Source organism: Photobacterium sp. (assembly GCF_033720175.1).
In the GTDB taxonomy this organism is placed as follows: Bacteria; Pseudomonadota; Gammaproteobacteria; order Enterobacterales; family Vibrionaceae; genus Photobacterium.
Window position 1 is genome coordinate 1 of the sequence record NZ_JAWWDA010000017.1, and the last position, 57,671, is coordinate 57,671.

Sequence of the window (57,671 nt, forward strand, 5' to 3'; positions counted from 1 at the left end):
GACCGGGAATAAACAGAATTTGTCTGGCGACCATAGCGCTGTGGCCCCACCTGATCCCATGCCGAACTCAGAAGTGAAACGCAGTCGCGCCGATGGTAGTGTGGGGTCTCCCCATGTGAGAGTAGGTCATCGCCAGGCGCCAAATAGCTTTATGCTGAATAGACACTGCGGAGTGGTAGTTCAGTTGGTTAGAATACCGGCCTGTCACGCCGGGGGTCGCGGGTTCGAGTCCCGTCCACTCCGCCATTTATTAGAGAAGCCCAGTCGAAAGACTGGGCTTTTTTACGTTTGAACAAAAGCAAAACCTCGTTATTTCCTACAGCGAGGTACAAACGTGATAGGGAACCCATAGCCACATAGGATCAACGAGTGATGGATCCCCGATAATATTGTCTCTCGATTTCGAGGATGGCAAGGTGTAGTGAAGGGTACTATTAACCCTCTAGAGCCCGCCTCTCGCGACTCTAATCACTTTCTTTTATTCTTTGTTACAACTCAACACTTCAACCGAGTATTCCGATCTTGTCATATGATGAAGGAGTGTGAGAGTCTTAGGGCAATTTCTGATAATAGGCTATAACCATGAAATTTTTCTACGAACGAATAGAAACCCCGAACGATGTAAAGATCGTACTGAAGCCCAACTCCCTCTATATTATGCTGTTGATGTTGGCTATCTGGCTAATCAATGATTTTGTACTGCAATCAGTCCCGTTAAGCCAGATCATCATGCCGGTCTTCATCGTTTTTATGATTGTGAGGTTTTTCTCGGTTGTGAGAATACAGAAAGAAGTGCTTGTTGCGATGAAGCAAGGCAATGTTGAAACATCCGGCAGTAAGTTTTCAGTATCTAATCCGTTAACCTATAAGATCAGTAAAATCTGACCATTTCTTCAGATTAGCTTTAATACAGATAAAAAAGCAGCTTATGCCTTTGGTTAAGCTGCTTTTTTAATGAAAAATCATATTGCGTCCTGATGGGAAACTATGCCTTAAGTGCTTGCTGCTAATAGTTTTACCTGTAACGTGCATAATGGACAGTCGGCTATTGAGATAAAAAGGAGATATATGGAAAGGTTTAACTGGAAACCTTTATTATTGGCTTGTCTGATCGTTAGTATTGGTCAGCTGAGTCTCGGCTTAGTCTTTCCGTCTTTACCATGGATCGCTCAGGATCTTCAGTTGAGCGCTGATCAGGTTCAATTATTAGTCTCGGGCTACTTACTTGGGTTCGGTCCGTCACAGCTTATTTATGGACCACTATCCGATATATTTGGCCGCCGCCCCGTTTTGCTTTGCGGTTTGCTTATTGCACTTTTAGGGCTGGTACTGGCTGTTACCCATGCAGATACTTTTTCCTGGTTGCTAGCCGGACGTTTTGTGCAAGGACTTGGAGCCGGGAGTGTCGCGGTACTTGCCAGGGCAACTATGCGTGATAGCTATCAAAATCAGCATCTGGTGAAGGCGATGACCTGGGTTGCTATTGTTGCTGCTTTCACCCCTATCGTTGCACCCGTTATTGGCGGTATGGTAAACCACTACTGGGGTTGGCTGGCAGTATTGATGTTATTGCTGGTCTATATTGCGTTGATTTGGTTGGTGCTGGTATTCACTTTTACCGAAACCCTGAGCCACTCTTCACGTCCTCAATCCGTCGCTAAGCTTGTTCTCTCTTATTTTACTCTGTTGCAAGAACGCCACTTCCTGAGTTTTGCCGGAATTGGCTGGATCAATTTCTCCCTGGTTGTGATCTCTATTTCTCTGATGCCTTTTATTATGCAGGTTCAGATTGGGATGAGTTCTGAGCAATACGCGTTTTGGGCAATGATCCCAGCCTTTGGCATGTTGACCGGCGGGGTGTTCTGTCAGCGAATCAGGCCCGTTGTTGGCACCCAGAAAATCCTCCAGTTAGCACCATTGATCCACTTACTTGCCGGGTTGGTACTGATGATTTCGCCGGTTGCTGCGGGGTGGGTCAGTGCTGGACACTTTTTGCTGGCAATGGCGAATGGTATGGCATTCCCATGTGCACAGTCGATGCTATTAGTTCCCTATGGCAATCGTGCGGGAACCGTTTCGGCACTGTCTGGAGCCTGTCAGATGGTATCTGCTTCGCTAATTAGCAGTATGTTACTTAAATCGGGTATGAGTCAGCCCTGGCACTTAGGTGTGGTGTTATTGGTTGCTGCCTTTATCGGATTGATGCTGGTTGCGGTGGGTGCGAAAAGTGAAAGCGGCAAACAAGCGGCCGCGGCTCTAAATTAACATCGCATTTTAATACTTTGAACCATACTTACTAAATAACTAATAAATAATACCAATTGGTATAAACGTTATTGGCAGGGGAAGGGGAGTTAGTATGCTGAGGTTAACGATGTTAGTTGTCCTGATCGTGCTGTCTGGTTGTGCGGCCCGGTATGAGGCAGAATTATCTGCGAATAAAGAGTGGCAACAATTAGGGACTTACCACGGAGAGCAGGGTTACCGAGAGCTTAATAATAAACGTTTGTCGGAGTTGGGGGCATTAACCGAGACGGAGTACGAATCCTATCGTGCGGGATATTTGAAAGGTCGGTTTGATTACTGTACTGGCCGTCATCAAGTCTCGACGGTGATTAATCAGGGCTACATAAATGAATGTCTCGATTCAAAGGAAGGCGAGAGTAGCTACAGTGTGACTGATCGCGGTTATTGATCCCTATATCCAATCCACCTCAAGAGGCGAGATTCAGAAGTGGTTGGGTATAACACGATTAAAAAAGGCTGCGATTGCAGCCTTGTTATTATGCAGCATAACGTGTCTGAACTCAGTTGTTGCTGTGTAGCTCGCTGTTCAGTTCAACCGCACTCTTGTTGGTCAGGCACTCGATTTGACCGGTTACAGAGTTGCGACGGAATAGGAGATCTGACTTACCGGCAAGATCGCGTGCTTTCACCACTTCGACTTCCTGTCCGCTGGCATCCAGCATACGGACTTTAGAGCCTGCCGTGACATACAGACCTGATTCAATGGTGCAACGGTCACCGAGTGGGAAACCAAGACCGGCATTGGCACCCAGCAGGCTGTTTTCACCAATAGAAACCACCATCTTACCACCGCCGCTCAGGGTACCCATAATAGAGGCACCACCACCGATATCAGAACCTTCGCCAACCATAACACCGGCAGAAATACGCCCTTCAACCATGCTTACGCCTGCGGTACCGGCGTTGAAGTTAATAAAACCTTCGTGCATCACGGTAGTACCTTCACCGACATGCGCACCAAGGCGGACACGTGAAGTATCAGCAACACGTATGCCGGCTGGTACGACGTAATCAACCATTTTCGGAAATTTATCGACACAATCGATGGATAGCACTCCACCGTTCAGGCGCGCTTCCATCTGGCGGTCTGCCAGCTCTGGAAGATCGATAGGGCCTTGACTGGTCCATGCGATGTTGTGAAGCAGGCCGAAGATACCGTCTAGTACCACACCGTGAGGTTTAACTAGACGGTGAGAGATAAGCTGAAGTTTCAGGAAGCCTTCAGCTACAGATACCGGCGCAGAGTCGGTCGCAAGAATAACTAGAACCAACGGTTGTGAAGAGAGAGCGGCTTTCGCTGCAAACTGCGCGCTTTGCTCGTCACCTGCAGATTTGAATGCAGTAGCAAGGCTTGCGCACTGAGCCGGTGTCACTTCAATAGCCTGGTTGCCTTCTTTGTAATCTACAACGGCAGCGATGGCTTTAACCAGTTCTTCTGATGGGTTAAGCACCGGCGTTGGGAAAAAGGCTTCGATGATTTTACCATCGCGGTTTTGAGTTGCAGTACCTAAGGCAAGTGAAAAGCTAGCCATTATCAATCGTCTCCGTTCCTAAAAATTTAAAGCCCAATCTGTAAGTCTGACAGATTGTATAATTAGCTCATTGCTACGTATTAATAGAAAACCATCATAAAGACAGTTGGCTTGATATAGAAGGGTTGACTAAGCAATCGGTCGAAAATGACGAGATTATGACGAATTTAACTCTTTGGCCGGAATCGTAAGGGCTTTTTGCTACATAAAAAAACCTCCGGGTCGGAGGTTTATTCATGCTGAAGTACTTATAAACGCCGTTATTCTTAAAACGACATCATCAGTGATGATTAAGCTGCATCTACCTGAGGTTCATCTTGAACCACTTCAGGCTTTGCCGCTTTTTTCTTAGGAGCCGCTTTCGCTTTTTTAGCCCCCAATGCAACCAGTACTTCTTCACGCTTCTGTGCTAAGAACAGTGAAAGTTCTTCTTGTTTAGCTTCATCTTCGAATAGTTCACTTTTGCTTAGCAAAGTAAACATATCGTCAGCCATATCTAGCATCTTGTCGTATGCGTCGGCTTCGGATTTAGAGGTGAAAGTCATCTTTTCTTCTCCGTTGCGCTCAACTACATATTTGATGATAACAGCCATGGTCACCCTCCCGAAATTGATTTACTGGCTGTTTATACAGTAGCATAAAGGCTTCTGTCCAGTGATAAGCGTGTTAATGTGATGGCGAGAGAAAAATTTACTCAGATTTATACCCGAGCAGCAGAAAGAAAGGGAGGAGAGGCTGAACTTGAGAGTTTGCTTGCTACCCCTTTGAGTCTTCAGGAATTAAATACAATTTCTGATGCGCGCTGGCTGGCGGCATTTACTCAGAAAGTGTTTCAGTGCGGTATGAGTTGGCGTGTCGTTCGTAGCAAATGGCAAAATTTTGAAGAGGTGTTCTTTGAATTCGATATTGAGAAGATGCTCTTGATCCCGAATGATATGTGGGAACGCAAAGCGACCGATCCTGCCATTATTCGCCATTTAGGCAAGGTTATGACCATTCCTGAAAATGCCCAGATGATCCATGAAGTAGCCCTGGCACATGGTTCCTTTGCCGCCATGGTGGCTGACTGGCCACAAGAAGATATTATCGGATTGTGGCGTTACCTGAAACGTAATGGCAAACGCCTGGGGGGAAATACCGGCCCCTACACGTTACGCGTTATGGGGAAAGATACCTTTATTCTGAGTCACGACGTAGAGGCCTATTTACGCAATACCGGGATCATTGATGGCGGCCGCGATACGCAAAAATCGCTCTCGGCCGCACAAGCGGCTTTCAATGACTGGCAGCAGGAAACGGGCCGTCCCCTCTGTCAGATCAGTCAGATCATTGCTTTCAGCTCTGGTGATAACCACATTTAAGAGTGATGTTCGCGTCTAGGCCTGCTTTAACTGCCATTGCAGGCAAAAGTCGATAAACAGAGATAATAACGGGCTCTGGTATTTTTCTTTGTGGTAGAGCAACCAGTACTGGCGGCGCATATCGATCGGTAAATCCAGCAACACCAGTCGCTTGTCATTGACCGCATGTTGAATGGCGAGCTTTGATAAGCAAGTGATCCCTAATCCGGCAGCGACACAGTTAATGATCGCTTCGGTGGTATTGAGTTCGAATGCCTGATGCCACTCTTCCAGCCGCGGTGAGATGCGATTAAGGAAAAATTCACGGGTGCCCGATCCCGGCTCGCGCAGAACCCAGTGCGAGTTTTCCAGATCTAACAGCTGTAAATTGTCGATGTGAGTCAGCGGGTGATCCGGATGGCAAACCACGACCATTTCATCGTCTAACCAGGCTTTGGTGATCAGATCGGCTTGCTGTACCTTGCCTTCAACCAGACCGACATCCAGTTCAAATTCACTGAGCTTGTGGCAGATCTGTGCCGTATTGGAGATAAACAGCGACTGATCCGCATGTTGAGTGCTGGCGCGAAAATCGCGGAGCAGGAAAGGGGTCACCTGGTTACCGACCGTGTCACTCGATCCTACTTTTAATTTTCCGGTTACCGGTCCGGCCTGATCAAAGAGGTTTTCGATCGCATGGCTGCGAGCCAACAATTCATCAGCTAAAGGTAACAAACGCTTACCTTGTTCATTGATGATCAGACGATTGTTATTGCGATCAAACAACTTATGATCCAGCTGTCTTTCCAATTCAGCTAACGCCATACTCACTGCCGGCTTAGATAAAAACAATTTTTCTGCAGCAGCGGTGATCGTTCTTTCCTGGGCGACGGTAACAAAGACCCTGAGTTGCTTCAGCGCAATATTCATTTTATCTCTTTGGTTAAGATGGGTAATAAAAATAGATTAAGCAAAGCTGAAAGTACGGTTAAATATATTCAATTATTATAAATCCTTCAAATTTAATACACTCTTCCGGTGTTCAGAGATTAATGCTTTCAGCCCAAACTGGTTATACCAATCGAGAGAAGTGTTCCGATTGGTATTACATCGCTACACATAATATTTGGGGGGATCGCGGAGAAAAGATAATGATTAACGCGACGAAAAACAGAGTTGCAGCAGTGCCAACCCCTATGGCGGGTTTAGCATTAGGTATCGCAAGTCTTGGCTGGTGCTGGGAAAATGCCGCAGATCTAAGCGGTGCGGGCCAAGTAACCGGAGCCGCCATCGCATCAGTATTGTTACTGATCCTGATTACGAAATTTCTGCTTCACCCCAAATCCTTGTGGAATGATTTGACCCACCCTGTTGTCGGTAGCGTAGTACCGACGTTTGCAATGGCGTTAATGGTGGTGTCAAAAACGGTTGGTATGTATGCGCCCTATTTTGCGCAAGCGGTGTGGTTACTCGCGGTCATACTGCACATGATCTTTCTGGTGTTATTCGTTTATCACCGTGCGATTGAATTCAAACTGCATCATATGGTGCCAAGCTGGTTTGTGCCGCCCATTGGTATTATCGTGGCGGATGTCGCTTTTCCCGGTGGGGTGTTACGTCCGCTCGCTGAAGGCTTGCTGATTTTTGGTATGGCGGTATATGCGGTGATGCTGCCGATCATGATTTATCGTTTGATCTTCAGTCATGAAATTCCAGATGCAGCGAAACCAACCATTGCGATTATGGCGGCACCGGCAAGCCTTTCTCTTGCTGGGTATCTCACTGTGGATCAGAGCCCCTCCCCGGTGATCATCAGCTTACTTGCCGGTATTGCGGTACTGATGACATCTGTTATCTATGTGGCGTTTTATCGATTGCTGCGTTTAGAATTCAGCCCAGGTTATGCTGCTTTCACCTTCCCAATGGTGATTGGTGCGACAGCACTGTTCAAAACCGCCGCTTGGATGGCAACAAATGGGGTCGCACAAGAATATGTTAATCAAGTTTCCCTGCTTGCGAGTATTGAACTGTATGTCTCGACGGTCGTTGTGTCTTATGTCGCGCTGCGTTATTTAGCCTTCTACCGTCCGATTTCATGTATTTTTGGTCCTGTTTCACATAGCGCGTAATGTCCTACGGATCTCGTTTTTTACAGTCTCATCTGTACCGTACTGTTCTGGCGAGCTTTTTAGGCGGATTGCTGCAAGATTACAAGTTTAGCGAGTGTGATTTGCCCGGTTATGCGGGCTTTTTTGTATTTGTAATTTAGGTTTGCAGCTAACAAGATCATGGTAGACAATCAGGACAACTTTCTCTTTTTGTGAGATATCTGCGTGTTTACTGTTTATCACTCAAACCAACTGGATTTATTGAAATCGCTGCTGGTTGAACTGATCCGCCTCAATCCTCTTGATAATCCATTCGAACCAGAACAAATTCTGGTGCAAAGCCCCGGCATGTCTCAATGGCTGAAAATGGAGCTGGCGAAATCATTTGGTGTCGCGGCAAACCTCGAATTTCCTTTGCCGGCAACCTACATCTGGAAAATGTTTACCCAGGTGCTGGCTGATGTGCCCGAGCGCAGTGCTTTCAATAAAGAGGCGATGACCTGGAAGTTGATGGAAGTCTTGCCTGAGCAGCTGGAGAAGCCGGAATTTGAGCCGCTCAAACGGTATTTAGAACACGATCAAGACAGCCTGAAAAGTTATCAGCTGGCAGAAAAAATCGCAGATATTTTTGACCAGTACTTAGTGTATCGCCCGGAGTGGATCCAACAGTGGGAAGCGGGTGAAACAGTGACAGAACTGGGTGATGAACACCCATGGCAGCCCATTTTGTGGCAGGCATTGTATGATCATACCCTGGCATTAGAGCAATCGCCCTATCATCGTGCCAATTTGTACGAGCATTTTATCGATACACTTGAGAACTACACCCACAGCGGCGCCTTGCCTGAAGGGTTTCCTAAGCGATTGTTTGTCTTTGGTATCTCATCGCTCCCCCCTCGCTACCTTGATGCATTGGCCGCGATGGGCGAGCATATTGACGTTCACCTGATGTTTACTAACCCCTGTCGTTATTACTGGGGTGATGTCCGTGACCGTAAGTATCTGGCGCGACTCGCGGCTAAACAGCGCTTACAAGTGAAATGGTTGGACGATCACAGTGAGCAGGGCGAGTTAGCCGAGCAGCTGAAAGGCAGCGTTGAAGACAATATCCATGATGACATGCACAACGATGTGGTTGGCAACAGCCTGCTGGCTTCAATGGGCAAACTTGGGCGGGATAATTTGTATCTGCTGTCTGAAATACAAGCCCGGGAAGTGGAAGCGTTTGTGGATATTGAAACTGATACGCTGCTGCATTCCATTCAGGCCGATATTCTCAATTTAGAAGATCGCCAAAATGACGATATTTTAGATTCCAGCCATCATAAGTTGCCCGTTGCGGCGAATGATCCTTCCCTGTCTATTCACGCGTGTCATAGTCCGATGCGGGAAGTGGAAGTGCTGCATGACAAACTGCTCGCCATGTTTGATGCTGATGAAAACCTCAAGCCACGTGATGTGATTGTGATGGTGGCCGATATCAATGCCTACGGGCCTGCCATTCAGGCGGTATTTGGCAATGCGCCGGGTAACCGTTATATACCATTTTCCATCTCAGACCGAACCGCAGAGCAGGAAAATCCTATTTTACTGGCTTTCTTGCGCTTGCTGGCCCTGCCTGAAAGCCGCTGTCACGCGTCAGAACTACTGGAACTGCTCGAAGTGCCGGCAGTCATGAGCAAGTTTGGTTTTGACGGTAATAGCTTTGAGCAAATCAAGCGCTGGATTGAAGAAGCCGGCGTACGCTGGGGGTTAGATAAAGAGACGGCCTGTCAGTTTGAATTGCCGGAGCAACATCAGAATACCTGGTTGTTTGGTATTCAGCGTATGTTGCTGGGTTATGCGATGCCTCATGATGCCGGTTTATTCGAGGGGATTTCCGCTTACGAGCAGGTACAGGGCTTAGAGGCCGAGCTTGCCGGTCAGTTAGCGAGCTTTATTGATCGCCTGATCGCTTACCGTGAACAACTGGCGCAGCCGCAATCGGTGACAGCCTGGACGGAGAGATTAAATCAGTTATTAGATGATTTCTTTGCCGTCGAACTGGAAGGCGAACTGATCCTTAAATCAATCCGTGACAGCTTACATCGCTTACATGAACAGCTTGATGATGCCGGATATCAAACATTGATCACCCCCGCGGTTCTGACCCAGTACCTGCAAGATAAACTGTCGGGCGAGCGGGTGAGTCAGCGCTTCCTGGCAGGTCAGGTTAACTTCTGTACACTGATGCCAATGCGCTCTATTCCTTTCAAGGCAGTCTGCTTGCTGGGGATGAACGACGGTGCTTACCCGCGAAATATTGCGCCGGAAGGCTTTGATTTAATGGACGGCCGCACCAAGGCGGGTGATCGCTCTCGTCGTGATGATGACCGCTACCTGTTCCTTGAAGCGATCCAATCGGCGCAGGAAACCCTGTATATCAGCTATGTGGGCCGTTCGATTCAGGACAACAGCGAAAAAGTGCCGTCGGTACTGGTCAGTGAGCTGGTGGAATATTGTCAGCAAGGTTATTGCGTGGCAGGTGATCAATCGCTCCCGGTCGACGCTTCAGCAGAGCGAGTCAAAGCGCAGTTAATTCATCACCACCCGTTAGTCCCGTTCAGCCCTGATGCTTTTACGGGGGAGCAAACCAGCTATGCGGCGGAATGGTTACCCGCAGCTTTACGTAATGGTGAGGCAGGTAAAGATTTCCAGCTGGCGGCTCTTGAGGAAGAGTCTCTTGATGCGGACCAAACCCGCGAGCTGGATCTGGCTGAATTACAGCGATTCTGGCGCTTACCTGTGCGTTATTTCTTTAACCGTCGTTTAAAAGTATTCTTTGAACCGCCGATGGGCGTGATGGAAGATGACGAACCCTTTGTGCTTAACGGATTAGACAGCTATCTGATGCGTGACCAATTACTGGCGTTGCTGCTTGAGGCCAAACAGGATCAGGAAAATGACGATGACGTATTCAGGCAATTTTCAGCGGAACAGAAGGCGGCGGGAAATGTTCCTGTCGCGGCGTTTGGCGAATTAGAGCTGGAAGCGACACGAATCGAGGTGATTACACTGGTGGATTTAATTTTACCGTTAGTGGCGAGCCCGCTTGATGATCATGAAGTGGATATTGTTTTTCAGATTGAAGGGCAGGAGGTCCGGCTGCAGGGCTGGCTCAAGCAGCGTTATCAAGCCGGACTGGTACGTTATCGCAGTGGCAAAGTCCGTGCACAGGATTTATTAACCGCATGGTTTGATCACCTTTGCCTGGCCGCGGGAGGCCAGAGTCAAATCACTCATCTGATTGGTACCGATACCCATTTAACCTTACTTAAGGTTGAGCCTGAGCAGGCCAATGCCTACCTCAAAGAAGCCGTAAGCTTGTATTACCAGGGTTTGAATAAGCCGTTACCGTATTTTCCGAAAACGGCCCTTGCCGGTATTACTGCGTGTATTGGTCGCGACGGCAGTTGGAAGGATGATGCCGATACCTTGGAAAAATCACTGAAGAAGATGGCTGACTGCTTTAATGACGGCTATCTCTATCCGGGCGAAGGGGCCGACAATTATATTGCCCGGGTGTGGCCGCAATGGAATGAAACATTAGCGAATGAGGCGTCACAAATGGCGAGCCGAATATTACAGGCAGCCGTTTTACACAGCGAAACAGCGGAAGAATCGTAGGGAATAGGTGTAGTGTGGTCGCCAGCAAATCATTCTTATTTGTAGGGTGCTCGCTGTACGACCACAGGTCCAGAGGCAGACCACGTTTCTGGCCGCGATACTAACCAAACTACGCTCGGTAAACCGTGAGTAAACTCGCACATAAATAGAATAAAATGTTATTCCAGATGCTAAAAACCCGTTATAAGTATTGGATCACAAAAAAAAGATGATCATTATCACTAACGTATCTGGTTTCTGAATCAAACAGGGTGATGTCTGATGACTCAAGCAATAACGCAAGACTCCGAATGTCATTCGCAGTCAGGCTCGGGAACACATTTGATGCCGAAATCCGCCGGGGCAGCAACCCTGCAGCCAATGACGTTTCCACTGCATGGGGCCCGTTTGATCGAAGCCTCTGCGGGAACGGGTAAAACCTTTACTATTGCCAGCTTATATTTACGCTTGCTGCTGGGCCATGGCAGTGCAGAAACGCGGCATGCCACCGAGCTGACCGTTGATAAGATTCTGGTTGTAACTTTTACCGAAGCGGCGACCGCCGAATTAAGAGATCGCATTCGAGCCCGGATCCATGATGCCCGGTTAGCATTTAGCCGGGGTGTCAGTCACGATCCGGTGATCCAGCCTTTGCTTGAGGAAATTAGCGATCATCAGACGGCGGCGCAGATTTTACTGCAGGCTGAGCGCCAGATGGATGAAGCGGCCATCTATACCATTCATGGTTTCTGTCAGCGCATGCTGACCCAAAATGCCTTTGAGTCGGGCAGCCGTTTTAATAATGAATTTGTGACCGATGAAAGCCAGCTGAAAAGTTTAGTCGCGGCCGACTACTGGCGTCGTAATTTCTACCACTTGCCGCCTAGTTTAGCGGTTGAAGTGCGAGACGTATGGTCTTCGCCGGCGGCGCTGCTGAAAGATATCGGTGGCAGTTTAACTGGCGCCCCGGTGAAGTTAAGCGTCGAGGCGATGACAGATTCACTGGCTGAATTGCACAATAAAAACCTCGAACGCATCGACGGTTTTAAAGCGCTATGGCGTGAGCATGAAGCGGATCTGGAAGCCTTGATAGCCAGTTCCGGCGTGAACAAGCGCAGCTATACCAAAAAAAGTTTACCGGCATGGTTAGAACAGGTGAGTTTGTGGGCGGCATCGCCAACCTTGGGCTACGACTTGCCGGATAAGCTCGATCGCTTCCATCAGCAGATCCTGATCGAAAAAACGGCAAAAGGTGACGCCCCAGAGCATGAGGTGTTTGCAGCTGTTGCTGAGCTGCTGGATAACCCGGCCAATCTGCGCGATCCCTTAATGGCTCACGCCATAGAAGAATGTCGCACTTTGCTCGCGAAAGCCAAAGAGCGCAAAGGCTGGTTATCGTTCGATGACTTGCTGACTCAGCTATCTGCGGCGATCGATAATGATCGTGACGATCTGCTGGTTGAGCGTATTCGCAGCCAGTATCCCGTGGCGATGATTGATGAATTCCAGGATACCGACCCCCTTCAGTACAGTATTTTCAGCAACATCTATACCACCGAAAATGCAGAGCAGGCGCAGTGCGGTTTGTTTATGATCGGCGATCCGAAGCAGGCGATCTATGCTTTTCGCGGTGCAGATATTTTTACTTATATTCAAGCGCGGCGTCAGGTCAGTGATCATTACACCCTGGGCACTAACTGGCGCTCAACCGCCGACATGATTGCCTCGGTCAATCGAGTCTTTGAGCAGCCGGACAGACCGTTTATTTACGATCAGGACATTCAGTTTCTGTCGGTGAACCATAGCCCCAAAGCGTCAGAACGTAGCTGGTGGCTCGATAATCAGGCACAGCATGCGCTGACCTTCTGGCATCAGGAAAGCCAGGATGGCAAACCGGTGACTAAAGGCAGTTATCAGCAAGTGATGGCCGAAGCAACGGCAGCCCAGATCCAGAATGTTCTCACCCAATCCCAGCAGGGTAGTGCCTTTTTCCAAGACAAAGAGCACAAAAAAGCCATTCAGGCGAGTGATGTTGCGGTCTTGGTCAGAACCGGTAATGAAGGAAAACTGGTACGTCAGGCCTTGGCTGATCAGGGTATTGCTAGTGTCTATTTATCAAATAGAGACAGTGTATTTTCCACTCCGGAAGCCGCCGACATGCAGCGTTTATTGCAGGCGGTATTAACACCGGAAGATGATCGCGCGTTGCGTGCAGCGTTAGCTTCGCGTCTTTTTGCGTTAACGGCCGTTGATTTAGACAAGCTCAATAGCGATGAAACCGAGTGGGAAACGGCCGTTAATGCGTTTAAAGACTACCGTAAATTATGGGTAACCCGCGGTGTGATGCCAATGCTGCGCAGTGTGATGGCTAAATCGACCATTGCTGAACGTTTGTTAGCGGAAGAGGGCGGTGAGCGACGTCTGACGGATTTACTGCATATCGGTGAATTGCTGCAGGAAGCCAGCCAGAGCCTAGACAGTGATTACGGTTTATTACGCTGGTTAGCCGAACACATTGCTGAGCCTAACGGCAATGCCGAAGATCAGGTTTTACGTTTGGAATCAGAGCGGAACCTGGTGCAGATTGTCACGATCCATAAATCGAAAGGGCTGGAATACGATCTGGTATTCCTGCCGTTTGTCTGCAGCTATCGCGAAGTCGACAAGAAAAGCGAAGTGAAGTATCACGATGAACGGGAAAATATCACCGTTCTTGATATTACTAAGCAAGATGATTCGATAGAAAAAGCGGATAAAGAGCGTCTGGCGGAAGATTTACGCCTGATCTACGTCGCGCTAACGCGAGCGGTCTACGGTTGCTATGTTGGCATGGCGCCGATCCGCAATGGCCGCAGTACCAAAGAGCCGACCGGCCTGCACCGTTCTGCTATGGGACATTTGGTGCAAAATGGTCAGCAAGGCAGTATCGCGGCTCTGGAGCTTGCCCTGGCTAAACTGGCAGAAAGCCAGCCTGCAATCACTGTGGCCGAACCGCCAGTGTTGCCGGATAGCAAATGGCAACCGGTAGAGCAGGATGCGCCGACCCTGCAGCCAAGTGAATTTAACGCAAGAATTGAACGTAACTGGTGGATGACCAGCTACTCCAGTCTGGTTAAGCAGGGCCATCAGGCCTATCACGACAGCAGCTTGGATCTACCCGGTTTTGATATCGATTCTGCGGCAGAGAAAGCGCAGGAGGGCGAAGAGGCAAATATTGAACTTGAGCCTGAGTATTCTATTTATACCTTCCCCCGTGGTGCGCGTCCGGGGACGTTTTTACATACCGTATTCGAAGAAATTGACTTTACCGCACCGGTCGATAGCCCGGAAACCATCACTATCCTGACAGAGTTACTGCTGCGGGAAAATTACGAGGCGGCCTGGCTGCCAGTGCTGCAAAAGCTGATTGACGACGTTCTTCATTGCCCGCTGGATGGCAATGATCTTAAGCTGGTTGATAAAAATGCCACTCAGCGACTCACGGAGATGGAGTTTTTACTGCCGATTGAATTGCTCTCTTCTGCGATGCTGAATAAGGTGATTGCCAGGCACGATAGTGTCTCAGCCAAAGCCGGTGAGTTAGGTTTTGCTACCGTGAGCGGGATGCTGAAAGGGTTTATTGACTTAGTGTTTGAACATCACGGCAAATACTATGTACTGGACTGGAAATCGAATCATTTAGGCGATGAGCCTAATGCCTACCGGGGGGATCAGCTGACCGAGGCCATGCGCGATCACCGCTACGATCTGCAATACCAGATTTATGCCTTAGCCTTACAGCGTTTTTTGCGCAGCCGCATTCCTGACTATGACTATGAAACGCATTTTGGCGGGGTTTATTATCTCTTCTTACGCGGTATGGAAGCCGGCAGTGACAGCGGCATTTTTTATGCGCGTCCGTCCCAATCCTTGCTGGCTGAATTAGACCAGTTAATTGATGGAGAGCAGATTGATGCTTAAGCGTTTAGAAGATCTTACCAAGCAAGGTGTACTGCGTCCGCTGGATTATCAATTTGCTAAATTTCTGGCTCAGCGTACCCCAGAGCCACATTCTTCGCTGCTGGCGTTGGTGGCCGCCTTAGTCAGTCATGAACTGGGCAAGGGGCACGTGTGTCTGATGCTCGATAAAATCGAAAACCACCCACTGTTTGGCTTGCCTGTCAGGGTCTCGGCGGCGTTGCTAGAGGGCTTACCGCCATCTCAACAGTGGGCTGCGGAACTGACGTCGTTGCCAGCGGTATCGGATGCCTCGGGATCAGGCGCTCGGCAGGCCACCCCATTAGTGCTCCAACAGGGGCGGCTGTACCTGCATCGCTACTGGAATTTTGAAAAGCGGGTGGCAGAGAAGCTTAATCATAGTGCGCAATCCATTGAACCGGCAGCGATCATGCCGACCGTGTTGGATGAATTGTTCCCGCGCACCTATACCTATTTATATCAGGCATTGCAGCAGCTGAAGAAAGGGGGGGCCGGGCCAGCCGATTGTGCTGACAGTCGCCGCAATGAAGTGTGCGATAAGCTAGATATTGTACATGCCGAACAACTGGACTGGGCGGCCATCGATCAGGTGCTGCTGTCGGCCGGCAGAGCGGAAGAGCTGAACCCACTCGATGATCTCGTTCCGCAGAGTGCATGCCTGAACTGGCAAAAAGTCGCCGCAGCGACGGCGATCACCCGTCAGTTTTCGGTTATTTCGGGCGGGCCGGGCACGGGTAAAACCACGACAGTGGCCAAGTTACTGGCAGCGCTGGTCAAGCAGGCACAGCACACCAGCCCTGACGGTGAATTACATGTACCAAACATTAAACTGGTTGCCCCTACGGGTAAGGCTGCTGCCCGTCTGACAGAGTCGATTGGTCTGGCAGTACAGTCGTTACCGGTTGAGCCGGAAGTGCGCCAACGAATTCCGACTCAGTCCAGCACGATTCATCGTTTGTTAGGCTCAGTGCCTAATCAGGTCGACTTTCGCCACCACCGGGGTAATCCGTTGCACCTTGATGTGCTGGTCGTCGATGAAGCCTCTATGGTCGATTTGCCCATGATGGCACGTCTGCTCGACGCCCTGCCACCGCATGCCAAACTGATTTTGCTCGGTGATCGGGATCAGTTGGCATCGGTTGAGGCGGGGGCCGTACTCGGGGATATCTGTGCCTTTTCGCACCAGGGATATAGCCAGGAACAAGGTCGGCTGCTGAGCTATCTGACAGGGTATGATTTTGCTCCGACCCAGCCAGGCACGGTCAGTAAAGTGGCTGATAGCCTCTGTATGCTGCGTAAAAGCTACCGTTTTCATGCCGAGTCAGGCATTGGTAAGCTGGCGAAAGCCATAAATGAAGGCAAGCCACATGATGTCGAAAAAGTGTGCCGACAAGGCTTTAGAGATATTAATAATTACCCGTTGAGTGCTGAAAGTTACCAGACCATGATTAATCTGACGGTGACTTTTTATCGTGATTATTTAGATGCGATTGAGCAGAAACAGGAACCGAAAGACGTCCTGAAAGCCTTTTCTAAAGTTCGTCTATTATGTGCATTACGAGAAGGTGATTTCGGTGTCGCAGGCTTAAACCAACGAATTGAACGTGAACTGGTTCGTATTGGTAAAATTCGTCCGACGGATGAAACCTGGTATGCAGGACGTCCGGTCATGATCACCCGTAACGATCATGGCTTAGGCTTGTATAACGGTGATATCGGTATTGTGATAATGGATCATAAGGTGACGCCTGATCAGCCGCATTTGCGGGTTTACTTTGAGATGCCTGACGGCTCGATACGCAGTGTGCTGCCCAGCCGGCTGCCTACGCATGAGACGGTATATGCAATGACGATCCATAAATCTCAGGGCTCGGAGTTTGCCGATACTTTGATGGTACTGCCGGCAGATTTCAGTCCGATATTGACCCGTGAGCTGATCTATACCGGTGTTACCCGGGCCAAAGAGAAGCTGCATCTTTTTGCTCAGCAAGAGGTGGTCAATCGGGCAGTGCGCTTACGTACAGAGCGAGCGAGTGGGTTGGCGCAGTTGCTGGCCTAGTTGATTTCAGGCGACAAAAGACGCCAGCAGTCTGTGCTGGCGTCTTTATGGCGAAGTCAAAGTTGCTCAGAGTGTTAGCGTTAAGATCTTTGACTTGCGCTGGAAGTTATACAGCGCTTTTTTCGCCATCGGTAGCTGTTCGACATTCGTTTCAATAAAACCTTGCTCACGGAACCAGTGCAGGCTGCGTGTGGTTAAAACAAACAGGTGTTTCAAGCCTTGTTCTTTGGCTTGCATGCGAAGCCGGTTAAGCAGCAATGCGCCGCGATCGCCGTCTCTGAAATCAGGATGCACCGCGACACAGGCCATTTCGGCCATTTTCTCTTCCGGGAAAGGATAGAGTGCAGCGCAGGCGATGATCAGACCGTCACGTTCAACAATTGTAAATCGCTCAATTTCTTGTTCCAGCTGCTCGCGGGAGCGCCGTACCAGGATCCCTTCTTGCTCCAGCGGATAAATAAGCTCTAAGATACCGCCAATATCGTCAATGCCCGCAGTGCGGACCTTTTCGGCACTGGCCATCACAATTTGGGTACCGATCCCGTCAAGTGAGAACAGTTCCTGGATCAACGCGCCATCTTCTTTATAGCTGATCAGATGGCTGCGAGGAACACCGGCGCGACATGCCGTGATCGCCCCGCGTAAAAAGCGTGCCGTGCCACAATCATCGTCATCGGCATCGACCAGGCGCTGTAAAGCCATTTCGGCTTCATTGGGTAACAGTTCAGAAGCCACTTCCCCCTGCTCGCTGAGCACCCCTTGTTCAGAGCAGAAGCCAATCAATTTGTCGGCCTTTAGCCGAATCGCTAATTGAGTGGCCACTTCTTCCGAGGTGAGATTGAAGCATTCTCCAGTCACTGAGCTCGCGACGGGGCCAAGCAGGACGATGGAATGCTGATCTAACTGGCGGTGAATACCATTGGTATCTATCCGGCGAATACGACCGCTATGACAATAATCGACGCCTTCATCAATGCCGAGTGGCTGCGCGATAATAAAGTTGCCACTGACGACGTTAATCTGTGCACCAGCCATTGGGGTATTGTTTAGCCCCATCGAGAAACGGGCAGTAATATCGAGCTGTAGCTGTCCCGCGGCCTGCTTAACCAGTTCTAAGGCCCGTTCGTCGGTAACCCGTACCCCGTTATGATAAGGCGTTGAATACCCTTGGCTGGTTAATAAATGCGAGATCTGGGGGCGGGCACCGTAAACCACCACAATCTGCAGCCCAAGGCTGTTAAGCAGTGCGATATCATTGACGATATTAGAAAAGTTACGATCTTCGATGGCCTCACCACCTAGCATAATAACAATGGTCTTGCCTATATGGGCATTCAAATATGGGGCCGATTGCCGAAAGCCTTTGACGAGTGCAGTGCTACGAAGCTTCAATTGATTACATCCATGCCGTAAGTAACTATGCATAAAAAATAAATGAATTCTCACAATTGTACAGATAGTAACGAAATATTTTTTGCGGTCATACCTACTCCCTCACTCTCTAATCACCTTAGTGAGAGTGAAAATGCTTTCAGGCTAGGTGATAAATTGAAAATTCAGTGACCTTGAATTGAAATTTAATGGACATAAGATCCCGTTATCGAATATCGGTCGTTAATATCGTTCCGGCTCTGTGATGGGGATCCGGTATATTACCGAGGTTATTGATGACGTATGAATGGCGATGAAAAAGGTTAGGCAACAAACATGGCAAAGCATATGTCTGGTATTGTTCACTGTGATAGGACTCATCTTCGCAGCATCACTGGCGTTAGGACTGGTTAAGGCTGACTTATTCCAACCTGAGCCGATTGCTCATATTTATGGCACCTGGGTTGAGCAGGAAGTGGCGCCGTATGCTGCCGACAGCTTTGAAATCCGACCTGCAGGGGTGTTCATTAACGGACGCCAGGTCAGTACCCACTTTGAATGGGATGGCAGTACTTTAGAGTACCGCCTGGGTGATGAAATTTATCTTTATATCTATTCATCTGAGAATCTGGTCCGGCAACAACCCGCGCATTATATTTCCACCTTCAGTCGTTAGAGGAAACCGGGTAAGTCAAATACCGTATGGTTTCCCCTGGCTTTACGATTCACCTATTCCGAAAATAAAACAAAGCCTTGACACAAAGCCTTACATAAAGTGTTAATTTCGCAAGAAGTTAACGCTTCCCAGCCGGGGAGTGTTTGCTAACATCAAGCATATTCAGCCGTCAGGCTCTTTTTCAAACTTATAGTAGGTTTCTACCGTGTTTCGTAAAGTTACAATCGCAATGTTAATTATTGGCTTAGCAGGGTGCGCTAAGCCGACTGATCGAGGCCAGCAATATATAGATGGCAATTTTGATCAGGTCTTGAATCCAGTGCCTACGGTAGAGTCAGACAAGTCGCGTGATTACAGTATGTTTGCCGAGCAGGTGGCGCAGGTGATAGCACGATCTTCGTCGATGACAAGTCAATACCAGGCGTTATATCATCAAATTGACCATTGGGCGAAGCAGAGTGGTGATCCCAGCCAGTTAGGTCAGTACGGTATTCAGATTGCTCAAATGGGCGGGGGGGATGAAAATGGCAATGTACTGTTCACCGGTTATTTTTCACCGGTTATAGAATTACGCCATCAGCCTGATGAGGTTTTCCATTACCCTGTTTATGGTATGCCGGTATGTGATGAGATCTGCCCGACCCGTGCAGAAATCTATCAGGGGGCATTGGAAGGGCAAGGGCTGGAGCTCGGCTACAGTGCATCGATGCTTGATGTGTTTATGATGGAAGTGCAGGGCAGTGGTTTTGTTCACTTCGATGATAACAATGAGTTGCAGTATTTTGCCTATAGAGGTAAGAACGACCATCCTTATGTCAGCATCGGCCGCATTTTGATTGAACGCGATGAAATACCTCGTGAGAAGATGTCACTAAAGGCGATTGAAGAGTGGGCCTCTTTGCAAGATGAAGCCACTGTGCGTGAATTGTTAGAGCAAAACCCATCCTATGTGTTTTTTCAGCCACAAAAGAGTCTCGATGTGATGGGAACGGCCGGTATTCCGCTGTTGGCACATGCTTCGGTCGCCGCGGATCGTGAGTATTTACCAATGGGAAGCGTGTTGCTGGCAGAAGTCCCTCAGCTCGATAGCGAAGGTAACTGGAACGGTCAGCATGTTCTAAAGCTGTTAATGGCGCTGGATACGGGGGGAGCGGTGAAGAAAAACCATCTCGATCTGTATCATGGTATGGGGGGGCAGGCGGGAACAGATGCCGGCCACTATAAGCACTTTGGCCGGGTATGGAAGCTGGGCTTGCAAGATAGCGGGACGGAAGCCCCATGGCTGTCTCCTGCGGCGACGAATTAATCCGGCGCCATGAACTCGCCCGGAAGCAGGGGCAACTGGACAATTAAGAGCAGAGCGCGTATAAAACGCGCTCATTCTTTATCTGAACGACTAAAAGTTATACGTCAATGACTATGCGTAAATTAGAAAATCCAGCCTCAGACAATTACAACCAGCGTTTTGGCGGCACCCGCCGTTTGTATGGCAACAGTGACGTTGAAATTCTGCGTGCCGCACACGTGTGTGTGATCGGTATTGGTGGTGTCGGCTCTTGGGCTGCAGAAGCGCTGGCGCGTTCAGGTATTGGCGAGCTGACTCTGATTGATATGGATGATGTGTGTGTCACCAACATCAACCGTCAGATCCATGCGATGACGGGTACGGTTGGTCAGAGTAAAATTGAAGTGATGGCGGAACGTATCAAGCTGATCAACCCGGAATGCCAGGTGAATCTGATTGATGATTTCATTACGCCGGAAAACATCCCTGAATATATCGACAGCCGTTTTGATTATGTGCTTGATGCCATTGACAGCATGAAACCAAAGGCGGCATTGCTGGCGTATTGTAAAAGTAACAAGTTCAAGGTGATCACCACCGGCGGTGCGGGTGGCCAGGTGGATCCGACGCAAATTCAAATTACTGATCTGACCAAAACCATTCAGGATCCGTTAGCCAAAAAGCTGCGTGATACCTTGCGTCGTCATCATAACTTCCCCAAGAACCCGAAGCGTAAATTCGGTATCGACTGTGTGTTCTCGACCGAGCAGCTGAAGTACCCGCAGGCTGATGGTTCGGTGTGTAATGTGAAAGCCACGGCCGATGGACCAAAGCGTATGGACTGTGCCAGCGGCTTTGGCGCGGCGACCATGGTGACGGCAACGTTTGGCTTTGTGGCGGTATCGCGCATTATTGCCAAACTGATTGAGAAGCATAGCAAGTAGATATGCGATCCGAGTAGCGAGACTCTAGTTTCTCGCTACTCGCTACTTTTCTCTGCTCTTGCCGAAGTGTTAGCCTTCCGCCAATGCTTTTATCTGCTCGACAATGGCTTTTAACCCATTGCCCCGCGATGGGCTGAGGTGAGCAATCAGACCGAGCTGGTCAAAATACCCATCGACATCGAATTCACGGATTTCCTCGGCGGTTTTGCCTTCATATGCGGCGAGTACCAGGCTGATCAGGCCACGGACAATGCGAGCATCAGAGTCTGCCGCGAAATGAAAGTAATTGCCGCGCGCTTCATGGGTTAGCCAGACCTGACTCTCACACCCGCTGACCCTTAACTGATCTTGCTTAAATGCCTCAGGCAATGCCGGTAGTTTCTTACCCAACTGAATCACATTGCGGTATCTGTCTTCCCATCCTTTGGCGGTCTGCATCTGCGCCACAATATCGTCAGCGGTGATCTCAGTACCAAATGGGTGTTGAGGTAGTGTCGCTTCTGTCATGAGTGTCCTTATAGCAAGCTACATGCTTTGTGGAGCGCGGCAATAAAGCGCTCGATGTCTTGTTCTGTATTATACAGGGCTAATGATACCCGCAGAGTACCTGTTAGCCTAAGGGCATCCAGCATTGGATGGGCACAGTGGTGGCCTGCTCGCAGGGCGATACCTTGTTGGTCCAATAAGGTGGCAATGTCTTGATGGTGTACGCCTTCGACGATAAACGAAAACAGGCTGGCATGATCTTGTAAGCCGACAATACGCAGATCTTCAATATCGGTGATGCCATCAATCGCCTTTTGCCGTAACCGCTGAATGTGCTGTTCGGCCCCTTCCCGGTCGAGTGATTGCAACCAGTCAATCGCCGAGGCCAGTGCCAGGCTACCCGCAACATTCGGGGTGCCGGCTTCAAACTTACCAGGCAGGGCTGAAAATGTGGTGCCGGCAAAAGAGACTTTTTCGACCATTTTTCCGCCCCCGTGCCATGGTGGCATGGCTTCAAGAATGGCTTGCTTGCCATAGAGCACGCCAATGCCGGTAGGGGCATAGAGCTTATGGCCGGAGAAGACATAAAAGTCGGCATCCATCGCCTGAACATCAACCGTTTCATGGACGATACCCTGAGCACCGTCAACAACGACGACGGCACCTTGCTGGTGGGCGGCCGCAATGATCTTTTCAATCGGGTTACGGGTGCCTGTCACATTCGTGATATGAGCGACGGCGACAATTTTGGTATTGTCGTTTAAGCGTTGGTGAAAGGCATCCATATCCAGCGTGCAGTCGGGTTTCATCGGGATCTTGACAACTTTTGCCCCGGTCTGCTCTGCCACCATTTGCCAGGGGACGATATTCGCGTGATGTTCCAGTTCACTCACGAGAATCTCATCACCGGCTTGCAGGTTCTGGCGCGCATAGGTCTGAGCAATGAGGTTGAGTGCTTCGGTGGCCCCCCGGGTCCAGATAATTTCGTTGCTAAAGCGGGCATTGATAAATTGCTGCACCGTGCTGCGGGCGCGTTCGAATTGCGCTGTCGCCGTTGCCGTCAGGCTATGACTGCCACGATGCACATTGGCATTGTGACCACTGTAATACTGCCGGATGGTTTCAATCACAACCTGAGGCTTCTGGGCAGTCGCGGCACTATCAAGATAAACCAGAGGTTGGCCATTACAGTCTTGATGTAAAGCCGGAAACTGTGGGCGAATTTGGTTGATATCAAATTGGGCAGTCATAGTGAGTCACATTGGATTATTTTAGGGGGCGATCATGCTAATTATTGGCGGTAAGAGCAAGCGGTTATCCCCATCCACCAGATAATTATACTGAAGAAGTGATTTTATCGTTGCCACAAAGGCGGGAATAAAAAAAAGCACTGTGTTGAGACACAGTGCTTAACAATAAAAACTTTGACGGATAGGTCAAAAAAACAGGAAGTAAATAGGTAGATTGACTACCAGTCCGGCACAACCCGGACAATATGCAAACACAACATCGCAGCATTGGCCTGTCGATAGTGCCAGAGAGCAAAATATCAGATGTTCAAGCCTTTGCTGCGCTCAGAATCATAGGGTTTCTATAGCACTTGAACAATGGACAATTTATAATGTTCGCCATAAAAAAAACTAATGTGTTGGCCAGTAGCGGAAAACTATGTCTAGACGATTACCACCACTCAACTCACTCAAGGTCTTTGAAGCGGCAGCCCGGCATTTAAGTTTCACTCGGGCTGCGGAAGAACTATTTGTCACACAAGCGGCGGTAAGCCACCAGATTAAAGCCCTTGAGGAGTTTCTCGGGCTGAAATTATTTCGCCGCCGTAACCGTTCATTGTTACTGACCGAGGAAGGGCAAAGCTATTTCCTCGATATAAAAGACATTTTTTCTGCTATCTCAGAGGCGACAGATAAGGTGCTTGAACGGGGGGCAAAAGGGGCGTTAACCATTAGTTTACCTCCTAGTTTTGCGATCCAGTGGCTGGTGCCGCGGCTGGCTGATTTCAATCAACACCATCCTGAGATTGATGTGCGAATTAAAGCCGTGGATCTGGACGAAGGATCGTTAACCGACGATGTTGATGTCGCGATTTATTACGGCCGTGGTAACTGGCCGGGATTACGGGCCGATAAACTGTATCAGGAATACTTGCTGCCCGTCTGCTCGCCGATGCTGCTAACCGGGCCTAAACCGCTGCGTACGCTCGATGATCTCAAGCTTCACACCCTGTTGCACGATACCTCGCGTAAAGAGTGGAAAAGCTATGTTCGCCATTTTGAGCTAACCGGTATGAACGTTAACCAGGGGCCTATTTTTAGCCACTCAACCATGGTGCTTCAGGCCGCTGTACACGGTCAGGGGATTGCGCTGGGGAATAATGTGTTAGCGCAACCAGAATTAGACGCCGGGCGCCTGGTCCGTCCCTTTGATGAAATACTGATGAGTAAAAATGCGTTCTATTTGGTGTGCCAGGAAAAACAAGCCGAGACCGGACGTATTCAGGCTTTCCGTGACTGGGTCCTAGCAAAAGCCGCCAGCGAACAAGAGGATATTACGGATGCCTAATACAGTACCGGTGACTGATGTCGAACAAGTATCCACATTGCCGACATACCTGATTGATGGCCCCCAGCAAGGCGAAGAGGCGATAGCGACCTTTCTATTTGCTCATGGTGCCGGAGCTGGGATGGATCACGAATTCATGACGGCGATGGCGCAAGGCCTCGCTAAGCATGACATCCGCGTTATCCGGTTTGATTTTCCTTATATGGTCAAACGCCGGGAAGACGGTAAAAAGCGTCCGCCTGATCGCCAGCCTAAGCTGTTGCTGGACTTCCAAAAGCATATCAATCATTTTGCTGACGGTAAGCTGGTGATTGGTGGTAAATCGATGGGCGGGCGTATGGCCAGCCTGATAGTTAGCGACATCGCGGCTGAGTCAGCTGAGGTGGAAAACTGCAGTGCGAACGTGCAGGGAGTGGCGTGTTTAGGGTTTCCTTTTCATCCGCCCGGCAAGCCGGAGAACTTTCGCGGAGAGCACTTAAAAGTCGCCACGTTACCGACCTTAATTCTGCAGGGAGAGCGAGATACCTTTGGTACCCGAGCTGAAGTTGAAGGCTGGCAGTATGCAAAATCGGTTTCTGTCAGTTTTTTACCTGATGGTGACCATAGCCTTAAGCCGCGAAAAGCGTCGGGGCATACCGAGCAGGGAAACCGCGAATTAGCGATAGAACAGTTAGCCGATTTTATTAAGGAGTGTGTGAGTGCCGGTTAAAATTATCTTACTTTTCGGAGCGTTAAGCGGTGCCGTAATGGTGGCGCTGGGAGCCTTTGCCGCTCACGGCCTGAAAGCTCAGTTGCCACCTTCTTTGCTCGATGTGTTTCAAACCGGGGTGCAATATCAGGCCTGGCATACGCTCGCGTTGATCGGATGTGGATTATGGGCACGCATTATGCCGACAAAAGCAGTACAATACGCAGCCCTGTTTTTTGCAACAGGAATTTTGCTCTTTAGCGGCAGCCTGTATGTGCTGGCGTTGACGGGAGTTAAATGGTTCGGCCCCATCACTCCGCTGGGGGGCATGTGTTTTATTATTGGTTGGGTAGCGCTTGCGGTGGCTGCCTGGCGTTCAGCTTGAGGGTTCAAAGTGAATCAAGTTATATTGTACTGTCGTCCAGGCTTTGAAAAAGAATGTGCCGGTGAAGTTCAAGACAAAGCGAACAAACTGGAGTTATATGGTTTTCCTCGGACGAAAAACAATACCGGTTATGTGGTGTTTGAATTTCATCAGCAGGGTGATGCCGAGAAATTCATTAAACTACAGCCTTTCTCTTCGTTAATATTTGCCCGGCAGATGTTTGCGGCAACAACGTTATTAACGGATTTACCGCAAGACGATCGTATTTCACCGATCCTTGAAGCGGTAAAAGATTTCCCTCGCTGTGGTGATCTGCGCATTGAAACGCCAGATACCAATGAAGCCAAAGAGCTGTTGAAATTCTGTCGTAAGTTCACGGTACCGCTGCGCCAGGCGATGCGTAAAAAAGAAGTGCTGTATGCGAAAGATAATGGATGGAAGCCAGTGCTTCATGTCTGCTTTATCGCCCCCGGCTGTTGCTATGTCGGTTACTCGCTATCGAACAACAACTCGCAGTTCTTTATGGGTATTCCGCGCCTTAAGTTTCCTTCCGATGCGCCGAGCCGTTCAACGCTAAAACTGGAAGAAGCCTTCCACGTATTTATTCCGCGTGAAGAGTGGGATGAGCGTCTGGCTTCCGGTATGTGGGCGGTTGATCTGGGTGCTTGTCCGGGGGGCTGGACGTATCAGCTGGTTAAGCGCTCGATGTTTGTACATGCGATCGATAACGGTCAGATGGCGCAGAGCCTGATGGATACCGGCCAGGTTAAGCACCATGAAGTGGATGGCTTCAAGTTTGAGCCGCCACGTAAGAATGTGACCTGGATTGTCTGCGACATGATTGAGAAACCGGCACGGGTTGCTCACCTGATGGGTGACTGGTTGATCAAGGCCTGGGCAAAAGAAGCGATCTTCAACCTCAAACTGCCAATGAAAGGCCGCTACGATGAAGTGCTGCAGGATATTGAAAACCTGAAGCATTACCTGATCCAAAATGGTGTGAAATTCAATCTGCAGGCGAAGCACCTGTATCATGACCGAGAAGAAATCACGGTCCACATCCAGCGTTTGGACAACCGTTCCCCGCATTAATGTTGAGACTGAACAATACTTGCCATTGTTGCTAAAGCGGGATTTCGTATCACGAGTGTTAAGTGAGTTCAGATAGACAATGCTGAAATACAAAAAAACGCCATCATTGCTGATGGCGTTTTTTATATCAGCGGGAGCGGCGATGATTAGCTTTGTGGCTGGTAGCGGATATCCTGCAGATTGAAGCCAAGCTGCAGATCTGTTTTCAGGGTGGCAACTTGTTTCGATGCGATGGCCAGATCATGATGCTCATCGACTTTTTTCTTCCACTTTGGCAGCAGTTCATCGGCGGCAATCATCGTTTCAAGATCAGGGTAAAGTGCCAGTAATTCGGCGGCAGCTTTCGGGCCGATACCGGGAATGCCGGGGATTTTACTGGAGCTGATCCCCGCTAATCCCCAGTAGTCAGGCAGTTGTTCCGGCTTCACCCCATACTCTTTTTCGACAAAGGGGCTATCGAGCCAGCGCTGCTGGAAATAATCACGCACCCGTAAAGTCGGGCGCAACAGCTGGCAGTAGCCTTTATCGGTTGAAATAATGGTCACCTGCTCCCCCCTGTCGGCGACTTTCAGTGCCAGTGTGGCCACTAAATCATCGGCTTCATCGCCATCCGATAACAGTGAGTCGATTCCCATGGCCATAAAGGCATCCTGTATCGCCTCCATGCCTTCAGCTAGTTCAGGCGGCATCGGCTTGCGGCCTTCCTTGTAGTGAGGCAGGAGCTCGGCACGCCATCCCCGGTCGTCGCTATGATGGTCAAAGACCGCCACAATGTGCGAAGGGATACTACTCTTAATAATCTTGCCTAATGCCTGGCAGCAAACGCGGGCGGTATTTTGCACATCCGGCTCACCGGGTTGGGCCGCATGAACACGACGAATAAGGTTTAGGGCATCAATAACAACAAGATGGATAGACATAACAACGACTGACTTTGATAAGAATAAGGGCGATACAGGCCCTTATTCTATACCTAAACCACCTCAAGATGCGAGATGGTTTGGGTGTTCCATTGCCGCGAGAGCGTGTAACCGCTGGGTGGGTTATTTTCCGTTTGGCTGGGAAGTGATGATCTCATAGCAAGGCTCATACTGGGTGCCTGGCAACTTCATTCGTTGCTGTACAACGAAATTCTTCAACAGTTTGTCCATACGCTTCATCAGTGCGATATCGCCATTGATCTTAAACGGCCCTTTTCGTTCAATGGCACGGATCCCGTCTTCTTTGACATTACCGGCAACGATGCCAGAAAAAGCGCGCCGCAAACTGGCGGCGAGGTGCTCCGGACGTTGGTTGGTGTGTAGATCCAATGTCGACATTGAATCGTGGTTTGGTTCAAACGGTAACTGGAATTCCGGCGGAATTTTCAGTGACCAGTTAAAGCTGTAAGCATCGCCAGTTGCTAAGCGGTGCTCTTTAATCAACGGCATTGATGCCTTCATGACCTGGGCGACTTTTTCCGGATCATCAATAATAATATGGTAATGTTTTTGGGCTTCTTCCCCTAGGGTGTCCTTGATGAAGGCATCAAGGGTGCGGAAATACGCTTCACTTTCTTTTGGCCCGGTCAATACCAGAGGCATTGGCTGATCTGCATTTTCCGGGTGCATTAAAATCCCCAGAATATAGAGCAACTCTTCTGCCGTACCGGCTCCGCCGGGGAAGATAATAATGCCGTGCCCGACGCGGATAAAACCTTCGAGGCGCTTTTCGATGTCAGGAAAAATCACCAACTCGTTAACAATCGGATTCGGTGGTTCAGCGGCAATGATTGACGGCTCGGTCATGCCAAGAAAACGGCTGTTGCCATAACGCTGCTGGGCATGACCGATAGCCGCGCCTTTCATTGGCCCTTCCATCGCACCGGGACCACACCCCGTACAGATATTCAGTTCACGCAAGCCCAGTTCCTGACCGACTTCTCGGGTGTATTGATATTCGATCGGATTGATCGAATGACCACCCCAGCATACAACGATGTTTGGATCTTCGCCCGAATGCAACATCTGGGCGTTACGTAAGATACTGAAAATAAAATTGGTAATATGGATAGTGCTGGTTAGGTTGAGGTTATTGTGCTGCTGTACATGCATGTTAACGTAGACGATATCACGCAGTACCGCGAACATATGCTCCTGAATTCCACGGATAATGCGGCCATCAACAAAGGCATGTTCTGGCGGGTTGATCAGTTCGAGCTTGATGCCGCGCTCACGGCGCATCACATTGACATCAAAACTTTTGTGTTTTTCCAGCAGCTCTTTTGAATTATCGGTGTGGCTGCCAGAGTTTAAGACTGCCAGTGAACAGTTTCGATACAAGCGATACAGATCACTGGATGCAGTGGCTTTCAGGCGGTCAACTTCGAGTTGCGAAAGCAGCTCCATGGATCCGACTGGACTGATATGAGTAATCATAGTTACCTCCCTGGTCACGATGAAACGGCGTTGGTGACGTCGTAAGAGAAAATCGTAGAGTAATACCCATGGGCATTAATGTTCAGTTAGTTGCTTAGGTGTCTAATACCATCAGTAAAAGTGCCAGTTATGCTGGTAGTGATTTGTCAGTAATCGCGTGCTTTCTATTTGCTCCAGAACGACATGGTGGCGAGTTGAACTAAGGCAGGAGTCAGTTGAAGATATATTAATCGGTATAAATATCAGTTAGGTATAAAGGTTGCTGCAGATTGTTAATAATTAACCGGTTGCTTTTACCATACACAGGGATAGCGGATTTGACCAGAGTTCGGTGAAAATTGGTCTTAGGGTTATAAAATCCAGATCAGGCGGTTACGGCCGGCACTTTTCGCACTGTAGAGTGCTTTTTCAGTACGTTCAATGATATCGGTCGGCGTATCGTTACCTTCAAATAAGGTGGCACCAATCGAGATTGAAATAGTGACATTTTGATCCCGGAAGCGGAAAGGCAATTGCGAAATTGACTCACGGATTTTGTTAAGACGTTTATTCCTTTCTTCTTCACTGACATCAGGCATGATCACGACAAATTCATCGCCGTCAAAGCGGGCGATGAAGTCCGTTTCTTCGAGGCACTGATGGATAGTGCGGGCAATGATCTTTAATGCTTTATCACCGGCTATATGGCCGTAACTGTCATTAATGTCCTTGAAATCGTCGAGATCAATCAATGCAACGCACAGCGGATGCTGATAGCGTAGCCAGCGACGATATTCATGTTCAAGGCGATCATTCAGTGCGGCACGGTTATAGACTTTTGTCAGGTGGTCGAGAAACATTTTACGTTCCTGATCATTGAGGCGCTGACGGTAATCCAGTGTTTGCTCAAACAAGGTGGTAACTTTATTCTCGTTATAGCTGAGTTGCTCAATCAGCATTTTTTCTCGTTTTTCCAACGCGCGGTTGCGATCGACCAAGACCTGTAACTCTTTCGTCAGTACGGTTAATGTCGGGCGCCAGCTTTCCAGGTTTTTTTGATCTTGCAGGCCTTGTTTGACAGTATTGATGACCGTCGCCAGTTCGGTGGTGAGCTCACCGTGATGTGCGTATAAGGCCGATGTCTGCCCAACATTTTGATTAGTGGTTTTTTGCAGTGTGGCCAGATCGCTGTTCACCGAATCTAAGAACTTCTGTGAGGAACGACGTTCCTGGTGGGTGCCATTGAGTACCAGGCGTAAGACTTCCAGCGACAACTCAATCAGTGTCTGTGGCGGTACACCGATCAATAATCGGTTGCGGATGGCCAGCAGTTTATCGCCGGATTCGCCATCAAAATCCAGCTCGGTGATTAAATGCTGCAGTTCATTGGTCAGCTGAAGCTGCAAATCATGATCTAGGGTGTCTTTAAGCGCCAGATTATCATTAGATGTTGATATCAGCTTCACCGAGCGCTCATACAATTCCAGTAAGCGCAGAATACGTTGGTGATTGTGGGCGAGGCTCTCTGACTTGGCACTGAGAATATTGCGCAGTTCTCGCTTGAGCTGGGCAGGTAAACCGTGGACCCGTTTCAGCGTTTCACCACTCCGGTGAATCTGTTGATCGAGACGCTGGTTTTCTTTTTCTGTGAATCCCGCTTGGCGGGTTACTAAGCGTTCAATAACAGCCAGACGGGGAATGAGTTTACTGATGTCTTTGGGTTGGTCGAGTTCAGTGCGAAGTTCAATCAGCTTAGTGTCCAGCTCACAGTCCAGTCCGCGACAGGCGACAGATAAACGAGTGATCAAGCGCTTTAAGATTACAATCTCACGGCGAGACTTCAGCGAAGCATCGCGATAAGACAATTGAGCTTGGTCCAAGCGCTGCTTCAATTTACTCACTTCCGAAGCAACGGCATTAATGTCAGTCACGTTGTTGATGAATTACCCAAAAACATAAAATTAACCTTTTTAATGAGTCGTTTACTCAGGACTGTTTGAGCCATGTTAGCAAAAAACGTGCTTGGCGTTTAGCTGTTATCGGCGTGATGATAGATAACGCTATTAGTTTAAATGACATTTTTGTCTGAATCGTGATCATTGTTCCAGTTGAACTCTTTTGCCGATGAACTCTGCACTTTGACCAGTCCATTAGCGATGCCCTGAATACAGGCTTTACGAATATTATCAGATGCGAAACTCGCGGCCGGCGCGGCATCAATCGCACTCAGGTGCACCCACTGGCTACCTTGTTCAGTCTTGCTGTTAAGGCGTGCGGCGTTAGCGGCCATTAGCAGGATATCTATCAGCTCCTGATCATTGATGGCGGTATAAGCGCGAGGCAAAAAGGGGTATTCGGCCATACCGATTCGAACGCGTGAGTCGAGTTGACGTTCAATCATGAAATTATCGACCAGTTGCTGGATAGAGTCAGCCAATTGCTTTGGTTCTGTATTTAAGCGCGAGTTAGGCTCAATATACAGGAACATCGCGTCTGAAAAGTGATAGAGGCGTGCCGGTTTGCAGATCTGCTCTTTCAGATAATCACCGAATTGACGTTCAACTTCTAAGCCGTGCTGATAGCCATATTGCAGGTGAAGGTGCTTTAAAAAAGGGACTTCAAATAACGCAAATCGCAGGCGATCACTCAGTGGCTCATTAATAATTTCACCTAAATGCCATTGTTCAAAGTTAGCACTGCTCTGTTGCAGCGAGTTTGGCAGGCGGGCATTGAGCATTCTCAGGTTGCGTAATCCACTACGAGGGTGGGTATAGAATTCAGTACGTAAAATACTCAGTCTTTTTTTCAGTTGCTTGACTGTCTGGTGCCAGCGGATGAGAAAAATGGTTAGTAATGTAATGACACAGAGTAAAAACAGGCTGACTTTCTTTTGTTTATATATCGATTTTTCATTTTGAAATTGCTGACGTTCCATTTCTTCAAGCTGCAGGGAGCGCTCCAGCATCCGTTGCTGTTGCTTGAATACGTCAACATGACTTTTGAGCTGGCTTTCTTGCTGGCTGGCAAAAAGCTGCTCATATCGTCGCTGGCTTAACAAGGCATTATAGTAGTCGTGCTGTTTTTCGAAAGTCTCAGAAAGAATAGACTCTCCCTGAAGTTGAAGTTCCCGTAGCCCTGTGCGGCTGGCTGAAATCAGACCGGCCTGCAGCGTAGATATTGCCTTTTCCAGGCGACCTTCGGCCAATTCAAGCTTGCCTTGCAGGATTTGGACTTCGGCCTGGATGGTTTCATTGCTTGCTTGCTGGGCAAGTTGACGGGCTTGCTGAAGATACTGTTCTGCTTTGGGGTAGTTGTATAGATGCAGATAAACCCGGGCGATACTGAGTCGCAGGCGGGCTGAACGAATATTATGCCGCAGTTGATTCTCCTGATCTAATGCATTGAAATAATGCACCAAAGCAAGGTTGTAACGACTTTGTTGCTCATAGATTGAAGCAATCAGCGCTAATGTCTTGGCCAGCGGTTGGGTGTGTTGGTAATGCTCGAAAAATTCACCGGCGAGGGTGGCGTGTTCCAATGCTTTATCAAAGACATTGCGCTGTTCAAATAACATTGCAAGCTCGTAGTTTGCGAGTGCTATTTTTGCTTTGTTTTCGCTCTCAACAGCCAGCCAGTATCCACTCAGCAGGCGGTCTAGTGCTAAATCGTAGTGTTTCTGTTGCAGGTGGTGATGGCCGATCGTAAGTTGATAAGTGATCTGCTCTTCCTGATCGTCCAAATCCGTCAAAAAAAGCTTGGCCTCGGCAAACAGTTTTTCTGCCCGGTCATTATTATCGAGAGCGGATTCGATGACGGCACGCTGCATCGCCGATTGATATTGCAGAACTTTAATCTGAGTCGTGAGTTTCAGCGGCTGCGACTGACTGATATCTTTATCAACCTGATCCAATATGCTGAGAGCAATAGCGCTGTTTTTAAGATTGTCCCAGTATATTTTGGCATGAAGGAGGCGTGTTTCAAAAATGGTATAGGTGAGTCCATGACTGGTGGCCAGTGCTTCTGCTGATTCAATGGTACTGATGGCTTTTTCTGTCTGGTTTAACAGCGAGTATGCCTGCGCTTTGATCTGCAGCGCGTTGATTGTATTCAGCGGGGTGCGAACCGTATGGTCAGTCTCGTCATTAACATGAACGCGCGACGATTCCTTTGGCTCACTTAAGCGACGTTGGCTTAAATAACGATTGGCGGCTTCCAGTGCTTGTTCCGGGCTGGTTTGTAATAGCTCACTAGCGTCGGTCAGAATGGGGGTTGTATAGATTTTCGCATGCGCGCTAAAGGAACCAATCAGGATAACTATTATACTTATCAGCCAGCGGCGAAAACTCATACTATCTCTTAAACCACAATAAACACAGAGGCCTAATATTACTGGGTTGAAGAATCAAGTCCAGCAAAGTACACGTTTTTGCCGGACTTATTACCTAAATTTTGTCGTCTGGTAATTACTGACGAGCTAAGCGGAAGTTATCGCTTGGCGTTTTGCCTTGATTGGTACGGTAAGGATTGATATCTAAGCCGCCACGACGGGTATAACGCGCATAAACGGTCAGCAATTCCGGCTGGCAGAACTTCATGATATCCGTGAAAATACGTTCAACACATTGCTCGTGGAATTCATTATGGTTGCGGAAAGAGACCAGGTAGCGTAGTAGTTTTTCGCGATTAATACGCTTGCCTTTATACGAGATCTTGACGCTGCCCCAGTCGGGCTGACTGGTGATCAGGCAGTTGGATTTTAGCAGGTGGCTATTTAGATCTTCGGTTACAACCTCTTCTTCAGTTGCTCCCTCAAGATAACTGGCATCAAATTCATAATTGGTGATTTCAATATCTTGATCATCGATACATTCGCCACTGAAATTGACAATCGGCTGGTCATCAAAATCGGCTAAAGGCTGAATAGTGACATCGACATCTTCACCGGCACACTGGGTTAAATCTTTCTGAAGCACATCCGCCACTTCCTGCCAGCTTGCAAATTTAGTTTGGTTGAAGCTGTTTAGATATAGCTTGAATGACTTCGATTCAATCAGGTTAGGGCTGCTGGCTGGTAGGCGAACCTCACCAATGGCAACCTGGGGCAGGCCTTTGCTATTTAACCAGGAAAGCTCATACAGTGTCCAGATGTCATAGCCAGTAAATGGCAGTGTTTCGCCAAGTGCCAGATCATCACGGTTCAGGCTGCGCGGAACAGGCTGAAGAAGAGTGGCATCATACTGGTCTTTGTATTCCGTACCTTGGCCTAGGGTTAAACCGGCTAATTCTTTCGCGTCTTGATATTTGCTCATACTGTCCTGGACACTCTTGGATTAGAATAGACAAAGTTTACTTAATCTTTTGTGAGGTTGCGAATGAATCATCCGGTTGCGGTGGCTTTATCTGAATTTTCCACCCGTTTTTTGCAAGCATGGTGTGATGCCGGTCAAGGTTTTCCACGAAGCAGTGACTTGGTCGGCTTGGTCTCGCCATGTGTAAAGGCCGACGATGGCGATGAAGTGAGCTGGACTCCGGTTGCACGAAATCCGATGGGGGATCTTACCGGGGTCGAAAAAGGGATAGAGCTGCGTCTGCATGACGACATTACCGCTTTTTACGGTGCGCAGTTTAGCGGTGATATGACAGCCAGGTTCCAAGGGGAAGGTCACGATATCGAGTTTGACTTGCTTCAGGCATTCAGTGAAGAAGATGTGCAGCGCCTGCAGGAAAATATTTTGGGGCATTTGGTCACTCAGCGCCGTTTGAAGCTGAAGCCCACCGTATTTATCGGCGTATTAGAAAAAGAAGATCAAGTCATCGCTATCTGCAATATGACCGGCCAGGTGGTATTGGAAACCTTAGGGAAAAATATACGTGAGGTTCTGGCGCAAGATGTCGCGAGCTTTCTGCGTCAGTTAGAGCCTGTAGTAAAAGAGGCCTGATCGATGTATATAACTGAACTGGACTTTGAGGTTTATTGTGACACCTCGCTGGGGGCCGTTGAGAAAGCGATCAACTATTGTTTGGACTGCCTGCGTTACAGCGGTCAAATTATTGGTCGTGAGCTGCCGATAGCAATGAATGGTGGCAACTTTGTCGCCAGGGTTGTTTGCCCTGAGGCGAACAGTCTTCATCCTGACTTCCATAGCCCTCAGGTGAAACAGGCTTTTGACCAGCTGAGTGAATTTGGTCTATTGCGACCGAAAGTGAAAGTCATTGGTGAGGATATGAATTCGGATCCCAGCGATGAATGTGAAAAGCCAGGCTGGCAGATTTTATATACCAGTCATTTACATACCTGCTCACCGATCCGTTGTGGGGAACATTTCCAGCCGGTACCTCTATATCGGTTGCCTTCACTTGAAAATGGCGATCAGAAGCCATTGATCAAATGGCAGGAAGACTGGTGCGCTTGTGATCAACTCCAAATGAATGCTTCAGTGGCTGAACAGCCTACATTGCTTGAAATCAGCTCCAGCAAAAGTATTCTGTTCCGCCGAGGTTGGGATTTATGTCGCCGTATGGAAGCGGTAAGTGAGATCCCGACATATCTGTATATCTATCGCGTTGGTGGTGAAGGTAAAGAATCAGAGCAAGCACGGGTGTGCCCTGTTTGCGGTGGTGATTGGGCGCTGGACGAGGCATTGCATGAGATATTTGACTTCAAGTGCGATGAATGTCATTTGGTGAGTAACTTGTCGTGGGATTTTAAGGATTAAACATTCTGGACTGCGGTAATACAGGCGGCTATCGATAAATCTTATTGATAGCTGATTCTGAAGAGCTTCAGGATATAACCAAGCCATGCTTTTCCGCTCGGTTGGGCCTATCAGCTAAGCAGAAAATCTCAAACTATCAAGTGTTCTGTAACGACTGATATTGTTATTCACACCGTAATTGACCGTGTGACAAGTTTTTTCAATCAGTCTTTTCTGAAAGATTTAATGCGGCAGTATGTGATTTAAAATATAAAATATAACTGGAGGGGAATAAAAGTACTAAAAGGAAATGGAAAAGTTACCAATAAGTTGATTGCCGTTATTAATGATATTGCCTTCACATGTTTTCTCACAATACGAAAGTTTAATATCCATATTATCGACGTTACCTTTCATTAGAATATGGCGTAATAAGACATCACTATTTAGTTGATGTATTAATGCATCCCACGAAATATTACCTTTTAAAATATTAAAGTTCACAATCATTTAATTACCTTTATTTTTGTTGTATTGTTTTCTTGGCGACCTTGCTGAAACCAAAATCGTTTTCGACCTATTGAACGAGACATAAGTACCCTTGTCTTAATTATCAGAATGATAAAAACAGAATAAGTTAAAAACCTAAAATTGTAATTAAATGTCTGATGTTTAAGTTTGATGGTTTTATTTATAATAATACTGCGAAGTAAATAAGGAACGTAACGACATATACAAAAAGCAGATGTAAGAAATGTTTATATTTTCTAATGTACGGTATAAATAATTGGTTGATAGTTATTAAAAGTGACGTAAATGGTCATGAGACCATTTACGCCGACTTACAAAATTATAGCGCTACTACGTTAGAAGCTTGAGGGCCTTTTTGGCCTTGCTCTACTTCGAAAGAAACTTTTTGGCCTTCAGCCAGAGTTTTGAAACCTTCAGAAGCGATTGCACGGAAGTGAACGAATACGTCAGCACCGCCGTTGTCTTGAGTGATGAAACCAAAACCTTTATCTTCGTTAAACCATTTTACTAGACCAGTTGTTTTATTAGACATTTTTTGTCCCTTATATATTTAAATTCATAAAGTGATCGCGATAATGCGATGCGCTGAAAGCTTGAATTATTGAATGTGACGACGAAGCTAAGGGAAACACTGAGGATAACAACAATAACGAAGAAATTCTAAGGTTTTACTTTTACTTGATGTTTCATTAATAACTCTGAACAACAGAGCGAGATGGATAATACCGTAGTATCGATTATTGTAAAGGTTTATTTGAAGTTTATTTAAAAACATTAAACCCAACACCAACGCTGAAGTGTGACATCCCCGCGTTCGAGACGGGATCTGTGTGGCCGTATAGATTTCAACATCATATTATGGCCTTTTCTGCGGCGAGGGCACCTGTCAGGTGCCCCCTTGTTTTAGTTGTTCTCTAAACGCGCTAATCGGGTGGTCAGTTCGGCAACTTGCTGTTCGAGTTGTTTGATGCGTGCTTCGGTAGTGAGTGTCGGCGCTGTTTTTTGAATATTCGGAACCTTGGCGTTTTTCTTCCATGCTTGCAGCGCTTTAATAATTACCGGTATTGGCAGCGGATCAGCCAGTCTGGCTTTGATTAAGGCGACTGAGGGCTCTTTGCCCTCTGCGATAAGTGACGTAATAACCTGTTCTAACGCTTGGGTGATGTCTGACATTTTAACCTTGATCCCTGTGGCCTACTTGTTTCTGAATATATGGCTATTTTCGTAGCAAAGTATCGAGTTGATCAATGACTTCACACCAGTCGGCGTCCTGTTCCTGGGATTCTTTTAAAAAACGTTGCTGAGATGGTTGTAAAAAACGGGCTTCTATCAATTTTTCGTGTTGTTCAAGACGGTGTTCGGTGAGGAAGTTTTCAATAAATTCCTTTGAGTTGTTTAACCCAAGTTGACTGAAAAGGCTCGGTAAGTCGTGATTGAATGTTTCCATTATTATTCCCTCAGCAAATTAATATTATACTCAAACCACCTCAAACTGCAGGGTTTAGCGAGAATTCATTGGTTCATATCACAGCTGCCATTTGGGTGAATCGTGTTTCTAGATAAGTATAGTGAGGGGGGATCCAAGCAACAAGTCGACCTGATTTCTGCTGCTCTTGTAAGAGATCTCTTACAAAGGCGTAGGAAATGCTTAGCTTGACGGTAGGGTATAATGGTAAGTGTGAAAATTAATTCGTTTTTTATCAATTGCTTGTGTGTTAATTGTATTCTTTGTTCTTAACGCTCTATCAGAAAAGCGATTTCCCTATCTTGTTCAGAATTGGAAAAAGGGTAATCTTATTGGTGTCGGAAGGAACTGACCGGAACGGAACAGGAAATAGCCAAGGATTATGGCAGTCTCAGGATGAGGCCGGTATGTCAGGATGATGCATCGAACATGGACTGTGAAGGGAACAACCGAAGGACCGGTTAATAGTAAGTAGGATACTTACTGGTCAGGATCACAAATGGACCACTTCAGGATGAAGTCAGGGACACCTCTGGGATAGAGGTATAAAGGAACACTTCAGGACGAAGTAAAGGATACCTCCAGGAAGGAGATGAGAGTTGATGCCGGATGTATCGACGGGTCAGGAAGGCCGAAGGATCTCTTCTGGACGAAGAATAAAAGGAATACGCTGAAGGATACAGCGGTTCAACGGAATGATGCAGGGAGCACTCTCGTAGCCGGATTGCTACAAGTAAGACCTAAGGGCGCGACGCAAGTCGCGCCCGTTTTTATGCGTAGAATACGCCCCCGCACAATCACACTTCTTTCGGTTGCGCATGGAATTTTCATGCTGACTATTTTATTTTTTTCAAATAAATCGCCATCTATATCGTCAAAAGGGTATTCATTGAGTTTTTAATGACCCGTAGCCTGGGAGTCATCATCTCTTTTATCTCGCATCCGTGTGAGAGATCTCTTACAAAGCTGTGGGAGATACAGGAAAAATAAACGGGCAGATCACGGACTTACATCTTCAAGTTGTTGAATACAAATAAATTAAATTGTTTTCTCTTAATGTGCACTTTTTCCTCGCCGATACAATTGTTTGCCCGAGGGTTCTTTTCTTCACGATTGCGCGTAATCTTATTGGTGTCGGAAGGAACTGACCGGAACGGAACAGGAAATAGCCAAGGATTATGGCAGTCTCAGGATGAGGCCGGTATATCAGGATGATATATCGAACATGGACTGTGAAGGGAACAACCGAAGGACCGGTTAATTAGTAAGTAGGATACTTACTGGTCAGGAAGACAAATGGACCACTTCAGGATGAAGTCAGGGACACCTCTGGGATAGAGGCATAAAGGAACACTTCAGGACGAAGTAAAGGACACCTCCAGGACGGAGAAGAGAGTCAGTACTGGATGTATTGACGGGTCGGGATTAGACCAAAGGACAACTTCAGGACGAAGAATTAAGGAATACGTCGAAGGATTACGGCGATTCAATGGAATGATGCAGGGAGCACGATAGTAGCGGGATTGCTGCAAGTAAGACCTAAGGGCGCGACGAAAGTCGCGCCCGTTCTTGTTTCTGGCCGAGTCCTGAGACGAGAAGCGAGTCCACTTCTCTGCCAGACCCCAGACTCTAAAGCCCTTCAGTTTCCGGCATACGATGCGGTGGCACATGAATGCGCATCGGTCGGAAGCCTTTCATGACCACATAACCTTGATATGCGTCATGACCATCAGCTGAAAACTCAAACAGGTACACTGTTTGCCATCCCCAGTTGCCTTTCTGATCCTTGAGCTTATGAGATCCTCTCGCGGTACTGAGTAACTGTAACCTAAGGGTGTTACAGCGCTGTTCTATAAATTTTTGGGCCAATTCAGTTTGTCTGCGCTGCTGCCAGAACAGGTAAGCGCCGAAAGTGACCAAAAGTATTGCAAGTAAGTTATCCATTTCTGAGTGGCTGTCCTTCGTGCGGCAGATGCCGATTGGTATTGTTACTGACCACGAGCATGTTGCTGAAGTTGTGTAATCGCTTCAACTAACGCCGGGTTAGCTTGGCTATGAAGCACCTGCAACATGATGCCACGCAGTAAAGGCAACATAACAAGGTCGGTAAACAGTTGGTTAAACAAGGCTTGATCTTTGGTTTCAGCTAAACGAAGCAGGAACAGGCTTGCCGTGTCAGTGTTCGCAAGGCCATTCCAGCAGCGGCCGGCTATTGCCACTAAGACTTCTGGGTGGCAAAGCACTGCTTGCTGTAACAGGTGATCTAATTGCTCTGTCAGTGTTTCACTGTTGCTGCCAGCCAGAGAGCGGATCAGTGCGGCGACTAAGAAGAGATCAGGCTCCGCCGATGCGGTTTCTGTTAGTAACCGCTCACTTAATCGCTGGCTAAGACTATCTGGAATATCACCATGCTCCAAGCAGCCGAGTAATGCATAGAGTGGTGTCATTGGCAGATTATTCACCGCTTTTCGCAGTAAAGTGCTGTTATTTTCTTGCTTCATCCGGGCACAAACATCAGCCAGACCTTGTAGACCGACACCTTGCCATTGGTCCCAGCCTAGCGCACCGCTTAAGAAGTGTTGGGCATGTTCGTAATACTGGCTTGCAGGCAGCGAAATCTGTTGACGAAGTTGGGCATGAAAAATGGCCATCTTGTCATCATTAGGCTTAAACGTGTATGGATTTTGGGCTAGTTTCTGCTGTTCTTCTTCTGTTGGTTCTGCATTCAGGGTCGCCCCCATCGCTTCGATAACATACTTGATGAAATCGCCCACCGCGGCTTGCTTTAATAAACCACGCTCATCCAATGGCAAGCGCAAGAACCAGATCCATGGGGGATTACCGTTCTGCCAAAAAGAGATGGAAAGGTGGGCATGTTGCTGCAACGGCCATGGATAAGGTTGGCGATTTTCTTCAACCGCCTTAAATTGCTCGATATCAATTTCGCTGACACGGCGACCAAGATCGAAAATCTTGTACTGACAACCGGCATTATCCAGTAACTGGGTGAGGGTATGAAATGTATCCATGGACATAGCTATCGCTCCTAAATCTGAATCGAGAGTATATCAAAGACAACAATTAACTGACTATTCAATTACGTCCATCGCATTGTCTGATTTCACCATGGTAATGGGCGATAATAGGTAACATGTTGGGGGTAGGGAGTTGAGGTGGTATCCTTGCGCGCCTATTTCTTGAAGAGCAGAATCATGGATAAATATCGTCATAGCCAGTTGTTGTTAGAAAAGCTTGAGGTTGTCATGCATGAAGCTGGCCTTTGGGAAAGTGTTGCACCAAGTCAGGCTTCGTTGGCGAGTACAGAACCGTTTGCGGTTGATATGCTAACCTGTAACCAGTGGTTACAATGGATCTTTATTCCTAAAATGACTCGGCTCGTCACGATGCAACTGCCTTTGCCGATGCATTTTGAACTTTCACCTTATGTTGAAGAAGCGATGAAGCATAATAAGGATGTTGACTCCATAATTCGTATCACAGGCGAATTAGATAACCTGTTTAAGGCTCAATAATCGATGGAATTAGAAATTCTTTTTCAGGACCAATATTTGGTCGCAGTTAATAAACCGGCAGGTATGTTGGTACACCGCTCTTGGTTAGATAGCCATGAAACGGTCTTTGTGATGCAAACACTGCGCGATCAGCTAGGTCAGCATGTTTTTCCGTTACATCGATTAGACCGCCCGACTTCGGGGGTACTGCTGTTTGGTTTATCCCGTGAAATTGCCGCGTTAATGATGCCGAAATTTGCCGGACGAGAGATCCATAAAACCTATCATGCTGTCGTGCGCGGTTGGATCAAGGAAGCCGCGGTATTGGACTACCCTCTAAAGAAAGATCTGGATAAGATCGCGGACAAAAATGCGGTTGAAGAGCAAGAAGCCCAAGAGGCGGTAACGGCATACCAACCGTTGGCCACTGTCGAAACGGATATTCCGGTAGGGCGCTATGCCACAAGCCGGTATTGTCTGGTAGAAATGAAGCCGGAGACAGGGCGTAAGCATCAGCTGCGTCGCCATATGCACCATTTAAGCCACCATATTATCGGTGATGTCAATCATGGTGATGGTCGCCATAACCGTATGTTCCGTGAAAATTATCAATGCCATCGTCTGATGCTGCATGCATCACGGCTGCAGTTTGACCATCCTGTAACTGGTCAAGAGATTGATATTCAAGCTGATGTTGATGAAACATGGCTACGTGTTATGGCTGCGTTTGGTTGGCCTGCAGACTTATTAACAAGTCAATAATAAAGCGGTGATCGGCTGTTTTAATGAGGTAGCTCCCGTTCTGAGGAGGGGGATTTGCATCTTGTGCCATCAATAGCCAAATTTAAGGAACCGGCAGCAAGGGAGGCGAGAAAAAGATGGCAAAAGTTGGCGTATTTGTAGGTTCAGTCTTTGGTGGCGCAGAAGATGTCGCGCAAGAGGTGGTGGAGACGTTGACCGCAAAGGGTCATGTCGTTCAACTCTATTTAGAGCCTCTGCTCACCGACTTCCTTGAATATCAAAATGATGTGGTTTTGATTGTAACTTCAACCACCGGGCTGGGGGAACTACCGGATAATATCCTGCCGCTTTATTTTGCACTCAATGATCAGTTTCCCTTATTGCCCAACCTTCGCTATGGGGTGATTTCAATGGGGGATTCCAGCTATGGTGAAGAGCGCTATTGCGGGGCCGGGCGGCAATTTGATTATCTGTTACAGCAGTTGCAAGCCTCCCCGCTCGCAGAGCGGCTGGACATCGACGCCTGTGTGAATTTTGATGCGCTGGAAGTGACACGGCCTTGGTTGAGTGGCTTTATCACACAACTGGTGTAATCGGCCTTTGGTAGGCATTTCTGCTGATTAAAGAGCAGGAATGCCTTGACGCTTACACCCACCGATAGTCGATATCTGCTCTCTTTCATTCACGCCGAATATTCCGCCTATTATGGTGTCCGACGTTATTTCAGTTTGTCTAAATCCGCTTCTATTTCAGCAATCTTATGGCTGACCACCTGTTCTAAGTGGCGTAAGTCGCTGAGAATTTTCTTTTTAATGTCTACATCTTTGGGTTTTCTTTTGGTGATTTGATCGAGCTCATCAATAATGTGGGTAAGCGTACGATTGATTTCGGTAATTTCTTTGTATTCGCGATTACCACTGTTTACGACGACAGATTTGCGCTGACGCGGGAATTTAAACTTCACGCTTTTGGCAAACAATTCACCTTTCTGCTTGGCAAAATAGATTTTTAAAATGTCATTTGCGGCTTCCTGCCGCAGGCTGTAACGCTCAATGGTTTCCGGATGTTCGATCCCGATACTGGTGAGGTGTGGGTACATAGAGGCCTCATTCAATTGTTCTGGTTTGCCAGCAATGGCATGGCTGTACTGGTGAAGTGAATATACCGCCACTGTAGCAAGAACCAGTGATAATTTCTTGATGTGGGCGGTGAGAGTGTGGGCAAGATCGCGCATCCCCTGAGCATCAGAGATTCAGATGCTCAGGAGCTGGTTTTATACCAATCGGCATTAATCGGGTGAATCAAGCTTGGCGATGAGCGCTTCTTTCAATTGCTGCTGCTGTTCGGCTGTCAATTGAGTGCCCTGTTCATTGATCAGAATAAAGAAGTCTTCAGCCCGTTCGCCAATAGTGGTAATTTTGGCGGCCTGCAGGCTGATCTTCTGCTTGGCAAAAACGGATCCAACCCTCGCGAGTAACCCTGGCATATCTAACGCAACCAATTCCATCGTAGTTTTCTTGCCGGTTTTAGTCGGTAAGAAATCGACTCTGGTTTTTACATTAAAGTGCTGCAGCTGACGAGAAGCTCGTTTATTTTTGCGTTCCGATTTCATGTGCGTCAGGGCTTTGATCAGAGCGCGACGTATCGAGTGGTGGCGGTTTTCGCAAATGGCTTTCCCGCTCGGGTCTAACACCATAAACGTGTCGAGGGCGTAACCGTCTTTGCTATTCATGATCTGTGCATCATGGACGCTGAGGTTCTTCTTACCCAGCTCAGAAACTACAATGGCAAATAACTTCGCTTTGTCTTTGCTGTAGACAAAGACTTCGGTACCGCCCCGGGTCGCTTTTTTTCTGATCAGGACCAGGGGTTTGTCATTGTCCTTATGGGTCAGGATCGCTTCAGCATGCCAGGCTATCTGATTGTGAGTGTGGCGCAGAAAGTAATCGGCCTTAAAGCGTTGCCATAGTACTTCAATTTCCCGGGGGGCAAAGTTCTTGCTGCGTAATATTGCCGAGGCAAGCTGCTGATTATGGCGGATACGTTCACGAACATCCGGGGTGTTTTCCAGTCCGCGGCGAAGTGCTTTCTGAGTTGCATAATAGAGTTCGGAAAGCAGGGTACGCTTCCAACTGTTCCATAGATCCTGGTTGGTGGCGCAAATGTCAGCCACCGTCAGACAGATCAGGTAATCTAACCGTTCTTCATCACGGACTTCTTTAGCAAATTCGGACACCACTTCCGGATCATAGATGTCCCGGCGCTGGGCAGTGACCGACATCAGCAGATGTTGTTTAACTAACCACGCTACCAGATTTGCTTCGGGGCGGGAAAGACCATGCTGCAGACAGAAATTATACGCCTCTGTGGCACCTAATTCAGAATGATCACCACCGCGGCCTTTGGCGATATCATGGAAAATTGCCGCTAAGATCAGGCTCTCTTTTTTGATAAGCCGCGGATAGACTTCGCAGCAGATTGGGTGAAGTTGCCGATTCTCCGGATCATTGAACTTATTGAGGTTATTGAGCAGGCGAACACTGTGTTCGTCGACGGTATAGACGTGGAACAGATCAAACTGCATTTGTCCGACGATCTGGCTCCACTGCGGCAGGTAGGCGGCTAAAACACCATGGCGATGCATCAGCCGGAAGGCTTTTTGCAATGCATTAGGCTGGCGGACCAGTTCCATGAATTTTTCTCTGGCTGCTGGGATCTCAACCAAAAAACGATTTAATCGTCGGCGTGCAGTCCGTAACTGACGCAAAGTCGGTGCTGCAATACCTTCAATGTCAGAATTTTGTGCAATATGCATGAACATATCGAGAATGGTTTCCGGACGAGCCTGAAAGAGAGCAGGTTTGGTTGCCTCGATCAAATGGCCTCGAAGCTGAAAATCCTCATCAAGACTGATTGTCTCGGCGGTTTTACCGCTGTCGAGAATCGCCTGATCAAACAGCTGCAGCAGCATCTTATTGAGTTCTGACACCCGGCGCAAAGTGCGGTAGAACTCTTTCATCATCATTTCGACAGCGCGGTTTCCTTCGCCGGTGTAGCCGAGGTTTGCGGCGACTGAAGGTTGGTGGGCAAAGGTAAGGCGATTGTCATAGCGGCGCAATTCGATATGCAGGGCAAAGCGGATCCGCCATAGGGCGTCCTGGCACTCTACCAGTTCACGGTATTCAGCATCAGTCAGGAAGCCGTATCGACTCATTTCTAACAGGTTAGTGGCACCAAAATGGCGCCGTGCCACCCAGCTTAAGGTATGGATGTCACGCAGACCGCCCGGGCTGGATTTTATATCGGGCTCGAGGTTATAGGTGGTGTCATGGTAACGGGCATGACGTCTTTTTTGCTCTTTCAGCTTGGCGCGGTAAAAGTCTTCACTGGGCCAGAATTTACCGGAGTTTACTTGTTCCTGCAGACACTGGAATAGCGCTTCATTGCCACACAGCTGCCGGGCTTCAGTCAGGTTGGTTGCGACGGTAAGATCGGCAAGGCCGACTTCAACGCAGTCAGCAACGGTGCGGACACTATGGCCGATCTCCAGCCGCAAATCCCACAGGAAGGTCAGAAACTCACTGACGATTTTTCCCGTTGCTTCATCCAGCGGTTGTTCACTGAGCACGAGAATGTCAACATCAGACAAGGGGTGCAGCTCGCCTCGCCCGTACCCCCCCACGGCCACAAGGGCAAGATCCGTTTTTTGAGCAAAGCCGAAATGTTGCCACAGGCGGATCAGCAGCTGGTCGATAAATGTCGAGCGCGCATGCACCAAATCCGTGATTGGGGTATGCCGCAGAAACAGTTGCTTTTGTTGTTCAGAAAAGCGCTCGAGTGCCGTTCGCAAGTTCTCTTGCGTGAGGGATTCAGATGAAAAAGCCTGAAGAGCCGAGGAAGTGTCAGTCATCGCAGTCCGTGCCATAGAGTAAAAATGCTTGTTCTTACTATAACCGGATAACAATAAATAAAAAGCCGGCAATTTGCCGGCTTGTTTAGGGAATGACGTATTCGGTGGTCTGACTTACAGAATGCGGGGCAGGGTATCGTCTTTACGCAAGGTCAGAATTTCACAACCGGTCTCAGTGACCAGCAGGGTGTGCTCCCACTGGGCAGATTTCTTACCGTCAACGGTGTAGACCGTCCAGCCATCATTTTCATCTGAGACGCAGCCAAACTTACCGGCATTGATCATCGGTTCGATAGTGAAACACATGCCCGCTTTCAGTACGGTACGATCGTTGTTCTTGTAGTGGACAACTTGTGGCTCTTCGTGGAATTCGCTACCAATACCATGGCCGCAGTAGTCTTTGACGATAGAAAAACGGCTGTTGCCACTTTTGATGAATTTCTGAATGGCGGTGCCGATTTCACCCAGCGTGGTACCCGGCTTCACTTTTTTGATGGCCAGGTACAGGCTCTCTTGTGCCACCCGGCAAAGACGTTTGTCTTCCAGTGATACTTCACCGATTTCAAACATTTTAGAGGTATCGCCGTGGTAACCGTCTTTGATCACGGTAATGTCGATATTAAGGATATCGCCGTCTTTCAATATTGCCGGTTTGTTGTACTTTCCATTCACGTCTTCATCTTTGTCGCTAGGAATACCGTGACAAACAACGTGGTTAATTGAGGTGCAAACTGACTTAGGGAAACCGTGATAGTTCAGCGGAGCGGGAATGGCACCTTGCTCTTGAGTGATGTAATCGTGGCAGATGCGATCAAGTTCTTCTGTCGTGACCCCCGCCTTGACGTGCGGTTCGATCATTTCCAGCACATCAGCGGCCAAACGGCCTGCAACGCGCATTTTTTCAATTTCTTCAGCCGTTTTGATCTTGATGCTCATGTAATCTTCTCTATGAATGACGGTTTACTATTACGTATATGTTAACAGCGAGGGCTGAGGATGGAAACCAAGTTTCGTGACTTCGAATATATTTAGGCTGGATTTTTGATGATGAAATATGGTATAAAGCGCGCCGTAATTAGCTAATTGGGTTTCGACTCTGTTAGTTAAATTATACTTACTTTTATTAATCACTCACACATATCGGCACATGCTCCGGGGTGCCCGTCATTCTTTCGTTATGCGGCTGTTCTCTCGATGAGGCAGCGAGTTGTTTCGAACGGTGATAAAGGGTCGGTAGGATGGGATATGTGGACGCCTAACCCCATAGAGGAATATTCAATGGCAACTGTATCAATGCGCGACATGCTTAAGGCTGGTGTACACTTTGGTCACCAAACTCGTTACTGGAACCCAAAGATGAAGCCATTCATCTTCGGTGCACGTAACAAGGTACATATCATCAACCTTGAGAAAACTGTACCAATGTTCAACGAAGCACTGGCTGAAATCAACAAGATTTCTGCTCGTAAAGGTAAAGTCCTTTTCGTTGGTACTAAGCGTGCAGCCAGCGAATCAATCAAAGAAGCAGCGATCAACTGTGACCAGTACTACGTAAACAACCGTTGGTTGGGTGGTATGCTGACTAACTGGAAAACTGTTCGCCAGTCAATCAAGCGTCTGAAAGATCTGGAAGCACAGTCTTCTGACGGTACTTTCGACAAGCTAACCAAGAAAGAAGCGCTAATGCGTACTCGTGAAATGGAAAAGCTTGAGAAGTCTCTTGGTGGTATCAAGAACATGGCTGGCCTGCCAGACGCAATGTTTGTAATCGATGCTGATCACGAACATATCGCAGTTAAAGAAGCTAACAACCTGGGTATCCCAGTATTTGCAGTAGTAGATACTAACTCTAACCCAGACGGCGTTGACTTCGTTATCCCTGGTAACGATGATGCAATCCGTTCTATCCAGCTTTACACTGGTGCTGTAGCACAAACTGTTACTGAAGCTCGCAACCAAGATATCGTTGTGCAAGCTGAACAAGACGGTTTCGTAGAAGCTGAGTAATAGCCTGCTCCTTTGAGCATCTTAAGTTACCTTGTGTAAACTAAGTATGGTTAACAGGGGCCGCTAACAGGCCCCTGATTTTTATACCGAGTATTCAAACTGAGGATATAACAATGGCAACAGTTACAGCTGCCCTAGTTAAAGAACTGCGCGAACGTACTGGCGCAGGCATGATGGATTGTAAAAAAGCGCTTGTTGAAGCTAACGCTGACATCGAACTGGCGATTGAGAACATGCGTAAGAGTGGCGCTGCTAAAGCCGCTAAAAAAGCGGGTAACATCGCAGCTGAAGGCGCAATCATCATCAAAGAAGGTGAAGGTATTGCTGCAATTCTAGAAGTTAACTGTCAGACAGACTTCGTAGCTAAAGATGCTAGCTTCCTTGCGTTTGCTAACGAAGTAGCTGATTTTGCTCTTGCTGGCCGTGTTGAAGTTGCTGAACTACAAGCTAAATTTGAAGAGCAGCGTATTGCTCTTGTAGCTAAGATCGGTGAAAACATCAGCATTCGTCGTGTTGAGTTCATCGAAGGTGCTAAAATCGGTTCTTACCGTCACGGCGACCGTATCGGTGTTGTTGTTGCTTCTGATGCAGATGCAGAAACAATCAAGCAAGTTGCAATGCACATTGCGGCATCTAAGCCTGAGTTCGTAACTCCTGAAGATGTACCAGCTGACGTTGTTGCTAAAGAAAAGCAAATCCAGATCGATATCGCAATCCAATCTGGCAAGCCAGCTGAAATCGCAGAGAAAATGGTTGTTGGCCGCATGAAGAAATTCACCGGCGAAGTTTCTCTGACAGGCCAGGCATTCATCATGGATCCTGCTCAGACTGTTGGTCAAATGCTGAAAGAAAAAGGCGCTACAGTAACTAACTTCATCCGTTTTGAAGTTGGCGAAGGTATCGAGAAAGCTCAAGAAATGAGCTTTGCAGAAGAAGTAGCAGCTGTTCAGAAGGGTTAATCCTTCGCATAAGAACTCCAAAGACCGTAGCCTAGGCTGCGGTCTTTTTACAACTCCATATCTCTTTAGTTAAGCCTGGAAGGTAATACGCATGACCACAAACCCTAAACCGACTTATCAACGCATTTTGCTCAAACTTAGTGGTGAAGCACTACAGGGCAACGAAGGTTTTGGCATTGACGCACAAGTTCTTGACCGTATGGCTCAGGAAATCAAAGAGCTCGTTGAATTAGGCGTGCAGGTAGGCCTTGTTATTGGTGGTGGTAACTTGTTCCGTGGTGCGGGTCTTGCAGAAGCGGGTATGAACCGAGTTGTGGGCGACCACATGGGTATGCTGGCCACAGTTATGAATGGTTTGGCAATGCGTGATGCATTGCATCGTGCCTATGTGAACGCTCGAGTCATGTCAGCTATCCCACTTAATGGTGTATGCGACAGCTATAACTGGGCAGAAGCGATCAGCCAGCTGCGTCAGGGCCGTGTCGTGATTTTCGCTGCCGGTACCGGTAATCCTTTCTTTACGACAGACTCAGCTGCATGCCTTCGCGGTATTGAAATTGAAGCAGAAGTTGTATTGAAAGCAACGAAAGTTGAGGGCGTTTACACTGATGATCCAGTTAAAAACCCAGATGCTGTTCTTTGTGATAAGCTTGGCTATAACGATGTTCTTGAAAAAGAACTAAAAGTAATGGACTTAGCTGCATTTACACTGGCCCGTGACCACAATATGCCTATTCGTGTATTCAACATGACTAAGCCAGGTGCACTTCGCCGAGTGGTGATGGGCGAGCAAGAAGGCACATTGATTTCTAATAGCTAGGTTTCTAACGACTAAGATTTCTAACGACTAATTCAGGATGGGGCGGTTTCGCCTCTACTTTGACCGAATAATCAAGGGAACTAATTGTGATTAACGAAATTCAAAAAGATGCACAAGAACGCATGCAAAAAAGCGTTGAAGCGCTAAAAAATCAACTGGCTAAAGTGCGTACTGGTCGTGCACACCCAAGCTTGCTTGATACAATTTACGTAGAATACTACGGTGCCAATACACCGCTTAAGCAACTGGCAAACGTTGTTGCTGAAGATTCACGTACATTATCCATCACGGTATTTGATCGTGAACTGGCGCCTAAAGTCGAAAAAGCGATCATGATGTCTGACTTGGGCCTGAACCCAATGTCTGCTGGTACGACGATTCGTGTTCCTCTTCCTCCGCTGACAGAAGAGCGCCGTCGTGATCTGGTTAAGATCGTACGCAAGGAAGCAGAGCAGGGGCGTGTTGCGATTCGTAATATCCGTCGTGATGCGAATGCTGACATTAAAGCGCTGCTCAAAGACAAAGAGATTTCTGAAGATGATGACCGTCGTTCTCAAGACGAAATTCAGAAACTGACAGACGCAGCCGTTAAGAATATTGACGCGGTGCTTGAAGCGAAAGAAAAAGAGCTGATGGAAGTTTAAGACGCTGACGTCAGTCCTAGCGGCATAAAAATTAGCTTTATGAGACTTAAAGCGCTGTGCGTGCAGTACGGCGCTTTTTTTTTGAGGGAAATGTATGGCACAGCATCCAATCGAAACTGCACTTTCAGTGGACTGTTTACCGAAGCACGTTGCCGTCATTATGGATGGCAATGGTCGGTGGGCAAAAGCGAAGGGTAAGACTCGAGTGTTTGGCCATAAGGCTGGTGTTGATGCGGTACGTAAAACCGTTTCCACGGCTAATCGCCTAGGTGTCAAAGCTCTGACTTTATTTGCTTTTAGCAGTGAGAACTGGCGTCGACCAGAAGACGAAGTGTCATTGTTGATGCAGCTATTTATGACCGTGTTAGGTCGTGAAGTTAAACGGCTGCACAAGAACAACATTCAGTTACGTGTCATCGGTGATAAAAGTCGATTCAGCCGTCGTCTGCAAGACAAGATACTCGCGTCAGAAACCTTAACGGCAAGCAATACCGGCTTGGTGTTGAATATTGCGGCTAACTATGGCGGCCAGTGGGATATCTTGCAAGCGACTAAACGGTTGGCGCAGCAAGTTGCCGAACATAACCTGACGGTTGAAGATATTACAGAAGAGATGATGGCTGCTGGTATGTCGACAGCCGATCTGCCAGATGTCGATCTTATGATCCGTACCAGTGGCGAATGCCGAATTAGTAATTTTATGTTATGGCAAGCGGCTTATGCGGAGTTGTATTTTACAGAGCAGCTCTGGCCGGATTTCGATGAAGATAGCTTTGCCAATGCCATCGCATGGTTCGTGAGCCGCGAGCGCCGTTTTGGCTGCACGGGTGAGCAGATTCAAGCATTATTACAAGAATAACCATTATTCAGCAAAATGTGTTTTTTATCATAAAGCGCATTGATTAAGGTAGCTGCAGGTTGAACAGCTACAAGCAGGCTGAAATAGTGATAAAACAAATGATAAAACGAGAGGACGCAGCTTGTTAAAGCAACGTATTTTTACCGCCTTAATCCTCGCGCCGTTGGTGATTGCAGGGATATTTCTACTACCTTTCCCGGCCTTTGTAATTGCTTTAGCGGCAATTACCATGATCGGTTTTTGGGAATGGACACAATTTGTTGACGCTAAATCGCGTATGGCTGCCATGATAGTGCCTGCGATTACTCTCTGTTTGAGTTTAGTGACAATACCGTCTGACGTTACTTCACTATCAATATTATCCGAGTCACACCATATCATGTTAGTGGTGGGCGGTGTTTGGTGGTTAATTGCATCTACTTTAGCAATAACGTACCCGTCGAGTGCCAAACTTTGGGTAAAAGCTTCTTCTTTAAAATACATTTTTGGCTTGCTTACCTTAATCCCCTTTTTCTGGGGTATCTTGATGCTCCGCGCCGTTCACTATGTTGAAAGCCCATACCATGGCGCAAAATTAGTGTTGTTAGTTTGCTGTCTGGTTTGGGCCGCCGATTCTGGTGCATACTTCTCAGGTAAGCGTTTCGGTAAACATAAAATGGCCCCCGCAGTTAGCCCGAATAAAACCATTGAAGGTCTAATCGGTGGTGCTGCACTGGCTCTGTTAGTTACATGGGGCGGGGCTGCACTGATGGACATTCCGTTTTCCAGCCTGGGTGGATTGTTTGCTATTGCCATCATTACGGTTATCGCTTCTGTGCTAGGTGATTTGGTCGAGAGTATGTTTAAGCGTGCCTCAGGTATTAAGGATAGTGGTAATCTCTTGCCGGGTCATGGTGGTATTCTTGATCGTATCGACAGCCTGACGGCAGCCCTTCCTGTTTTTGCTTTATTGTATCTTTGGTTACTATAAGCAATGTCATATAGTAGGCAGCTGTTTTCTGGCTGCCCTTCATAGCTGAATTAAGTGATTTTATGCGTAAGTTAACGATTCTTGGTGCTACGGGGTCAATCGGAAGCAGTACGCTGGCCGTCGCAGCACAAAACCCAGATTTATTTGATGTCGTTGCGTTGGCCGCAGGCTCAAACAGCCAGAAAATGTTTGAGTTGTGCTGTACCTGGAAGCCAAAGTATGCCGCGATGGCGTCGTCGCAAGCGGCAGCAGAATTGTCAGAATTACTTAAGCAGCATGGTCTTGATACAGAGGTCTTTACTGGTGACGATGGCCTGTGTAAAGTCGCCGCGCTTGACGAAGTGGATACCGTCATGGCCGCGATTGTCGGTGCTGCGGGCTTGCTGCCGACAATGTCGGGAGTCAGGGCGGGCAAGCGTATTTTGCTGGCCAACAAGGAAGCCCTGGTGATGTCGGGACAGATGTTCATTGATGCCTGTGAGCACTCCGGCGCTGAATTGTTGCCGGTTGATAGCGAGCATAATGCAATCTTCCAGTGTCTACCGGCTGAAATACAGCAAGCGATGGGGCGTTGCGATCTGGACAAGCACGGTATCAGCAAAATTTTATTAACCGGCTCCGGCGGACCTTTCCGCTATACTGAGGTGGCCGAATTATCAGCGGTGACACCGGAGATGGCAATAGCCCACCCTAATTGGTCCATGGGGCCAAAAATCTCTGTCGATTCCGCCACCATGATGAACAAAGGGCTGGAGTACATAGAAGCCCGCTGGTTGTTCAATGCGTCCCGTGAGCAACTGCAAGTGATTATTCATCCGCAATCTGTTATTCATTCTATGGTGCAGTATAAGGATGGCTCAGTATTGGCCCAGATGGGGTTGCCTGATATGCAAACCCCGATTGCTTGTGCAATGTCCTATCCTGAAAGGGTCGATGCGGGAGTCGCACCACTGGATTTTAGCAAGGTCGGTGAGTTTACCTTCCTGCAACCGGACTATGCCCGATATCCATGCCTGAAGCTGGCGATAGATGCCTGTTACGAAGGTCAGGCGGCAACAACCGCGTTGAATGCAGCGAATGAAGTCGCGGTCGCGGCATTTTTGAATAAGCAAATTAGCTTTACCGATATTGCCCGTATTAATGCGCATGTTCTCGAGTCAGCTCAAATGACAGTACCGACTGACTTGGAAAGCGTGATTGAGCTAGATAAGATGGCCCGAATTTTGGCTCGTAAAGTGATTCATAAGGTATCAGTATGATGGACGTTTTGTGGAACCTTGGTGCATTTCTACTTGCATTAGGTATTTTGATTGCCGCTCACGAGTTCGGTCACTTTTGGGTCGCCCGCCGATGCGGTGTTTACATTGAGCGCTTTTCTATTGGCTTTGGTAAAGCGCTGTGGCGCAAAGTGGGTAAAGACGGCACGGAATATACCCTGGCCATGATCCCGCTAGGGGGGTATGTCAAGATGCTTGATGGGCGCGTCGATGAGGTGCCTGAGCACAGACAACATTTAGCCTTCAATAACAAAACGTTGTGGCAGCGCAGTGCTATTGTTGCTGCCGGCCCGGTCGCCAATTTTATTTTTGCCATCGTTGCTTATTGGATTGTCTACCTGATTGGGGTGCCCGCTGTGCGTCCGGTTATCGGAGAGGTTGCCCCACAGTCGATTGCAGCAGAAGCAGGAATTCGCTCCGGAATGGAACTTAAATCCATTTCAGGAATCAAAACCGCTGATTGGGAATCTGCCAATATGGCAATGATTTCTAATATCGGTGATAAAGAAATGGTTATCACGGTGACTGAACCCGATGCCAGGTATGATGTTCAGCGTACTTTAGATCTGACTGGGTGGTCTTTTGATCCTGAAAGTGAGCGGGTACTGACAACCTTAGGGATCACACCCTACTCACCGCCAATTACCCTTTCTATCTCACAACTTGTTGATGATGGAGCAGCAATTGCTGCCGGTTTAAGGTTAAATGATAAGATTGTTGCCATCGATAATACGCCGATTGTGAAATGGGATGAGGTTGTCGAGGCTGTGCGTTCAAAACCGGATCAATCTATGCTGGTTGAAGTCGAGCGTGAGGGGGAGCGCGTTACGCTGACCCTTATCCCGGCAGTAAAAAAACTGGCTAATGGCGATATAATTGGTTATGCAGGCTTTGCACCGAAGATGGAAGCCTGGCCAGAATCATATCAGATCAATTTGCAGTTTGGCCCGTTAGAAGCAGTAAGCAAAGCCGTTGAGAAAACCTGGCAACTGACCACCTTAACCTTTGATATGGTTGGTAAGCTGGTGACGGGTGATATTGCAATTAAGAATTTAAGTGGCCCAATATCGATTGCCAAAGGCGCAGGGATGACAGCCGATTACGGGATGGTCTATTTCCTTGGCTTTTTGGCTTTGATAAGTGTCAACTTGGGCATCGTTAACTTGTTACCGCTTCCCGTGTTAGACGGCGGACATTTGCTGTTTTTTGCAATTGAAGCGATAACACGTCGTCCTGTTTCCGAACGAGTTCAGGATATTGGCTATAGAGTGGGATCAGCCATTTTGGTTGCGTTAATGGCCGTTGCGCTATTCAATGATTTTACCCGCCTTTAATAAATGCGTTTTTTAGCAAGGAATAATTAGAACAGTAATGGCGATAAAAAATCTGTTGGCCGCATCACTTTTGCTTGGTAGCAGTGTTGCGCAGAGCGCGGAACAATTTGTAGTTGATGATATTCGCTTTGAAGGCCTTCAGCGTGTCACATTAGGTGCAGCATTGTTAAAAATGCCAGTCCGTGTAGGTGATAGCGTTGATGACCGGGATGTGGCAGAAATTATTCAGGCTCTTTTTGCTTCCGGTAATTTTGAAGATATAAAAGTCTTTCGTGATGGAAATGCGATTTTAATTAACGTATTAGAGCGCCCGACTATTGCCAATATTACATTTTCCGGTAACAAAGCAATTAAGGACGAGCAGCTCACTGAAAACTTAGACGCGTCTAACCTTCGGATGGGTGAAGCGCTCGATCGGACCACGCTAAGTAAGATAGAGAAAGGCTTAGAAGATTTCTATTATAGCGTTGGTAAATATAATGCCAGCGTAAAAGCGGTTGTCACTCCGCTGCCTCGTAACCGCGCAGACTTGAAGTTTGTGTTTACCGAAGGCGTTTCAGCCCAGATCCAGCAAATTAATGTCATTGGTAATGAAGTCTTTAGCGATGATGAGCTGAAAGGCAAATTTAACCTTCAGGCAGAAGTGCCGTGGTGGAATTTTCTTGCGGATGAAAAGTACCAGAAGCAGGTATTGGCTGGAGACTTGGAAGCGCTTCGTTCGCAGTATCTGAATAACGGCTATCTGAAATATAAATTAGAATCGACTCAGGTTGCTATTTCACCGGATAAGAAAGGCGTTTATATCACCCTCAAAATCAATGAAGGTGATCAGTATCGCATTAAAGGTGTGAAATTCCGAGGCGAACTGGTTGATCGCGACAGTGAATTCGACAAGCTGGTGACGTTTAAGTCTAGTGATATTTATAACGGCGCTCAGGTAACAGCACTGGAAGAAGCGGTAAAGCGTAAGCTGGGTGAGTCGGGTTATGCCTACCCGCAAGTGACTACGATCCCTGACTTTGATGACGAGAACAAGCAAGTGTCACTGCTGGTGAACGTTGAGCCGGGTAAACGTATCTACGTACGTAATATTCAGTTCTCTGGCAACACATCGACCAAAGACGAAGTGCTGCGTCGTGAAATGCGTCAGATGGAAGGTAGCTGGCTGAACTCTAAATCGGTCGAGCGCGGTAAAGATCGTCTGAACCGAACCGGTTTTTTCGAAACGGTCGACGTACAAACCGTTCGTGTTCCGGGCTCGGAAGATCAGGTCGATGTAAAATACGTCGTGAAAGAATCGAATGCCGGCAGTATTAACTTCGGTGTTGGTTTTGGTACGGAATCGGGTATCAGCTTCCAGGCCGGTATTCAGCAGGATAACTTCTTGGGTACCGGTAATCGTTTTGGCATTAATGCCATGATGAACGATTACCAGAAAAACGTTAGCCTGGAGTATCGTGACCCATACTTCACCCTTGATGGAGTGAGCTTAGGCGGTAAAATTTACTACAACGAGTTTGAAGCCTCTGATGCCAACATTTCGGACTATACCAACCAGAGTTATGGTACCAGCCTGACCTGGGGGTTCCCGTTTGATGAGCTGAACTTTTTCGAATTTGGCCTGGGCTATGATCACAACAAGATCTCGAACACCCAAGAATACTACCAGATCGAAAAGTTTAAGAAGATCCATGATTTCGATCGTGGTGACAACATTATCGAACTGGATGATTTCGACTGGTCAGTCTCCTGGACGCGTAACAACCTGAACCGGGGGTACTTCCCTACGGCAGGTAACCATCAGCGGGCGTCGTTCCGAATGACCGTTCCCGGATCTGATGCGCAGTATTTCAAGACTCAGTATGATATACGCCAGTACTTTGCGTTAAATAAAGGGCATGATTTCAGCCTGTTATTGCGCGGTCGCTTAGGTTACGGTAACGGCTACGGCAGCACTGATAACGGTAGTGATCATCTGCTGCCATTTTATGAGAACTTCTACGCGGGTGGTTTCACTACCTTGCGCGGCTTCCGATCGAATACGGTGGGGCCGAAAGCCGTTTATGTCGAGGGCTGTAGTACCGGTAGTTCGATTGGTGGCAACAATAACTGTGCGACGGGGACGGATGATGCGGCCGGTGGTAATGCAGTTGCGCTAGCCAGTGTTGAACTGATTGTACCGACCCCGTTTGCCTCAGACGAAGTGCGCAACCAGATCCGGACCAGTGTGTTTGTTGATGCCGGTACCGTCTGGGATTCCGAGTATGATTTAAAAGACGACGACGGCACGTTTTTGCATGACTACTCTGACCCGTCATTAATTCGTGCGTCATATGGTGCGGCACTGCAGTGGATGTCCCCAATGGGACCACTCGTATTCTCGATTGCTCGTCCGCTCAAGAAATACGACGGTGATGATGAAGAGTTCTTCACATTCACTATTGGACGAACATTCTAATTTTTAAGGAGAAGCCTTTTGAAACAGTGGATTAAAGCGGCAAGTCTTAGCTTGGTTATTCTTTCATCATCGATGTATGCTCATGCAGCAGAAACAGCCCAGAAAGTGGGCTATGTTGCAACGGGTCAGGCGATGGCTCAGCTTGCTAAGCGCTACAATGTGTCTGAGAAACTACGTCAAGAGTTTAAAGATCGCATTGATGAGCTTCGCGGTCTGGAAGGAAGCATGAAGACGAAAGTTGAAAAAATGAAGCGTGACGGCGAACTAATGAGTGCGAGTGATCGCACTAAGATCCAGCGTGAATTAGCGTCTTTAGATTCAGATTACAAACTGAAGGCGAAAGCACTGCAGGAAGATCAGCGTCGTCGTAGCCAAGAAGAAGAGCAGAAACTGATCATGAAAATTCGCCAGGCTATTCAGACGGTAGCGAAGACAGAAGGCTACGATCTGGTCGTCGACGCGCAAGCTGTACTTTATGCAAACCCTGAAGATGACCTGTCTGAGAAGGTCATTTCTGCAGTAAAATAAACGATGTATTATCTAACGGCCGCTTTGCCTGCAGGTAGGCGGTTGTTTGGCACCACGGCCACTTTGGGTGGCCGCAGTTACAAAAGAATAAG

The 57,671-nt window shown here is 47.9% G+C and carries 50 protein-coding genes, 1 tRNA gene and 1 rRNA gene; 32 read left to right on the top strand and 20 right to left on the bottom strand.

Annotated features, from left to right (window positions below):
• The first annotated feature begins 22 nt into the window (after positions 1 to 22).
• The 5 genes from rrf (at position 23) to R3289_RS16915 (ending at position 2,695) form a co-directional block, all read left to right on the top strand.
• Positions 23 to 138: ribosomal RNA gene (rrf, locus tag R3289_RS16895) — 5S ribosomal RNA — on the top strand.
• Positions 139 to 169: 31 nt separating this feature from the next.
• Positions 170 to 246: transfer RNA gene (locus R3289_RS16900), tRNA-Asp, on the top strand.
• A gap of 336 nt (positions 247 to 582) precedes the next feature.
• The gene (locus R3289_RS16905; RefSeq protein WP_318926865.1) at positions 583 to 885 is read left to right on the top strand and encodes a hypothetical protein; all 303 of its coding nucleotides are present in this window, start codon (positions 583 to 585) and stop codon (positions 883 to 885) included.
• A 183-nt stretch (positions 886 to 1,068) separates the two neighbouring features.
• Complete coding sequence (locus R3289_RS16910; RefSeq protein WP_318926866.1) at positions 1,069 to 2,265, top strand: MFS transporter; 1,197 nt, start codon at positions 1,069 to 1,071, stop codon at positions 2,263 to 2,265.
• Between the two features lie 94 nt (positions 2,266 to 2,359).
• Positions 2,360 to 2,695, top strand: a complete 336-nt coding sequence (locus tag R3289_RS16915) for a DUF2799 domain-containing protein (RefSeq protein ID WP_318926867.1) — start codon at positions 2,360 to 2,362, stop codon at positions 2,693 to 2,695.
• A gap of 112 nt (positions 2,696 to 2,807) precedes the next feature.
• Here R3289_RS16915 and dapD read toward each other — a convergent pair whose 3' ends face one another.
• Positions 2,808 to 3,839, bottom strand: coding sequence for a 2,3,4,5-tetrahydropyridine-2,6-dicarboxylate N-succinyltransferase (gene dapD, locus R3289_RS16920; RefSeq protein ID WP_318926868.1), 1,032 nt, complete (start codon positions 3,837 to 3,839; stop codon positions 2,808 to 2,810).
• Between the two features lie 290 nt (positions 3,840 to 4,129).
• Positions 4,130 to 4,432: a YebG family protein gene (locus R3289_RS16925; protein ID WP_318926869.1), complete on the bottom strand. Its 303-nt coding sequence runs from the start codon at positions 4,430 to 4,432 to the stop codon at positions 4,130 to 4,132.
• 81 nt (positions 4,433 to 4,513) lie between these two features.
• Between R3289_RS16925 and R3289_RS16930 the strand changes: the two genes are divergently transcribed.
• Positions 4,514 to 5,200 carry a DNA-3-methyladenine glycosylase I gene (locus R3289_RS16930; protein ID WP_318926870.1) on the top strand — a complete coding sequence of 229 codons (687 nt, stop codon included), beginning with the start codon at positions 4,514 to 4,516 and terminating at the stop codon, positions 5,198 to 5,200.
• Between the two features lie 15 nt (positions 5,201 to 5,215).
• Here the strand turns inward: R3289_RS16930 and R3289_RS16935 are convergent, their stop codons facing one another.
• Entirely contained in the window at positions 5,216 to 6,109 is an 894-nt protein-coding gene (locus R3289_RS16935; RefSeq protein WP_318926871.1) for a LysR family transcriptional regulator, read from the bottom strand.
• A 221-nt stretch (positions 6,110 to 6,330) separates the two neighbouring features.
• Between R3289_RS16935 and R3289_RS16940 the strand changes: the two genes are divergently transcribed.
• The 4 genes from R3289_RS16940 to recD all read left to right on the top strand — a co-directional run bounded on the left by R3289_RS16940 (position 6,331) and on the right by recD (position 16,969).
• Complete coding sequence (locus tag R3289_RS16940; RefSeq protein WP_318926872.1) at positions 6,331 to 7,308, top strand: TDT family transporter; 978 nt, start codon at positions 6,331 to 6,333, stop codon at positions 7,306 to 7,308.
• 204 nt (positions 7,309 to 7,512) lie between these two features.
• Positions 7,513 to 10,953 carry an exodeoxyribonuclease V subunit gamma gene (gene recC, locus R3289_RS16945; protein ID WP_318926873.1) on the top strand — a complete coding sequence of 1,147 codons (3,441 nt, stop codon included), beginning with the start codon at positions 7,513 to 7,515 and terminating at the stop codon, positions 10,951 to 10,953.
• Positions 10,954 to 11,277: 324 nt separating this feature from the next.
• Positions 11,278 to 14,892, top strand: coding sequence for an exodeoxyribonuclease V subunit beta (gene recB / locus R3289_RS16950; RefSeq protein ID WP_318926930.1), 3,615 nt, complete (start codon positions 11,278 to 11,280; stop codon positions 14,890 to 14,892).
• On the top strand, positions 14,885 to 16,969 hold the full coding sequence (gene recD / locus R3289_RS16955; RefSeq protein ID WP_318926874.1) for an exodeoxyribonuclease V subunit alpha: 2,085 nt from the start codon (positions 14,885 to 14,887) through the stop codon (positions 16,967 to 16,969). The genes recB and recD overlap by 8 nt, the downstream gene beginning before the upstream one ends.
• 66 nt (positions 16,970 to 17,035) lie before the next feature.
• On the opposite strand, the gene argA is transcribed toward recD, so the two are convergent.
• A complete protein-coding gene (gene argA, locus R3289_RS16960) occupies positions 17,036 to 18,361 on the bottom strand; it encodes an amino-acid N-acetyltransferase (RefSeq protein ID WP_318926875.1) in 1,326 nt (441 codons plus the stop codon).
• A 292-nt stretch (positions 18,362 to 18,653) separates the two neighbouring features.
• On the opposite strand from argA, the gene R3289_RS16965 reads away from it, so the two are divergent.
• The 3 genes from R3289_RS16965 to tcdA all read left to right on the top strand — a co-directional run bounded on the left by R3289_RS16965 (position 18,654) and on the right by tcdA (position 21,245).
• Positions 18,654 to 19,016 (top strand): DUF2850 domain-containing protein, encoded by a 363-nt coding sequence (locus R3289_RS16965; protein WP_318926876.1) that lies wholly within the window; start codon positions 18,654 to 18,656, stop codon positions 19,014 to 19,016.
• Positions 19,017 to 19,221: 205 nt separating this feature from the next.
• Positions 19,222 to 20,322 (top strand): murein transglycosylase A, encoded by a 1,101-nt coding sequence (gene mltA, locus R3289_RS16970; RefSeq protein WP_318926877.1) that lies wholly within the window; start codon positions 19,222 to 19,224, stop codon positions 20,320 to 20,322.
• A gap of 113 nt (positions 20,323 to 20,435) precedes the next feature.
• Positions 20,436 to 21,245 (top strand): tRNA cyclic N6-threonylcarbamoyladenosine(37) synthase TcdA, encoded by an 810-nt coding sequence (tcdA, locus tag R3289_RS16975; protein WP_318926931.1) that lies wholly within the window; start codon positions 20,436 to 20,438, stop codon positions 21,243 to 21,245.
• Between the two features lie 69 nt (positions 21,246 to 21,314).
• Here tcdA and csdE read toward each other — a convergent pair whose 3' ends face one another.
• Positions 21,315 to 21,752, bottom strand: a complete 438-nt coding sequence (gene csdE, locus R3289_RS16980) for a cysteine desulfurase sulfur acceptor subunit CsdE (RefSeq protein ID WP_318926878.1) — start codon at positions 21,750 to 21,752, stop codon at positions 21,315 to 21,317.
• Positions 21,753 to 21,760: 8 nt separating this feature from the next.
• Positions 21,761 to 22,981: a cysteine desulfurase CsdA gene (gene csdA / locus R3289_RS16985; protein WP_318926879.1), complete on the bottom strand. Its 1,221-nt coding sequence runs from the start codon at positions 22,979 to 22,981 to the stop codon at positions 21,761 to 21,763.
• A gap of 418 nt (positions 22,982 to 23,399) precedes the next feature.
• Between csdA and R3289_RS16990 the strand changes: the two genes are divergently transcribed.
• From R3289_RS16990 to rlmM, 4 genes are read left to right on the top strand one after another with little or no spacing between them, the layout of a single operon-like run.
• Complete coding sequence (locus R3289_RS16990; RefSeq protein WP_318926880.1) at positions 23,400 to 24,308, top strand: transcriptional regulator GcvA; 909 nt, start codon at positions 23,400 to 23,402, stop codon at positions 24,306 to 24,308.
• Positions 24,301 to 25,017: an alpha/beta family hydrolase gene (locus R3289_RS16995; RefSeq protein WP_318926881.1), complete on the top strand. Its 717-nt coding sequence runs from the start codon at positions 24,301 to 24,303 to the stop codon at positions 25,015 to 25,017. The genes R3289_RS16990 and R3289_RS16995 overlap by 8 nt, the downstream gene beginning before the upstream one ends.
• A 37-nt stretch (positions 25,018 to 25,054) precedes the next feature.
• Positions 25,055 to 25,381: a DUF423 domain-containing protein gene (locus R3289_RS17000; RefSeq protein ID WP_413466717.1), complete on the top strand. Its 327-nt coding sequence runs from the start codon at positions 25,055 to 25,057 to the stop codon at positions 25,379 to 25,381.
• 9 nt (positions 25,382 to 25,390) lie between these two features.
• The gene (gene rlmM, locus R3289_RS17005) at positions 25,391 to 26,473 is read left to right on the top strand and encodes a 23S rRNA (cytidine(2498)-2'-O)-methyltransferase RlmM (RefSeq protein WP_318926883.1); all 1,083 of its coding nucleotides are present in this window, start codon (positions 25,391 to 25,393) and stop codon (positions 26,471 to 26,473) included.
• 146 nt (positions 26,474 to 26,619) lie between these two features.
• Here rlmM and xni read toward each other — a convergent pair whose 3' ends face one another.
• The 5 genes from xni to queF all read right to left on the bottom strand — a co-directional run bounded on the left by xni (position 26,620) and on the right by queF (position 34,178).
• Positions 26,620 to 27,393 (bottom strand): flap endonuclease Xni, encoded by a 774-nt coding sequence (gene xni, locus R3289_RS17010; RefSeq protein ID WP_318926884.1) that lies wholly within the window; start codon positions 27,391 to 27,393, stop codon positions 26,620 to 26,622.
• A 123-nt stretch (positions 27,394 to 27,516) separates the two neighbouring features.
• A complete protein-coding gene (gene ppnN, locus R3289_RS17015; protein WP_318926885.1) occupies positions 27,517 to 28,890 on the bottom strand; it encodes a nucleotide 5'-monophosphate nucleosidase PpnN in 1,374 nt (457 codons plus the stop codon).
• A 350-nt stretch (positions 28,891 to 29,240) separates the two neighbouring features.
• Positions 29,241 to 30,800: a GGDEF domain-containing protein gene (locus tag R3289_RS17020; protein ID WP_318926886.1), complete on the bottom strand. Its 1,560-nt coding sequence runs from the start codon at positions 30,798 to 30,800 to the stop codon at positions 29,241 to 29,243.
• A 137-nt stretch (positions 30,801 to 30,937) separates the two neighbouring features.
• Complete coding sequence (locus R3289_RS17025; protein WP_318926887.1) at positions 30,938 to 33,217, bottom strand: GGDEF domain-containing protein; 2,280 nt, start codon at positions 33,215 to 33,217, stop codon at positions 30,938 to 30,940.
• A 115-nt stretch (positions 33,218 to 33,332) separates the two neighbouring features.
• A complete protein-coding gene (queF, locus tag R3289_RS17030; RefSeq protein WP_318926888.1) occupies positions 33,333 to 34,178 on the bottom strand; it encodes an NADPH-dependent 7-cyano-7-deazaguanine reductase QueF in 846 nt (281 codons plus the stop codon).
• Positions 34,179 to 34,241: 63 nt separating this feature from the next.
• Between queF and syd the strand changes: the two genes are divergently transcribed.
• Positions 34,242 to 34,808 (top strand): SecY-interacting protein, encoded by a 567-nt coding sequence (syd, locus tag R3289_RS17035; RefSeq protein ID WP_318926889.1) that lies wholly within the window; start codon positions 34,242 to 34,244, stop codon positions 34,806 to 34,808.
• A 3-nt stretch (positions 34,809 to 34,811) separates the two neighbouring features.
• Positions 34,812 to 35,585, top strand: coding sequence for a Zn-ribbon-containing protein (locus R3289_RS17040; protein ID WP_318926890.1), 774 nt, complete (start codon positions 34,812 to 34,814; stop codon positions 35,583 to 35,585).
• Positions 35,586 to 35,864: 279 nt separating this feature from the next.
• Here R3289_RS17040 and R3289_RS17045 read toward each other — a convergent pair whose 3' ends face one another.
• The 6 genes from R3289_RS17045 to R3289_RS17070 form a co-directional block, all read right to left on the bottom strand.
• Positions 35,865 to 36,074: a hypothetical protein gene (locus R3289_RS17045; protein WP_318926891.1), complete on the bottom strand. Its 210-nt coding sequence runs from the start codon at positions 36,072 to 36,074 to the stop codon at positions 35,865 to 35,867.
• Between the two features lie 340 nt (positions 36,075 to 36,414).
• On the bottom strand, positions 36,415 to 36,627 hold the full coding sequence (locus tag R3289_RS17050; RefSeq protein WP_107285006.1) for a cold-shock protein: 213 nt from the start codon (positions 36,625 to 36,627) through the stop codon (positions 36,415 to 36,417).
• A gap of 371 nt (positions 36,628 to 36,998) precedes the next feature.
• Positions 36,999 to 37,268: a hypothetical protein gene (locus R3289_RS17055; RefSeq protein WP_318926892.1), complete on the bottom strand. Its 270-nt coding sequence runs from the start codon at positions 37,266 to 37,268 to the stop codon at positions 36,999 to 37,001.
• Between the two features lie 43 nt (positions 37,269 to 37,311).
• Positions 37,312 to 37,542 carry a DUF2789 domain-containing protein gene (locus R3289_RS17060; protein WP_318926893.1) on the bottom strand — a complete coding sequence of 77 codons (231 nt, stop codon included), beginning with the start codon at positions 37,540 to 37,542 and terminating at the stop codon, positions 37,312 to 37,314.
• A gap of 1,647 nt (positions 37,543 to 39,189) precedes the next feature.
• Positions 39,190 to 39,504: a DUF3301 domain-containing protein gene (locus R3289_RS17065; protein WP_318926894.1), complete on the bottom strand. Its 315-nt coding sequence runs from the start codon at positions 39,502 to 39,504 to the stop codon at positions 39,190 to 39,192.
• A gap of 44 nt (positions 39,505 to 39,548) precedes the next feature.
• Positions 39,549 to 40,589: a DUF3549 family protein gene (locus R3289_RS17070; protein WP_318926932.1), complete on the bottom strand. Its 1,041-nt coding sequence runs from the start codon at positions 40,587 to 40,589 to the stop codon at positions 39,549 to 39,551.
• A gap of 183 nt (positions 40,590 to 40,772) precedes the next feature.
• On the opposite strand from R3289_RS17070, the gene R3289_RS17075 reads away from it, so the two are divergent.
• The 3 genes from R3289_RS17075 to R3289_RS17085 all read left to right on the top strand — a co-directional run bounded on the left by R3289_RS17075 (position 40,773) and on the right by R3289_RS17085 (position 42,406).
• A complete protein-coding gene (locus R3289_RS17075) occupies positions 40,773 to 41,093 on the top strand; it encodes a YqcC family protein (protein WP_318926895.1) in 321 nt (106 codons plus the stop codon).
• A 3-nt stretch (positions 41,094 to 41,096) separates the two neighbouring features.
• Positions 41,097 to 41,834, top strand: a complete 738-nt coding sequence (gene truC / locus R3289_RS17080; protein WP_318926896.1) for a tRNA pseudouridine(65) synthase TruC — start codon at positions 41,097 to 41,099, stop codon at positions 41,832 to 41,834.
• A 116-nt stretch (positions 41,835 to 41,950) separates the two neighbouring features.
• Positions 41,951 to 42,406, top strand: coding sequence for a flavodoxin (locus tag R3289_RS17085; protein ID WP_318926897.1), 456 nt, complete (start codon positions 41,951 to 41,953; stop codon positions 42,404 to 42,406).
• 125 nt (positions 42,407 to 42,531) lie between these two features.
• Here R3289_RS17085 and R3289_RS17090 read toward each other — a convergent pair whose 3' ends face one another.
• From R3289_RS17090 to map, 3 genes are all read right to left on the bottom strand, one after another.
• Positions 42,532 to 42,912 (bottom strand): DUF3461 family protein, encoded by a 381-nt coding sequence (locus R3289_RS17090; RefSeq protein ID WP_318926933.1) that lies wholly within the window; start codon positions 42,910 to 42,912, stop codon positions 42,532 to 42,534.
• A gap of 189 nt (positions 42,913 to 43,101) precedes the next feature.
• Positions 43,102 to 45,723, bottom strand: coding sequence for a bifunctional uridylyltransferase/uridylyl-removing protein GlnD (gene glnD, locus R3289_RS17095; RefSeq protein WP_318926898.1), 2,622 nt, complete (start codon positions 45,721 to 45,723; stop codon positions 43,102 to 43,104).
• A gap of 114 nt (positions 45,724 to 45,837) precedes the next feature.
• Complete coding sequence (map, locus tag R3289_RS17100) at positions 45,838 to 46,659, bottom strand: type I methionyl aminopeptidase (RefSeq protein ID WP_318926899.1); 822 nt, start codon at positions 46,657 to 46,659, stop codon at positions 45,838 to 45,840.
• Between the two features lie 342 nt (positions 46,660 to 47,001).
• Here map and rpsB point away from each other — a divergent pair, with 342 nt between their 5' ends.
• From rpsB to R3289_RS17150, 10 genes are all read left to right on the top strand, one after another.
• Entirely contained in the window at positions 47,002 to 47,730 is a 729-nt protein-coding gene (gene rpsB / locus R3289_RS17105) for a 30S ribosomal protein S2 (protein ID WP_107285017.1), read from the top strand.
• Positions 47,731 to 47,843: 113 nt separating this feature from the next.
• Positions 47,844 to 48,689 (top strand): translation elongation factor Ts, encoded by an 846-nt coding sequence (gene tsf, locus R3289_RS17110; protein WP_318926900.1) that lies wholly within the window; start codon positions 47,844 to 47,846, stop codon positions 48,687 to 48,689.
• Positions 48,690 to 48,780: 91 nt separating this feature from the next.
• Positions 48,781 to 49,509, top strand: coding sequence for a UMP kinase (gene pyrH, locus R3289_RS17115; protein WP_107285019.1), 729 nt, complete (start codon positions 48,781 to 48,783; stop codon positions 49,507 to 49,509).
• Between the two features lie 86 nt (positions 49,510 to 49,595).
• Positions 49,596 to 50,153, top strand: coding sequence for a ribosome recycling factor (frr, locus tag R3289_RS17120; RefSeq protein WP_318926901.1), 558 nt, complete (start codon positions 49,596 to 49,598; stop codon positions 50,151 to 50,153).
• A gap of 94 nt (positions 50,154 to 50,247) precedes the next feature.
• The gene (locus tag R3289_RS17125) at positions 50,248 to 51,012 is read left to right on the top strand and encodes an isoprenyl transferase (RefSeq protein ID WP_318926902.1); all 765 of its coding nucleotides are present in this window, start codon (positions 50,248 to 50,250) and stop codon (positions 51,010 to 51,012) included.
• A 121-nt stretch (positions 51,013 to 51,133) separates the two neighbouring features.
• The gene (locus R3289_RS17130; RefSeq protein WP_318926903.1) at positions 51,134 to 51,982 is read left to right on the top strand and encodes a phosphatidate cytidylyltransferase; all 849 of its coding nucleotides are present in this window, start codon (positions 51,134 to 51,136) and stop codon (positions 51,980 to 51,982) included.
• 62 nt (positions 51,983 to 52,044) lie between these two features.
• Positions 52,045 to 53,241 carry a 1-deoxy-D-xylulose-5-phosphate reductoisomerase gene (gene ispC / locus R3289_RS17135; protein WP_318926904.1) on the top strand — a complete coding sequence of 399 codons (1,197 nt, stop codon included), beginning with the start codon at positions 52,045 to 52,047 and terminating at the stop codon, positions 53,239 to 53,241.
• Complete coding sequence (gene rseP / locus R3289_RS17140) at positions 53,238 to 54,593, top strand: sigma E protease regulator RseP (RefSeq protein WP_318926905.1); 1,356 nt, start codon at positions 53,238 to 53,240, stop codon at positions 54,591 to 54,593. The genes ispC and rseP overlap by 4 nt, the downstream gene beginning before the upstream one ends.
• Positions 54,594 to 54,630: 37 nt before the next feature.
• Complete coding sequence (gene bamA, locus R3289_RS17145; protein ID WP_318926906.1) at positions 54,631 to 57,051, top strand: outer membrane protein assembly factor BamA; 2,421 nt, start codon at positions 54,631 to 54,633, stop codon at positions 57,049 to 57,051.
• A gap of 18 nt (positions 57,052 to 57,069) precedes the next feature.
• Complete coding sequence (locus tag R3289_RS17150) at positions 57,070 to 57,579, top strand: OmpH family outer membrane protein (RefSeq protein WP_318926907.1); 510 nt, start codon at positions 57,070 to 57,072, stop codon at positions 57,577 to 57,579.
• The last annotated feature ends 92 nt before the right edge of the window (positions 57,580 to 57,671 follow it).

Bases quoted from the DNA above. Each gene is read 5' to 3' on its own strand.
- R3289_RS16905 (WP_318926865.1), top strand. From the start codon at position 583: ATGAAATTTTTCTACGAACGAATAGAAACCCCGAACGATGTAAAGATC.
- R3289_RS16910 (WP_318926866.1), top strand. From the start codon at position 1,069: ATGGAAAGGTTTAACTGGAAACCTTTATTATTGGCTTGTCTGATCGTT.
- R3289_RS16915 (WP_318926867.1), top strand. From the start codon at position 2,360: ATGCTGAGGTTAACGATGTTAGTTGTCCTGATCGTGCTGTCTGGTTGT.
- dapD (WP_318926868.1), bottom strand. From the start codon at position 3,839: ATGGCTAGCTTTTCACTTGCCTTAGGTACTGCAACTCAAAACCGCGAT.
- R3289_RS16925 (WP_318926869.1), bottom strand. From the start codon at position 4,432: ATGGCTGTTATCATCAAATATGTAGTTGAGCGCAACGGAGAAGAAAAG.
- R3289_RS16930 (WP_318926870.1), top strand. From the start codon at position 4,514: ATGGCGAGAGAAAAATTTACTCAGATTTATACCCGAGCAGCAGAAAGA.
- R3289_RS16935 (WP_318926871.1), bottom strand. From the start codon at position 6,109: ATGAATATTGCGCTGAAGCAACTCAGGGTCTTTGTTACCGTCGCCCAG.
- R3289_RS16940 (WP_318926872.1), top strand. From the start codon at position 6,331: ATGATTAACGCGACGAAAAACAGAGTTGCAGCAGTGCCAACCCCTATG.
- recB (WP_318926930.1), top strand. From the start codon at position 11,278: ATGCCGAAATCCGCCGGGGCAGCAACCCTGCAGCCAATGACGTTTCCA.
- recD (WP_318926874.1), top strand. From the start codon at position 14,885: ATGCTTAAGCGTTTAGAAGATCTTACCAAGCAAGGTGTACTGCGTCCG.
- R3289_RS16965 (WP_318926876.1), top strand. From the start codon at position 18,654: ATGAAAAAGGTTAGGCAACAAACATGGCAAAGCATATGTCTGGTATTG.
- tcdA (WP_318926931.1), top strand. From the start codon at position 20,436: ATGCGTAAATTAGAAAATCCAGCCTCAGACAATTACAACCAGCGTTTT.
- csdE (WP_318926878.1), bottom strand. From the start codon at position 21,752: ATGACAGAAGCGACACTACCTCAACACCCATTTGGTACTGAGATCACC.
- csdA (WP_318926879.1), bottom strand. From the start codon at position 22,981: ATGACTGCCCAATTTGATATCAACCAAATTCGCCCACAGTTTCCGGCT.
- R3289_RS16990 (WP_318926880.1), top strand. From the start codon at position 23,400: ATGTCTAGACGATTACCACCACTCAACTCACTCAAGGTCTTTGAAGCG.
- R3289_RS16995 (WP_318926881.1), top strand. From the start codon at position 24,301: ATGCCTAATACAGTACCGGTGACTGATGTCGAACAAGTATCCACATTG.
- R3289_RS17000 (WP_413466717.1), top strand. From the start codon at position 25,055: ATGGTGGCGCTGGGAGCCTTTGCCGCTCACGGCCTGAAAGCTCAGTTG.
- xni (WP_318926884.1), bottom strand. From the start codon at position 27,393: ATGTCTATCCATCTTGTTGTTATTGATGCCCTAAACCTTATTCGTCGT.
- ppnN (WP_318926885.1), bottom strand. From the start codon at position 28,890: ATGATTACTCATATCAGTCCAGTCGGATCCATGGAGCTGCTTTCGCAA.
- R3289_RS17025 (WP_318926887.1), bottom strand. From the start codon at position 33,217: ATGAGTTTTCGCCGCTGGCTGATAAGTATAATAGTTATCCTGATTGGT.
- queF (WP_318926888.1), bottom strand. From the start codon at position 34,178: ATGAGCAAATATCAAGACGCGAAAGAATTAGCCGGTTTAACCCTAGGC.
- syd (WP_318926889.1), top strand. From the start codon at position 34,242: ATGAATCATCCGGTTGCGGTGGCTTTATCTGAATTTTCCACCCGTTTT.
- R3289_RS17040 (WP_318926890.1), top strand. From the start codon at position 34,812: ATGTATATAACTGAACTGGACTTTGAGGTTTATTGTGACACCTCGCTG.
- R3289_RS17045 (WP_318926891.1), bottom strand. From the start codon at position 36,074: ATGATTGTGAACTTTAATATTTTAAAAGGTAATATTTCGTGGGATGCA.
- R3289_RS17050 (WP_107285006.1), bottom strand. From the start codon at position 36,627: ATGTCTAATAAAACAACTGGTCTAGTAAAATGGTTTAACGAAGATAAA.
- R3289_RS17055 (WP_318926892.1), bottom strand. From the start codon at position 37,268: ATGTCAGACATCACCCAAGCGTTAGAACAGGTTATTACGTCACTTATC.
- R3289_RS17060 (WP_318926893.1), bottom strand. From the start codon at position 37,542: ATGGAAACATTCAATCACGACTTACCGAGCCTTTTCAGTCAACTTGGG.
- R3289_RS17065 (WP_318926894.1), bottom strand. From the start codon at position 39,504: ATGGATAACTTACTTGCAATACTTTTGGTCACTTTCGGCGCTTACCTG.
- R3289_RS17070 (WP_318926932.1), bottom strand. From the start codon at position 40,589: ATGGATACATTTCATACCCTCACCCAGTTACTGGATAATGCCGGTTGT.
- R3289_RS17075 (WP_318926895.1), top strand. From the start codon at position 40,773: ATGGATAAATATCGTCATAGCCAGTTGTTGTTAGAAAAGCTTGAGGTT.
- truC (WP_318926896.1), top strand. From the start codon at position 41,097: ATGGAATTAGAAATTCTTTTTCAGGACCAATATTTGGTCGCAGTTAAT.
- R3289_RS17085 (WP_318926897.1), top strand. From the start codon at position 41,951: ATGGCAAAAGTTGGCGTATTTGTAGGTTCAGTCTTTGGTGGCGCAGAA.
- R3289_RS17090 (WP_318926933.1), bottom strand. From the start codon at position 42,912: ATGTACCCACACCTCACCAGTATCGGGATCGAACATCCGGAAACCATT.
- glnD (WP_318926898.1), bottom strand. From the start codon at position 45,723: ATGACTGACACTTCCTCGGCTCTTCAGGCTTTTTCATCTGAATCCCTC.
- map (WP_318926899.1), bottom strand. From the start codon at position 46,659: ATGAGCATCAAGATCAAAACGGCTGAAGAAATTGAAAAAATGCGCGTT.
- rpsB (WP_107285017.1), top strand. From the start codon at position 47,002: ATGGCAACTGTATCAATGCGCGACATGCTTAAGGCTGGTGTACACTTT.
- tsf (WP_318926900.1), top strand. From the start codon at position 47,844: ATGGCAACAGTTACAGCTGCCCTAGTTAAAGAACTGCGCGAACGTACT.
- pyrH (WP_107285019.1), top strand. From the start codon at position 48,781: ATGACCACAAACCCTAAACCGACTTATCAACGCATTTTGCTCAAACTT.
- R3289_RS17125 (WP_318926902.1), top strand. From the start codon at position 50,248: ATGGCACAGCATCCAATCGAAACTGCACTTTCAGTGGACTGTTTACCG.
- ispC (WP_318926904.1), top strand. From the start codon at position 52,045: ATGCGTAAGTTAACGATTCTTGGTGCTACGGGGTCAATCGGAAGCAGT.
- rseP (WP_318926905.1), top strand. From the start codon at position 53,238: ATGATGGACGTTTTGTGGAACCTTGGTGCATTTCTACTTGCATTAGGT.
- bamA (WP_318926906.1), top strand. From the start codon at position 54,631: ATGGCGATAAAAAATCTGTTGGCCGCATCACTTTTGCTTGGTAGCAGT.